The following is a 55,998-nucleotide window of genomic DNA, read 5'->3' on the forward strand; positions in this document are numbered from 1 at the left end:
GGCTATGCCGTCAGCGTCCACCGCCGGTGAGGTTCTGCGGGGCATCTTGGTGGCCTTCGCGGTGCGGGGGTTCTTCGGCAAGCTCGGCCGACACGTCCACACGGTCGTCACTGGGCTCCTGATGTTGCCGCTGTAAGTTGCCGTCCGGCAGCCGCTCCGCCATCGCCTGGATCGACTTGCGGCGCCCGTCCAGCATCAGCCCCCGCAGATAGCAGTCGCCCTTCGCCCGCTGATCCTTGCGCGGCACCGATGCGAACACGTCGGCCACGAAGAACGCCAACGCCGCCCGCATGCGGTTCACTTCATGTGCGTCCACACCCCCAACATGCTCTTGATCAGCACTTATCGGAAGACCTAACGGAGTTCTAATAAGATCCGGACCGGGACCTCCTGGCGCGACCGGCCGGAACGCTACGGGCCATGGCAGACGGTCTACATCCGCTTCCGCCGCTACGCCCTGGACGGCGTGTTCACCCGGGCCCTCCAGCAGATCAGGGGGATCCACCGGCCGGACGAACCGGACGATCACGCCCTCGGCCGATCCCGAGGCGGACTCCGTTTGAAGACGGACCCTAATGCCGCCGGTGCTGGGCAGCCAGCGCCCGAGTTGAACGGCCGCTTTCTGGATGGCGGTGTTCTGCTCAGTGCCGCCTTTGACCGTCTTGTCCAGGGCTCGCGGCGCCACGGTCAGCCCGCTGTCCTGAAGCCTCAGGACATCGCTTTGGAGGGCGAAGAGCAGGCCGGGCCGCACGACGGCAGCGAGAGCGGCAGCGTTGAGTCCCATCGCGACGCGCACGGCCTCGTTCGCGTCCAGCCACCCCATCAGCCCGGTGCGCAGGGTGGCCGGCAGCGCTGCCCGGATGGACGGCTGGAGGGCCATGCCCGCGGCGGGCACCGCTACGGGCAGCGGGCACACGGTGGCGTACTGCTGTTCGTAGCCCTGCACCGCGCGGGTACACACGGGTGCGGTGAATGCCGAGTTGAACAAGCCGCGTTCCTCCCTGCTGAGTTCACGCCCGGCCATCAGCGGCTCCCGTCGACTCCAGTAAAGCCGCCAGCCGCGCGGCGAACTCCAATGACAGCGCCTGGTTGACCAACCTCGACCAGCAGGTCACCGGCTATGAGCGGGTCTTCGGCCCGGTCCGTACGGCTGCTTCCGTGCGGACCCGTGGCGCCGTCGCCGATGCCGCGGACATGGCGGCGAGGGCGGGCTCACCGTCCGGCATCTTCAGCGGCAGCAGTTCGCGAACCGCTCGACCGCGGGCGAGCTGGCCGCGACCGACGCGGCACGGGCGTGCGCGGCACTTCCAGGAGGGGCAGCAACCGGCAGTGGAGGCACCGCAGTTGACGTGAGCCGAGCCTGCGGTGTGCTGAAGTCCTGGGACCGCACGATGAACAGCGACAGCCGGGGTGCGCTGCTCTTCGACCGGTTCTGGCACAAGCTGCGCGCCGCCGTGCCGTCCACGCAGCTCTGGAAGGTCCCGTTCTCACCGGCAGACCCGGTCGGCACCCCGAACACGCTCAACACCGACGCACCGGGCTTCACCACGGCCCTCGCCGACGCCGTGGCGGAGCTGCGCGCGGCGGGCATCCCGCTGGACGCGCGGCTCGGGGACCACCAGTACGTCGTGCGAAAGGGGCAGCGCCTGGCCGTGGGCGGTGGCACCGAGTCCCTGGGCGTGTTGAACAAGATCGAGCCCGTCTGGGACACGGCGAAGGGCGGCTACCGGGACGTCTCCTTCGGCTCCAGCCACATCCAGGCCGTGGGCTGGGACGGCAGCCGCTGTCCGGTGGCCCGCACGCTCCTGACGTACTCCCAGTCCTCGAACCCGAACTCGCCCCACTTCAGCGACCAGACCCGGTTGTTCTCGGGCGAGAAGTGGGTGACCGCGCGGTTCTGCGAGAAGGACATCCTGTCCTCGCCCGCCCTGCGGGTGATGCGGGTGACCGAACACCGGTGACGGCGATGTGGGTCCGTCCCACAGGGGACGGGCCCACAACACGTCCGCTCACACCGGCCGCGTACGTCCCTCCCAGTACGGATCCCGCAACCTCCGCTTGTACAGCTTCCCGTTGGGATCCCGCGGCATCTCCGCGACGAAGTCGACGCTCTTGGGCCGCTTGTAGCCCGCGAGGTGCTCGGCGCAGTGATCGAGGATCGCGGCGGCGAGATCGGGACCGGGTTCATGGCCGGGGGCCGGTTCGACGACGGCCTTGACCTCCTCGCCCCAGTCGTCTTGCGGGATGCCGAAGGCGGCGGCGTCGGCGACGGCGGGGTGGGCGAGCAGCGCGGACTCGATCTCGGCGGGGTAGATGTTGACCCCACCCGAGATGATCATGTCGATCTTGCGGTCGCGGAGGAAGAGATATCCGTCCTCGTCGAGGAGGCCGAGGTCGCCGACGGTGAAGAAGTCGCCGATGCGGTTCCTGCGGGTCTTGCTCTCGTCCTTGTGGTAGGCGAAGCCGCCCGTGGTCATCTTCATGTAGACGGTGCCGAGTTCGCCCGGCGGCAGCCTGGTGCCGTCGTCGTCGAAGATCGCGAGTTCGCTGATGGGCCAGGCCTTGCCGACCGTGCCGGGCTTCTTGAGCCAGTCCTCGGCCGTCGCGAAGGCGCCGCCCCCCTCGCTGGCGGCGTAGTACTCCTCGACACAGTCCCCCCACCAGTCGATCATGGCCCGTTTGACGTGGTCGGGGCAGGGGGCGGCGCCGTGGATGGCGTGCCGCATGGACGACACGTCGTACGACCGCCTTGTGTGGTCCGGCAATGCGAGCAGCCGGTGGAACTGTGTCGGGACCATATGGGTGTGTGTGCACCGGTGGGTGTCGATCAGGCGGAGCATCCCCTCGGGCGTCCACTTGTCCATCAGGACGAGACGGTGACCGATGTGCAGGGACGCGCCCGCGAATTGGAGTACGGCGGTGTGGTAGAGCGGCGAGCAGACGAGGTGCACGTTGTCGTCGAACGGCTGGATGCCGAAGATGCCGAGGAAGCCGCCGAGGTAGGACTCTTCCGGGAGCTTGCCGGGCAGGGGGCGGCGGATGCCGCGGGGGCGGCCGGTGGTGCCCGACGTGTAGTTCATGACCCAGCCGAGGGTGCGGTCAGCAGGTGCGGACTCCGGTTGTCCGTCGAGGAGTTCGGCGTACGGCCGGAAGCTCTCCACCGTCCCGACGGCGTACCGGTGGGAGGGCGGCAGGCCCGCCTCGTCGGCGGCCTGACGCGCGGGGCCGGCGAACCGTTCGTGGGCGAGGAGCACCTTGGCGCCGGAGTCGGCGACGATCCAGGCGATCTCGGGGCCGACGAAGTGGTGGTTGATGGGGACGAGGTAGAACCCGGCCTGGGTGGCGGCCAGATACGCGGTGAAGAACTCGGGACCGTTCGGCAGGACGACCGCGAAGGCGTCGCCGCGTTCCAGTCCGGCCGCGCGCAGGCCGTGCACCAGTTGGTTGGCCGCGGTGTGGAGGCGGCCCGCGGTCCAGGGGTCGCCGTCCGGCGCGATGAGCACTGTACGGCTGGGGTCTTCGGCGGCCTGGGCCCAGAATCCGGTGGTCACGACTGTCCGCTCCTTCCGGCGATGCGGTTGATGCGGTCGACGGCCCGCTCGAAGCCTCGGGTGAGGTCGTCGAAGACGGCCTGGACGCTGCGTTCGCTGGTCATCCGGCCGACGATCTGCCCGACGGGCGTGCCCAGCAGCGGTTCGACCTCGTGCTTCTGAATGCGTGAGACGGCGTCCGCGACGAGCAGCCCCTGCAACGGCATGGGCAGGGTGCCGGGCCCGTCCGGGTCGTCCCAGGCGTCGGTCCAGTCCGTGCGCAACTGGCGCGCGGGCTTCCCGGTCAGGGCACGGGAACGGACGGTGTCACCGGAACCGGCGGCGAGCAGTTTGCGGGTGAGGGCGGCCGAGTGGAGGTCGGCCTCTGTGGTGGTCAGCCATATGGAGCCCAGCCACACGCCCTGCGCCCCGAGCGCCAGAGCGGCCGCCACCTGCTGTCCGCTGCCGATGCCGCCCGCGGCCAGCACCGGCAGCGGGTCGACGGCCTCGACGACCTCGGGTGTGAGGACCATGGAGGCGATCTCGCCGGTGTGGCCGCCCGCCTCGTAGCCCTGCGCCACGACGATGTCGATGCCCCCCTCCTGGTGCTTCCTGGCATGCCGGGCGCTGCCCGCGAGCGCGGCGACGAGGACGTCCCGGTCGTGGGCGCGGGCCACCACGTCGGCGGGCGGGGAACCGAGGGCGTTGGCGAGCAGCTTGATCGGATAGTCGAAGGCGACATCGAGTTGAGCGCGGGCGACCTGCTCCATCCATCCGGTGATGCGCCAGCCGGACGCCTCGCCCTCGGCCGGCTCCGGCACCCCGTACTTGGCGAGGGTGTCCCGCACGAACTGCCGGTGCGTGTCCGGAATCATCGCCTCGACGTCGGCCTCGGTGACACCCTCGACCTTCTTGGCGGGCATGACGACGTCGAGGCCGTACGGCATACCGTCGACGTGTGCCTCGATCCAGTCGAGGTCGCGTTTGAGGTCGTCGGGGGCCGTGTAGCGGACCGCGCCGAGCACTCCGAAGCCGCCGGCCCGGCTGATGGCCGCGGCAACGGCGGGGAACGGCGTGAAGCCGAAAATGGCGTGCTCGACTCCCAGTTTCTTGCTCAGCTCCGTCTGCATGGGCGCAGGATGCCGCAGTCCTCCGGACGACGGAAGGCCTTTTCTGACGTTCCGTCAGATCTTTTCCGGCCGACGCCCGTTGACACCCGACACGCCTGACATGAAAGTTTCACTGCGCAAGGGCAATCCGGAAAGATACTTTCAGATGGCTCAGCGGGAGGTTCGTCGATGACCGAAGAGGCAGTGCCGGGCAGACGGGGCGGACTGACCCGCCGTCAACTGGCCCGACGGACACTGGCCGTGGGCGGGTCGCTGGCCATCGCCCCGTTTCCCGCCGGACCCGCCGAAGCCGCCGTACCCCATGGCCGCCACCCCACCCTGCGGCACGGCTCCCCCGAACGCGCCGGTCTGCTCCCCGCCCACCTGCGTCAACTCGTCACCGACGCGGAGACCTTCCTCGGCCCCTCCCCCAAGTACCCCTGGTACGCGGGCGCCGTGCTGCTCGCCGGGCGTGGCGGCACGGTGGCCCTGCACGAGCCGATCGGCATGGCGGTGCGCTACTCGGCGTACGACGAGAAGACGGACACCGGCGTCGAGTTCCCTGCCGGGCAGCAGCTCGCCATGGCCGAGGACACCGTCTTCGACCTGGCCTCCGTCTCCAAGCTGTTCACCTCGATCCTCGCCGTGCAGCAGATCGAACGGGGCGCCCTGGAACTGGAGGCGAAGGTCGCCTCGTACCTCCCGGAGTTCGGCGCCGCGGGCAAGCAGGACATCACGATCCGCCAACTCCTCACCCACACCTCGGGGTTCCGCTCCTGGATCCCGCTCTACAGCGCACCGACATACGAGGAGAAGCTCCAACTCATCTGGAACGAGGCGCCCCTCAACCCGCCGGGCAGCACCTACCTCTACTCGGACCTCAACCTGATCTCACTCCAGCTGGTCCTGGAGCACGTCACCGGCCGCACCCTCGACACCCTGCTCCGCGAGGAGATCACCGCCCCGCTCGGCATGCGCCGCACCCGCTACAACCCGCCCGCCTCCTGGAAGCCGAAGATCGCGGCGACGGAGGACGCGCGCAAACCCTGGTCGGGGCTGGAGCGAGGCCTGGTGTGGGGCGAGGTGCACGACGAAAACGCCTTCAGCCTCGGCGGAGTCGCGGGCCACGCCGGGGTGTTCTCGAACGCGTGGGATCTCGCGGTCCTCGGTCGGACGCTGCTGGGCGGCGGCGCCTACGGCCGGGCCCGCATCCTCGAACCGGAGTCGGTGGAGCTGATGTTCACCGACTTCAACACCGCCTTCCCCGGCGACGAGCACGGCCTCGGCTTCGAGCTCTACCAGCACTGGTACATGGGCGCGATGGCCACTCCACGCACCGCGGGCCACACCGGTTTCACCGGCACCTCGCTGGTCCTGGATCCGACGACCGACTCCTTCCTCGTCGTACTCGGCAACTCCGTGCATCCCGTGCGCAGTTGGCGATCCGGCTCCGCACCCCGGGTCGCCGCCGCGAACAACATGGCGCGCGCGGTGCCGATCCGCCCGGTGCGCGGACGTACCGCCTGGTTCTCGGGCATGGCGAACAACCCGTCCGCGACACTCGCACTCCCCGCCCTCGACACCACCACAGGCGCCGCACGACTCGGCTGCGTCCTGTGGTGGGACACCGAACCCCGTTCGGACGTCCTCGTCCTGGAATCCACGACCGACGGCGGAGCCACCTGGCAGCCCCTCCCCTTCACCACGACGCGCCACGCCGAGGAGCCGCAGGAGCACCCGGCGGGTTCCGTGACCGGCTGGTCGGGCCGCGTCTGGCACCGCCTCATGGCCGACCTCCCGCCCGCGCGGCAGCTCTCTCTCCGCTGGCGCTACACCACCGACCGGCGGTACGTCGGCCGGGGGGCGTACGTCGACGGAGTGTGCGTGCGGACAGCCCAGGACGTCCTCTTCGACGACGCCCGCCCGGCGGACTCGGCCCGCATCGAGGCGACGGGCTGGACCAGGTCCGCCGACTGACGCCGGCTCAGCCCGGCACGTCCAGGCGCTGCGTCCCCACGACCGACAGCAGCCGCAGCGCCTCCTCGGACGGCGAGCCGGGCGTGGCGGTGTAGATGACGACCCGCTGGTCCAGGTCGGTGATGTCCAGGACATCGCAGTTGACGGTGACGGGGCCGACCAGCGGGTGGTCGAAGGTCTTGACCAGGGTGGGCCGGGCGATCACACAGTGCTCGGCCCAGAGCCGGGCGAACTCCTCGCTTCCGTCGAGGAGTTCCTCGACCAGCCCGGTCACTTCGGGGTCGTCCGGGTAGCGGGCCGCGGCGGCGCGCAGATCGTTGGCCGCGGACGCGGCGAACTCGTCCGCGTCCGAAATGCCGTACAACGACCGTCCGTCATGGTTCGGGCCGAGGAAACCACGCCGGATCAGGTTCCGGTCGCGCCGGGACAGCGCGGAGAAGTCCTCCATCAGGGCGGCCGCCAGGTCGTTCCAGGCGATGACCTCGTACGTCGCCGAGATCACGAACGCCGCGGCCTGCGGTAGCCGGTGCAGCAGGTCGACGATGCTCTGCCGCACCTCCCGCGAGGGACCGGGCCGTGGCGCGGGCAGGGTTCCGGCGAGGTGGTGGAGGTGGTCGCGCTCGGGGTCCGAGAGGCGCAGGGCGCGGGCGATCTGGGCCAGCACCTCGCGGGAGGGGTGCGGGCCGCGGGCCTGCTCCAGCCGCGTGTAGTACTCGGTCGAGATGTACGCCAGCTGCGCCACCTCCTCGCGGCGCAGCCCCGGGGTCCGGCGGCGCGTTCCGGCGGGCAGGCCCACGTCGGCGGGGGTGATGCGCTCGCGCCTGCCGCGCAGGAAATCGGCCAGTTGTCGTCGGTCCACGCCTTCAGTGTGCGGGGGAACCGGGAGCCGCATCCAGGTACCGCCGGTGCCTGGATGCGCTCGGCAGCCGGACGCAGGCTCGACGGTATGACCACCACACAGACCAGCACCATCACGACATCCGGCCTGCTCACCGACAAGGTCGCCTTCATCACCGGCGCCGGTCGCGGCATCGGCGCCGCCGCGGCCCGGCTGTTCGCCCGGGAAGGCGCCCGGGTGCTCCTGGCGGCGCGCACGGAGGCGGAGCTCAAGGCGGTGACCGAGGAGATCCGGGCCGCCGGCGGCACCGCAGACCACGTCCGGTGCGACCTGGCCGACCCTGCGAGCGTCCGGGCCGCGGTCGATCGGGCCGTCGAGCTGTACGGCAGGCTCGACGTGGCCTTCAACAACGGGGCGACGATCCAGCAACCCGGCCCGTTGGACCAGCTGGCGGAGGCCGACTTCGACCACGTCTTCGCGGTCAACCTCAAGGGTCCCTGGCTGGCCATGAACGCGGAGATCGCCGCCATCCGGGCCACCGCCAAGACCGGGGCGATCGTCAACACATCCAGCGTCGGCAGCCTGCGGGCCAACCCGATACTGCCCGCGTATGGCGCGGCGAAGCGGGCCGTCAACAGCCTGACCGCGTCGGCGGCCGCCACCTATGGTCCGGAAGGCATTCGCGTCAACGCCATCGCGCCCGGCACGACGCTGACCGCGATGATCGACGCGTGGGAGACGAACACCCCTGGCGTCGTCGACCAGCTCAACGCGCAGACCCCGCTGGGCCGCTCCGCCGACCCGGACGAGATCGCGCAGGCCGCGGCGTGGCTGCTGAGCGACCGGGCCTCCTACGTCACGGGCGCGGTACTGCCGGTGGACGGCGGCATGCTGGCCTGAACCGGTCAGCCGACCGGGCTCTCCAGCACCGCCATCGCCGCGTTGTGCCCGGGCACCCCGCTCACCCCTCCCCCGCGCACCGCGCCCGCCCCGCACAGCAGCACATTGGCGTGCGGGGTCTCCACGCCCCAGCGGCCGGTGCCGTCCTGGGCGTACGGCCAGGCGAGTTCGCGGTGGAAGATGTTGCCGCCGGGCAACCGCAGGTCCCGCTCCAGGTCGAGCGGGGTCTTCGCCTCGATGCAGGGCCGCCCTTCCTCGTCCGTCGCCAGACAGTCGGCGAGCGGTTCGGCCAGGTGGGCGTCCAGCTGGGCCAGCGTCGACTTCAGCAGTTCGTCGCGTACGGCTTCGTTGTCCCCTGCGAACAGCCGGGCCGGCGTGTGCAGGCCGAACAGGGTGAGCGTCTGGTAGCCGCGGTCGACGAGTTCCGGCCCGAGGATGGTCGGGTCGGTGAGCGAGTGGCAGTAGATCTCGGAGGGCGGGGCGGCGGGCAGCTCACCGGCGGCGGCCTGGGCATGCGCGGCGGCCAGTTGCTCGTAGCCCTCGGCGATGTGGAAGGTGCCGGAGAACGCCTCCCGCGGATCGACGGAGCTGTCGCGGAGCTTCGGCAGCCTCTTGAGCAGCATGTTCACCTTGAGCTGGGCGCCCTCGGCGGGGGCGGGCGGCTGGTCGCCGGTGAGGGCGGCGAGCGCTTGAGGTGAGGCGTTCACCAGGACGTGCCGGGCGACGGCGACGCCTTCGCCGTCGGCCGTCCGGTAGGTGATCTCGGCGGTACGGCCGTCCGTGGCGATCCGTTCCACCTCGTGGCCGGTGGCGAGGACGGCGCCCGCGTGCCGTGCCGCGGCGGCCAGGGCGTCGGTGAGGGCACCCATGCCGCCGACGGGTACGTCCCAGGCGCCCGTGCCGCCGCCGATCACGTGGTAGAGGAAGCAGCGGTTCTGCCGCAGCGAGGCGTCGTGGGCGTCGGCGAAGGTCCCGATCAGGGCGTCGGTGAGGACGACGCCCCGGACCAGGTCGTCGGTGAAGCGGTCCTCGATCGCGACACCGACGGGTTCCTCGAAGAGGGTGCGCCAGGCCTCCTCGTCGTCGACGCGGCGGCGCAGTTCGTCGCGGGTGGGCAGCGGTCCGGTGAGGGTCGGGAAGACCCGCTCGGCGACGCGGCCGGTCATGCCGTAGAACCGCTGCCAGGCCTGGTACTCGGTCTCGCCGCCGGTGAGCCGGGCAAAGGCCTCCCGGGTGCGCCGCTCGCCGCCGCCGACGAGGAGTCCCGTGGGCCGGCCGTCCCGCTCCACGGGCGTGTACGACGAGATGGTGCGCCCGCGTACCCGGAAGTCCAGCCCCAGATCCCGCACGATCTTCTTCGGCAACAGGCTGACCAGGTACGAATAGCGCGACAGCCGGGCGTCGACGCCCGCGAACGGGCGGGTGGACACGGCGGCGCCCCCGGTGTGGTCCAGCCGCTCCAGCACCAGCACGGAGCGTCCGGCGCGGGCCAGGTAGGCGGCGGCGACGAGCCCGTTGTGGCCGCCGCCGACGATGACGGCGTCGTAGGTGCGGTGCGTGCCGGGTCCTTCGTGTGCGGTCATGGTTCTTGTTAACACGTGGTGATCGAGGTCAGCCAGGGGAACCTCGAGGCCCGCCGCTCACCCCCAGAACTGCTTCATGACGTCCGAGAACCGGTCCACGAGATAGGCGCGGTGCACGGGGTCGTTGGCATCGAGCCGTTTCTTCGGATACCGGTGTTCGAGGAAATATGCGATGCCCATCTTGCGCAGTTCCTCACGGGTGAACCCGGCGGTGGAGATGTGGGCGATCCGCTTGCCGCTCGCCGCCGCCTGCGCGTTGATGTGGGCGGGCACCACGAAGTGATGTGGGGCGATCAGCAGGATCGCCTCCTTGGCGTACTGGAGAGCCACCGCGAGGAGAACTTCCCACCATCGGCCCCAGTCGAGTTCGGGCCCCTGCACCCCGGGCAGCCGCAGGCTGTGCAGATCGAGGTTCAGCAGGGTCGCATGCTGCGGCATCCTGCTGGTCAGGTCGTCCCCGAGCTGGTTGCGGATCTCCTCCATGGTGAGCACCCAGCCGTTGAAGTTCGCCCGCCCGTGGATGTCCCACGCGCTCACTTTGACCGGCTCCCCGTACCGGTTCTTGTAATCCCTCTGCGGCAAGTCCAGCCTCTTGCCGCAGAACCATTCGGCCACCAGTGTCGGTTCGGGCTCGGTTCCCGCCAGTATGTATTCCATCATGTGAGAAGGATCGCTGAGGTCGCCCGACTCATAGGCGTCGGAGAGCCAGACCATGGGCTCGGCGTGGTCGGCAACGAATCTCTGAGACCGCCGCTCCTGCCGTACGTACAGCTTGGGCTGCCCTTTGTAGTGGCTGCGCAGCGTTCGCCGGAAATCCAAACCGTTGTGCAACGCACCCTGGAATTCCATGCTTTTCATCTGCCGGTCGTCCTGTGTCCTGGCCAAGTCGAAGGCCTTGCGCCGCACCTCCTCCAGGAACTCGTCCGTGGGCGGCCAGGTCGACGACTCCCAGCCCTGCGGCCATCTGTTCAGTCTGGGACTCGGCGCGGGTGGCGGGGTCGACGGGCCGAGGTCGACGGTCTCCAGGGGCAGCAGGTCCGCGGACAGCCCCGAGGCCTCCTCGTCCCACTCCGCCCGCGTGGCCCCCAGCACTTCGAAAAACTGCTCGTACTGCCCGCAGTTGCGGGCCACGAAGACCGGGCCCCGATGGTTGCGGGGTGTGGTCGTGGCGAGTTCGAACAGGGTCTCCCGGGTGCTTCTGATACGGCCGATCCGCTCCACCCGCACCTGGTCGTGATAGCCGAGCAGACTCCGGTAGACGCGTTCTTTGAACGGCTTGTTGAAACAGGCCTGGCATGCGGTGAGGATCGCTTCGAAGCTCGGCGAGATCCGCTGTTCCTCCTCCAGGAGTTTGGTCAGCACCTGGGAGAAGACCTGGTAGTGCCGTATAGAGAGTTTGAGGTCGGTCGCCTCCTCGCTCAGCTGGTGGATGAGTTCCAGCAAGGCCTCATGTTTGTCGAAAGTGTGCGCCCGGTTCTCCTTCCGGTATTCCTCGTATCGCTGGACCAAGCGGGGAATGTGGTCCAGATAGCGCAGGAGAATCGGCAGGCTCGGCTGCCGGATGTCGTACTGGGCGTCGGGAAGCGACGGGCCGCCCTCGATGGTCAGCGCCGGCTGGGTGAGCAGGCGCCGCACGGCGGCCACATGGGTCGCGTTGCAGACGAACAGGATGCGGCGGTACCGCGGATACAGCGCCTGGAGCCGTGCCGCCATGTGCAGTTCCCGCCAGGTGTCCACGGGTTCGAAGCGGGACGGCGGGCGAGCCAGTCGCTCGGCGATCAGCGCGAGGTACCACTCGGCGCCATGCTCCAGGGCGAGTCCGTCGTCGGGCCACTCCTCGTCCGCCATGCAGAAGCGGTCCAGGAGGTGTCCCGGGGCCATCTCCTGGTCGACGAGGGCCAGCGGGATGTCCCGTTCGGTCGCGATCCGTACCGCCTCGACCATGCCGTCGGCGGGGGTCACCGGGAAGACCTCGTGCTGGTCACTGTCACGCACCCGCGAGACGACCAAAGACACGCGGGGGATCGCCTTCACTGCCTGGAGCATGGGGCCCCGCACGGACTCGGGCAGCCCGACCGCGACGAGGTCCTGCCGTCCGAGCCCGAGTTCGTGCACCGCCCGCTGGACCTGAACGGCGAAGGTGAGGTGGTGGCGCACGACGGGCACGATGCAGACCTCGCCCTGTCGGATGTACGGCAGGCTCATGGGCGTGTCCCCCTCACCGGTCATCCGCGCCGGCCGAGGACCATGCCGGCGATCCGCTCGAAGAGATTCACCTGCGGCTCACCGCCGTACTGGTCGTAGTTCATGGCGTAGTTCATCAGCGCAACCGCCTGCCGGACCGAAACGTCGAGCCGCTCCTCCCGCAGGTACCAGGATTCGAAGGCGTCCAGGAAGTCGGGCGAGGGTGACAGGGCGGTCTGCACGATCCTGCGCAGTTCCTCGAAGGGCGGAGTAGTGATCTCGATGACTGGCAGGGTGCGTTGCTCGATGTACTCCGGCAGTACATGACCCGAATTGCTCAGTGAGGGGTTGAGCGCACAGCAGAACCGGAAGCGCTTCTTCGCCTCCGGGTCCTTCGGGCCGATGTTGATGCCCGCCATCGCCGAAGAAACATACTGCCGTCCGTCGAGCACCGAGGCGAGCGGGCTCAGTGTGCGCTCGGGTACGCGGTTGATCTCGTCGAAGAAGCAGAGCCCGCCCTCGTACAGGGCGGTCGCCAGAGGGCTCGCCCGCAGGGTCAGGGCCATCGACTGGCCGTAGGAGTCCTCCGGACTGGGCGTCAGGAGGAGGGCCAGGTCCTCAGGGGTGAGCTCCTCATGGCCCTGGACGATGTAGAGCGGCATCTCCAGCTGCCGGGCGATCTCGTAGACGATCTCGTTCTTGCCGAGTCCGGGGGCGCCCTCCAGCCGGAAGTGCAGCGGCGGCACACTGCTGTCGATGAGTTCCTTGCCGTCCTTCCGGATGCCCCAGGCGACCCGGCACAGCTCCAGTTCTCCGGTGCGTCCGATGAAGGTGTTCTCCGGAATCTCGACCGGATCCGCCAGCGCGAAGGCGACGTCGCCGACCTGACCGTAACCGTCCATGTTCTGCTATCCCTTCGCCCCCGTACCGCCTTGCGGAGTACGGCACGTCACCCGGAACCCGAGTTGATGGAATCGGACATGTGGATCGAACCATCCGCCGATCAAGGACCAGACGGGACTGTGTGAGGGCGGGGTCACTCCGCCCTTCACGACGATCGACACGGCGGGCCCGATCCCGGGGCCCTCGGCCAGGTCCCGCAGTTCCTGTTCGGTCGCCGACATCAGCCTCAGTGAGGTGTTGCACCACTGCCACACGCTCCCGAACAGGTCGTGCACCCCTCGTGTGTTCGGCGGGAGGAGGCCCACCGGTAACCCCGGTCCGTACTCCGGGGCGACGGCGGTCAGGTCCATCTGATCCATGTGCTCCTTGACCGCCTTGACCAGTCCCTCAACCGTCTCCGCCCGGTCCACCGGGGCGCGTGTGCCGGACTCGCCATGCCGCTCGGCTCGTGGGAAGAGGCGGAGTCTGCGGGGTCTGGCGGGCTGCTCCGCCGGGACCAGGGCGCCCAGCACCCCGTGAAAGATCCGGAGCCTGCCGTGCGCCGCGCTGTCCCATTCCGCAGCGGACGGCAGCCGGAAGAGATGGCCGCCGTTGCGCTCTGTCAGCCAGGCGCAATACGCGGTGGCCTCGAAGAAGTTGACCCCGGTCACGGGCTGGTTGGGGGCGTTGAGCCGGCTGTTGAGCCAATAGCGGGGAAAGCGGATCTTCTGCTTGCGGATCCAGGCCCAGCCGCGCTCGTCCCACCAGGCGCGCTGCTCGTACCCGCCGTCGCCCACGAACTCCGCGAACTCCATGTTCGTCACGGGGTACCGGCCGATCCGGAACGGCTCGACCGGTCCGGTGCGCGGCACGTCGACGAGGTTGCGCAGCGGCGACCTCACCGAGACACGGGGATCTAGTCGTCCCAGTGCGCGTACATCGTCGATCCGGAGCAAGTGGTCCTTCCCGAGGAAGGAGTCCTTTTCGTCCCGTGCCGTCTTTCGCAGCAGGGCCGGCACCGTGGCGCCGACGGCCCGTTGCCCTGGTGCGGCGAGTTCCAGAACGCACTCGTGCGCCAGTCGCAGGGCACCGCCCCGCACGAGGAGTTCGACCAGCCGTTCGGCGTCCTTCCCGGGCAGCAGGGCGACCAGAATGCGCAGGACGTCCTCCCATGCCTCCGGGGCGTCGACCGCGGCGGCCAAGCCCGCCTTGTGGAACCCCTGGGCCAGTTGGCGGGCGGCGAAGTAGTCCCGCAGCAGATCGAACCGGAATTCCGCGACGTCCGGGGCGCCCGTGTCTCGCAGCAGACCGAGCAGCCGCCCCGTGGCGATCGCCTCCCCGTCCTCCGGCCGAACGGTCACACGGTGCTGTCCGGCCTTCTTCAGCGCAAGCGCCACTCGGGCCAGCCAGTCTTCCACCGCCGGCGCCTGCCGGGGGTCGGCGAGCCGTTCGTGCCAGCGGCCGACATACAGTTCGAGGATGGCCCTGAGGTTGGCGTTCCGCAGCGTCCGGTCCGTTGCGCGGAGTTCGCACAGCAGGCTCAGGAGTTGCGGATTGCGCAGATGACGCGAGACCGAACCGCCCCCGGCCGCGAGCAGATCGACGAGTGTGGGATCGCCGTGCCGTTGCGCGAGCAGTTCGGTGACCTGTTGCTCGCTCAGCTCCCGGACCGTCATGTTCCTGGACCCCAGGACCAGCGCGGTGCGCTCGGTCCGGCAGGCCAGCAGCGTTCCGGTGTCCGAGGCGCCCGCGCGCAACGTGTCCAGGTCCGCGCGCAGCCGGTCCCGGGCGGGTGCGGACAGCCGGTCGACGTCGTCCAGCAGGAGGTACAGAGGTGAGCTGAACAGCCAGTGCAGATGGTCGAGCTTCCCCACGGTCCGGACCAGGTCGTGGCACGGGAGGTGGTACCGCTGGTTCCGGTACGTGAAGCTCGCGAACGCGTTGCGCGCCACATGCGCCTCGACACGTCCCGCGAGGTCGCATTCCGGATCGGTGTCCAGTGGGACGTACAGCGGTAGGTGGTGACGGACGCGTAGGCCGTGCTCCTCGAACCGGGGCAGGAACCAGGCGTGTTCGATGCCGAGCAGCGAGGTCGTCTTGCCCGCTCCGGTGCCGCCGATGAGGGTCCCGTGGCGGGTGAGGGCCGGAGCCTGCGTGACCGACTCGACGAAGGCGACGACCTGTTCGTCCGGTTCCGCGTCCGGGGCGGGCCACAGATCCGCCGCCAGCGAGATCACTCCGCGCGCCTGCGGTCGGGTCCGGCAGTGTCCCTCCAAACGGTAGGCGATCTCGTGGAAGCCGGTCTCGCGCAGTCCGCGCGCCAGCTCCAGGGCGAGTGTTGTCTTCGCCGGGTCGTCGATGGGGGACCCCGCCCAGGACCGGCCGGCCGGGAGAGCCCGCAGGAAGTTCGCAGCGACTGTGGGCAGCGTGACGCTGTTCGCGCTGAGCAGCGGATGCAGTACCTCTCGGAAGGGCAGCTTCCTGCCCAGTCGCTCCTCACAGCTTTCCGCGCGGTGCCGGTACTCCTCGGAGAACAGGTCCGCGGCGGTGAGCATCTGGACAGAGGCCTGCCTGAGCCGGTCCGTGTCCAACGCCGCCAGGGCGAACCGCGGCATGCCCAGGACGACTTGATGACCTCTCGTCCGTGCCCAGGCGAGGAAGTCGAGGATGCGGGCTGTCGGGTCCTCGGGCGAGGTTTCCGCTCGGTCGACGAGCACGTGTTCTGGAGGAGCCGCCGAGAAGTCGACCGCCAGGAGCGTCGGGGCGCGTTCCTTCCGTAGGGCAGGCTCGGCTGCCTTGTGCGGCTCGGCTCCGGTGTGGCTGCCCGAGTCGCCGCGCCGGAGGCCGTCGGGGATGAGCCATGCAGCGCCGTCGAGCCACTGACGATCGTGGCCCGCCAACTCCCGCAGGGACGGCCGTACATCGGCCGCGAAATGTGTCACCAGCAGGAGCGGGTGTTCCACGGCGAGCATCTCCCGGAAACTCTGCGCGGGCCCGGTGGGCGTGAGCATGGGCGTGGCGTGGAACAGCACGGGCGGCCCGTCGTCGGTGCCGCGAGCTGGTGGGGGCACCGTGAGCAGCCCGGCCAGCGGGTCGGACACAGGGGGGTCGTCGCCCCGGGACTCCAGCCGTCCGCACAGCGTCTCGACCCACTCCTGCTGTTCCACTCCGACAGGAATCTCTCGCAGGACCTGTTGCAGCAGGTTCAACGGCAGTTGCCCCACCAGCCGGGCGGAGAAGTCCTTCGCCGCCCCCTCGAACTGGATGGTGTTCTTCCCCTCCCAGCCGTAGATCAGGGGTATGAGGGAATCGCGGCTCTCGCGAGTCCTGAAGTGTCTGCTCAGAAAGTCGACCGCGTCACTGAAGGGGTTCGACCCCGGATTCACCATGGCTGTCACCCCAGCAGCCGCTCGGTCACCTCGGGGGAATGCACTCGTATGTCTTCCAGCACGGCGATGGCGGTGGTTCCCGCGTTTCTCAGGTACCGCTTCTCGCTGTTCGGTTCCCTCAGCATTCCCCCGCTGTGATGGATTCCGACCACCTCGAACCCATTGTTGAACACGGGCGATCCCGAAGAACCCGGTTGTGTCGACGTCGTGTACTGGATGACCTTGCGATCGGCATAGACCACGAAGTTGTTCTGCATGGAGATCTTCTTGTAGTGGCCGCCGGGATGCTGAATGATGTTCACGCGCTGATCGGCAAAGACTCTCTCGGCCACGAGTGGCACCGCACGGACTCCGTCCGGTACGTCGGGCAGCTCGATCACCGTGACGTCGAGTCGGGCACTGGTGTGGAAGAGCCCTCCGGGCTTGCACCGCCGAGTCTGCACCGGGCGTTCGAGGCCCTGTCGGTCGAGCTGGTAGTCGAAGTCGTAAGTACTGGCCTCGGCCGTCCCCATGTCGCCGATCACATGGTGGTTGGTGACGAGCAGGCCCCCGGTGGTCAGGAACCCCGTGCCGACCCACCTCGGAGTGACGACGCGGACGACCGCCCGCGCCGCCTCCAGGGCGAGTTCGAGCAGGGCGATGTCCCTGAGGGTGTTCTCGCCGATGATCTTCTCCGCGACCTGGTCGTCGTCCTCCCGGCCGCGCCAGTCGCCGGAGGGGCCGCGGTCGGCACTCGGCTTGACGGTGAACGGATAACGGGTCAGCAATTCGCGCAGATAGTCGGCGTCGTCCCCGCCGCCGAGATAGGCGATCATCTTGTTGACGAGCACTCCCAGCGTTTCCCTGCCGGGTTCGTCCTGCCCGAAGGACTGGAGCCGGTCCACGACCCGGACGGCCACCCCTCGTGGGGCTCCGTCGATGTCGAGGGACGCAATCACATCGTCCCAGCGAGGAGTTCCCGCGAACACATCTGTTACGAAGTCCACACGACTCCGTACGGTACGGAAGTCCGGCATTCCGCCGAGAATTCCCACCGTCCGTTCGAAGTCGCGCGCGTCCAGCCTCACACTCATCGGCCATCCCCCATCGACGCTGAGAGTGGCCTCATTGTGCCCGAGCCGCCGAATCGGTGGAGGGGTTTTGGTCAGCGTGACCCCGCCTGATCACACTGGTCGTATTCACGGGCCGTATGTGGCGGAATTCTTCTCTCGTGGTCACTGAGCACCGGACACGCGCTGCTGGCGCAGGGCGGCGACCCTGCGGTACAGCTCGACCGCCTCGGCGCCCCGGCCGAGCTGTTCCAGGCAGTGGGCCTCGTCGTTGCGGCTGGCGAGCGTGTCGGGGTGGTCGGCCCCGAGGACGCGCTCGCGGGCGGCTGCCACCCGCCGGTATTCGCTGAGGGCGTCGGCCCAGCGGCCCAGCCAGCCGAGTCCGACGGCGACCTCCCGGCGGCTGACGAGGGTGTCCGGGTGGTCGGGACCCAGCACCCGCTCGCGGATCGCGCACACGTCGCGGGACTCGGCGAGGGCTTCCTCCCAGCGGCCGAGGCGGCCGAGGTTGACGCCGAGGCCGTGGCGGGCGCGCAGGGTCTCGGGGTGGGCGGGGCCCTGGACGCGGGCACGGTCGTCGATCAGCTCGCGGTACAGCTTGAGGGCGTCGGCGCTGCGGCCGAGGCGGCCGAGGCTGATGCCGACCTCGTAGCGGGCGGCGAGGGTGTCGGCATGGTCGGCGCCGAGGGCCTGGGCGCGGGCTTCGGCGACCTCGGCATAGGTCTGCAGGGCTTCCGGCCAGCGGCCCAACTGACCCAGCGCGTAGGCGACTTCGTAGCGCGTGACCAGGGTGTCGGGGTGGTTCGGTCCCAGCACACGGGCGCGCGCGGCGGCCACGTCGCAGGCCATGCGGTACGAGTCCTCCAGGCGCCCGAGGCGGCTGAGGTTGAAGGCGAGGTTGTGGCGGCAGCGCAGGGTGTCGGGATGGTCGGCGCCCATGGTGCGCTCCCGGGCGGCGAGCACCGACGTATAGACCTGGTGGGCATCGAAGTGCCGCCCCAACTGGCCCAGGACGTAGGCCATTTCCTGGCGGACGGCCAGCGAGTCGGGGTGGTCGGCGCCGAGCACCCGGGTGCGGGCAGCGGCGACGTGCTTGTACTCCCGCAGGGCGTCGGCGGCGCGGCCGGTGCGGCTGAGGGTGAAGGCGACCTCGTAGCGGCTGGCGAGGGTGTCGGGGTGGTCGGGGCCGAGGAGGTGCTCGCGCTCGGCGGCGACGGCGCGGTGCACCTCGCCCGCCTCGGCCCAGCGCCCCAGCCGCCCGAGGCTCAGGCCCGCGTTGTGCCGGCCGGCCAGCGCGAGGAGGGTCTGCGCGGAAGGGGCGGGCGGCTCGTCCGGCACCGGCTCTTCGACCCGGCCGGTGACCGGGCGCGCGATCCACTCCCCGGTGAGGCCGGCTCCGGCGTCCGGGGGTGTGGTGACGATGCCTGCGCCGGTGGCCTTGTGGCCGGTGGTCATGCCGCGGGTCCAGGACGGCAGCCGGGTCTCGCGGGGCGCGGGCTCGGGCGGGCGGAGTTCCGGCTGCGGCGTCACGACCGTCGGCACATACGTCGGCGTGGTGCGGCCCGCGTCGATCCTGCGGCACAACTCGCGGGCGTCGTGCGGGCGTTGCTCGGGCCGTTTGGCCAGCAGGTCCAGGATGACCTGCTCGAAGTACTCGGGCAGCTCGGCGCGGTGGCTGCGGGGCGGCTGCGGCGGAGTGTCCCGGTGGCCGATGAGGATCGCCCAGGCGTCGTCGAGGTCGAACGGAGGTACCCCGGTGGCGATCTCGTACAGCACGCAGCCCAGCGAGTACAGGTCGCTGCGCCGGTCGACCTCCGTTCCGCTGATCTGCTCCGGCGACATGTAGTGCGGGGTGCCCATGGCGATGCCGGTGCCGGTCAGCCGTGAGGTGAAGCCGATGTCGTGGCCCAGGCGCGCTATGCCGAAGTCGCAGATCTTCACCGCGCCGTCGGTGAGCCGCACGATGTTCGCGGGTTTCAGGTCCCGGTGCACGATGCCCTGTTGATGCGTGTAGGCGAGCGCCGCGGCGACCTGGTCGGCGATCTCGACGACGTCCGGGACGGGCAACGGATGGTGCTTGTTGTCCTCCAGGAGCTGACTGAGGTTGCGGCCCTCCAGGAGCTCCATGACGAGGTAGAGGATGCCTTCGTGCTCGCCGAAGTCGTGGACGACGGTGACGCCGCGGTGCTGGAGCGCGGCGGCCACCCGGGCCTCGCGGCGGAACCGTTCGCGCAGGACGCGGGTGAAGGACTGGTCGTGGGACTGGCCCAGCGGCTTGAGGCACTTCACGGCCACCAGCCGGCCGAGCGATTCGTCGCGCGCCCGCCACACCTCGCCCATTCCCCCGCGCCCGATCAGGTCGAGCAGCCGGTACCGGCCCTGGATCAGCCTGGTCTCCGCCATCTCGTGCCGTCGCCCCCGTCGATGGTCGCCCCGCCCTCTGTCTCACGGATCCCCGCCGACGATCGGTCGGCCCCCTCCGTGACACTCCCCTCGTTGCTCGTCCAGTATGGCGACCTATCGTCCGAGTTTGTACGGTGCCGGGCGCGAGCCGGGGCCGAGGCGGGCCATCGCGCGGAGGATGTGTTTGGGTGGGAGTTGCCAGCGCACACGTGCGGGAACACAGCGCAGCAGGGTGCCCGTGGCACGCAACTGCCGGGTGACGACGGCGGGTTGCGGGGCCGGTCTGCCGTACAGCTCATGGGCGTACGGCGGCAGGGCGGCGTACGCCAGTTGTGCCACACGCCGCCACAGCACTTCCCGCGCCGGTATGAGCACGGGGTGCGTCGGCGGGCGGAGGAGGAAGTCGTCCACCGCGCGTGCTTCGGGTCCGGCGGCGAGTTCGGGGCGCACCTTCTCGAAGTAGGCGTCCATCTCCGCCCGGTTCGCGGGGAGGGCGTCCGGGGCGAGGCCCACCAGGCGGGCGCTGACCCGCTGTTCGCCGATGTAGCTGTCCGCCTGGGCGTCGGTGAGGCGGAAGCCGGAGCGGCGCGCGACGTGCAAGTAGGAGTCTATTTCGGCGCAGTGCACCCACAGCAGCAGCTCGGGTTCGTCGACGCCGTACCGCTCACCGGTGTCCGGGTCGGTCGCCCCGAGCATGCTGTGGATCTTCCGCACCCGGGCGCCCGCCCGCTCGGCGGCCTCGGTGGTGCCGTAGGTGATGGTGCCGACGAAGTTGGCGGTCCGCATCAGCCGGCCCAGGCGTCATTGCGGAAGTCGGAATTCTGCATGACGCCGCGCACCGCGCGCGGATGCAGTGCCTGGAAGTAGAGCGCGCGGACTCCGGCGACCCACATCATCGGGTCGCCGTGCATCTGCCAGGTCACGGAACCTGGGCCGAACAGACCCGGATCGCCCGTCATGCCCGAAGACTAACGCCGTACCCGCGGCATCCCCAGACCGATCCACGAGATGATCTCCCGCTGGATCTCGTTGTTGCCGCCGCCGAAGGTGAAGATCACGGCGGAGCGGTAGCCGCGTTCCAGCTCACCGTGGAGGACGGCGCCCGCGGAGCCCTCCTTCAGGGCCCCCGCGGCGGCCACGATCTCCATGAGCCAGGCGTAGGCGTCGCGGCGGGCCTCGGAGCCGTACACCTTGACCGCGGAGGCGTCCTGCGGGGTGAGGGTGCCTTCCTGGACGGCGCTCACCATCTGCCAGTTGAGGAGTTTCATCGCGTCGAGCCGAGTGTGGGCGCGGGCGAGGAGGCGGCGCACCCAGGGGAGGTCGACGACGCGGCGGCCGTCGGCGAGCTTGGTCTCCGTCGCCCAGCGCTGGACGTCGTGCAGGGCCCGGATCGCCATCGTGCCGTGCGCGGCGAGGGTGACGCGCTCGTGGTTGAGCTGGTTGGTGATCAGCCGCCAGCCCTGGTTCTCCTCTCCCACGCGACGTGAGAGGGGGACGCGGATGTTCTCGTAGTAGCTGGCCGTGGTGTCGTGCGAGGCGAGGGTGTTGATCAGGGTGCAGGAGTAGCCGGGGTCGGAGGTCGGCACCAGCAGCATGGTGATGCCCCGGTGCGGTGCCGCGTCCGGGTCGGTGCGCACCGCGAGCCACACCCAGTCCGCGGTGTTGCCGTTGGTCGTCCAGATCTTCTGGCCGTTGACGACATAGGCTCCCCCACTCTCGGCTTCGCTCGAGCGGGAGGTGCCCCCATCGTCCCGCACCGCGCGGGTCTTCAGCGCGGCCAGGTCGGTGCCCGCGTCGGGCTCGCTGTAGCCGATGGCGAAGTCGATCTCGCCGGAGAGGATCTTCGGCAGGAAGTACGCCTTCTGCTCGTCCGTGCCGTACTGCATGATCGTCGGGCCGACGGTGTTGAGCGCCATCAGAGGCAGCGGTACGCCGGCCTGGGCGGCCTCGTCGAAGAAGATGAACTGTGCCATCGCGGTCAGGCCGCGGCCCCCGTACTCCTCGGGCCAGCCGACACCGAGCCAGCCGTCGGTGCCGAGCCGCCGGATCGTGTCACGGTAGAACCGCTTCTGTGCGGCCGTGTCGGCGAACCGGGCCTGGGCGTGCTGTGGCACCAACTCCGCGAAGTAGGCGCGCAGTTCGGTGCGCAGCCGCTGCTGCTCGGGCGTGTAGTCGAGATGCACGGTGGCGCCTCCAGGCTTCCCCAGGCCGGTCCTGACGGCGCACACCGTAGAACGTGTTCCAGAAATTGGGAATGCCGAATCGGGAATGCCCGGGCTGCCGCAAGCGCGGTCAGCCGAGGCTGGCGAGGAAGTCGGTGCACGCCCGCGCGCAGTCCCGGCACGCCGTGGCGGCCGCCTCGGCGTCCGGCTGCTGGTCGTACAGGTGCGCGCACTCCAGGCACACCGCCCGGCACCACTCCAGCTGCATGCGCACGCCCGCCTCGTCCTGGTCCTGCTGTTCGGACAGCACACGGCAGGTCGCGTCGCACACTTCCGCGCACATGATGCCCTTGCGTCGTACGAGTTCCTGGTTCTGCGTCCCGTCCGGGTCCAGGAGGCTGGCGCGCAGAGCACACGCGCGTGCGCACTCAGTGCACGCCAGCGCGCATGCGAAGCGGTCCTCGAGGAACCGGACGAGTTCCTGTTGGGATGCCGTCACACCCGTCGGGTAGCCGGAGCCGGACGCGCCAAACCCCGTGCGCCGGGTTCACGGCAGGCACCTCGGGTACTCGCGCGCCATGAGCACCCCATGGATCGAGAGCGCAGGGACGGACCTAGCCGTCAGCCGCGGCGTCGTCGGCGCCGGGCTGGTCCTGGCGGGCGTCGTGGTCGTGGCGCTGCTGCTCGGCGCCGTCCGGCTGGGCGCCCGCGTACGTCGCCGCGAGCCTCCCCCGCCGCGTCCCGAGGAGCAGCCGAGGCTGCCGGACGACGGCCCGGTCCGCGAGGTCCTGGAGAACCGTGAGCCCAACGAGGTGCCCCGGAGCCGGCACCGTCTGACGCCGCACCGGCTGGACGGCCACGGCACCGCGGCGACCCGGCCGGGCCCGCCGCACCGAGGGAAGTGAGACCCATGGCCGACTCCGGCCGCAGCACCCTCCCGCTGCCCGACTACGACCATCTGCCGATCGGCGGCCTGGAGAGCCGCGTACGGTCACTGACCGCCGAGGAGGTCGAGACACTGCTGACGTACGAACGCTCGCACGCCGACCGCCTTCCGGTGACCGCCGTCCTGACGGCCCGGCTGGAGCAGCTGCGCTCAGGCGCCGAGCCGACGTCCGGCGATCCGGGCGCCCTGCGCCCCGAGCAGACCGCACGCCACACGGGCTCCCCGGTCTCGCCCGCCACCTCGCCGGAACCCTCCGGCCCGCCACCGCACGGCACACCGGACCAGCGGGGCAGGCCGAAGGCCGACCGAACCTAGGGCGTCTATCTACGTCGCGGCTCGGTCGGACTCGCTGCGAAGAACGCAGAATTCGTTGCCTTCGGGGTCGGCAAGGACTGCCCAGCCCGAGCCATCGGGATTGCGTCGATCGGTGACAAGGGTGGCACCGAGGCCCAGCAGCCGTTCCACCTCCTGCTCGCGCGAGGTCTCGGGGCGCAGGCACAGGTGGATCCGGTTCTTGACCGTCTTGGCCTCGGACACCTGGTTGAAGTACAGGACCGGGCCCTGTGCGAGCACCACCTGAGTCTCCCGGTCACCTGGCTTGTCCTCCGGATCCGGCGGACAGCCGGTCACCCTGCTCCAGAACCGGGCCAGCTCGTAGGCATTGGCACAGTCGATCGCCACGTTCTGCACTACCGAAACCATGCGAGCGAGCCTTCCTCACTTCCACTCCGGCCGCCACCGAGTTGCGCTCAGGGCTCTTCGTCAGCTGTCACTGCGCGACGATGCCCTGCCGGCGTCCAGGTGTGAGACGCGGTCCACGTTGTCCCGGTCCTCCGCGTCCTCGCTGGCCGTGCCGGCGAACCAGGCGTCGAGGATCTCCTTGAGGAGGGGTTCGGAGGTCAGGCGCAGGCTGAGGGCCAGCACGTTCGCGTCGTTCCAGCGGCGGGCGCCGTCCGCGGTGTAGGCGTCGGTGCACAGGGCCGCCCGTACCCCCGGCACCTTGTTCGCGGCGATCGACGCGCCAGTGCCGGTCCAGCAGCACACCACCGCCTGGTCCGCCGTCCCGGAGACGACGTCCCTGGCCGCCGCCTCCGAGCACACCGCCCACCGCGGGTCGTCGCCGGTGTGCAGCGCCCCGTGCGTCACCACCTCGTGGCCGCGCGTGCGCAGCTCCGCGACGAGGGCGCGGGCCACAGGTTCGTCCATGTCCGAGGAAACCGAGATCCGCATGATCCGGAGCCTACCGGTGGGCCGGTCCCTCATCGGCAGTCCAGGAGAACGTCCGATCCCTGCCATCCGCTTCCCGATGCGAGGGCGTCGAGGTGGGCCTGGATGTACGGCTTGGCGACCGTGTCGAGTTCGCCGTCGACGAAGGCGGGCTGGACGTTGACCTCGAAGACCACGCCGCCGTTCTCGACTGCCAGGTCGACGCCGGCGAAGGGCAGTCCGACCGACGCGGTGGCGGCTACGGCCAGGTCGGCGAGGCGGGTGGGGAGGTCGGGCGGGGCGATGGGGACGGGGGTGGCGCCCTGGCAGGTGTTGCAGGGCGTGTCGGGTTCGGGCTGGAGGTGCTCGCGGGCGTGGATGACCCGGCCGCCCAGGACGAAGACCCGGAACTGGTGACGCCAGCCGTCGGCGGTGATGTTCCCCGCGTCCCGGGACAGCAGCCAGGCGGTGCGGCGCTCGGCGTAGAAGGTGACGGCACGCTCCAGCTGATCGCCGGTCGTGAGGTGGAAGACGTCGTTGCCGCCGGTCCCGACCACGGGCCTGGCCCAGGCGTCCCGGCCGAGCTTGTCGAAGGCGGCGGCAGCCTCGTGCGGGTCCGGCGCGGACAGGACGACGGTCTCCATGTGGGCGACGCCCTCGCGCCGGAAGCGCTCCATGGTCAGGTCCTTCTCCGTCGCCGTCCGCCAGGCGGCCACACCGGTGCCCAGGGTCACCACGTCATGGCGGGCGAGGAGGCGCTGGAAATCGGCGAGCGCGCGGCGGCGGTGCGGCGGGATCTCGTACAGGACGACGATGTCGGGCACCAAGCGCAGGTCCTGTTCCGGGACTTCGAGGCATAAGCGGTCTCCGTCGCGTACTCCGATGCCGGTACCGCCGGCGGCGAAGTGCCGGGCGTCGACCCGGACCGGCGGGGCGCCGGTGAGCAGTTCCACGGCCCGGGCGAGTACGTCCCCGCACCCTTCGGGCGACGTCGGGTCGGTGATCAGGGCGATGCACGGTCGGGACACAGCGGCCTCCAGCGGTACTCGACGCGCACGGGTGCCGCGCACCGGCGGTGATGCGGCCCGGACGCTGTCACGGGTGTCGTTTCGCGCGGGGCGGTCATCGGCACCCGTCGCTCTTCACGCCGTACCGGTCTGCGAGCCGTGCCGGAACCGGACGGTGGCCGGGCCCGGATAGCCGGTGACCACGAGGTGGGGCTCCGCCCTGCCGGATCCGTGCCGCAGGGCCGTGGCGCCATACTGTAGGCGCGCGGCGGGAGCCCGTACCAGGGCGCACGGACAGCCGCCTCCTGCCCCTGCCTCTGCGCCGTCCGCCCCTGCCGTGCGCCCTTCCGACGACGGCAGTTGCGCCGCACCCGCGTCAGCCGACGGGCACCGCATGCTCGGGGCCGCCGAGCTTGGCCCGCTGGATCTGCTCGTAGACCCGTGCGCGCAGTTCGGCGAAGCGGGGGCTGGAGCGGGTGTGCAGTTGGTCGCGTTCGTCGGGGAGGTCGATGCGCAGGTCCTCCTGGATGACGGTCGGTGACTTGGACAGGATGATCGTGCGCTGGCCCAGGTAGACGGCCTCGTCGATGTCGTGGGTCACGAACAGGACGGTGACGCCGAGTTCGCGCCACAGCCGGCGGACCAGGTCCTCCAGGTCGGCGCGGGTCTGCGCGTCGACGGCGGCGAACGGCTCGTCCATCAGCAGCACGTGCGGCTCGTACGCGACGGCACGGGCGATGGCGACGCGCTGCTGCATGCCACCGGAGAGCTGCCAGGGGTAGGCGTGGTGGGCGTCGCCGAGGCCGACGACCTCCAGGGCCTGTCCGACCAACTCCGCCAGGCGGGCCTTGCCGAGCTTCTTGCGGCGCAGGGGCAGGGCGACGTTGTCGAACACCGTCATCCAGGCGAAGAGCGAGCGGCCGTACTCCTGGAAGACGACGGCCATGCCGGGCGGTGGTCCGGTGATCGGCCTTCCCTGGAGGCGCACTTCACCGCCGGTGAGGTCGAGCAGCCCGGACATGCACTTGAGGAGCGTGGTCTTGCCGCAGCCGGACGGGCCGACCAGGCAGACCAGTTCGCCCGCGTCGAGGGAGAAGGTGATGTCGCGCAGCGCCTCGACGGTGCGGTTGCGGCCGGAGTAGGTCTTGTTCAGGTTTCGTATCTCGAGCATGGACATGGACGCCTCCGTGGGGGCCTGTCGGTCAGGAGTCGCGCTGGGCACGGCGCAGACCGTGGTACCAGGCCAGGGCCCGGTTCTCCGCGAACCGGAAGAACAGGGAGAGCAGAAAGCCGAGCAGGCCGAGCAGCAGCACGCCGCTCCACATCTCGGGGATGGCGAACGAGCGCTGGAACTGCACGATGGTGAAGCCCAGGCCGTTGCTGGAGGCGAACATCTCGCTGATGACCATCAGGATGATCCCGATCGACAGCGCCTGGCGCATACCGGTGAGGATCTGCGGGCTCGCCGAACGCAGCACCAGGTGCCACAGCCGGGTGGGGCCGGTGATGCCGTACGACCGGCACGTGTCGCCGAGGACCTCGTCGACGGCGCGGACGCCTTCGACGGTGTTGAGCAGGATCGGCCAGACGCAGCCGCTGGCCACGACGATGATCTTCATGGTGTCGCCGATGCCCGCGAACAACATGATCACAGGGACCAGTACCGGGGGCGGGATGGCCCGGAACAGTTCCAGGACGGGTTCGAGTACGTCGCGCAGGACGCGGTGGGAGCCGACGGCCAGGCCGAGGGCGATCCCCACCGCCGTGGCGAGAAGGTACCCCGCCGCGAGCCGGAGCAGGCTGGGCACGACGTCCGACATGAGCCGGTCGGCGGTCCAGACCTCGGGGAACTTCTGCAGGATCGTGGAGAGCGGCGGCAGATAGAAGTCGGTGCTGTCGGCGCTGGCGAACCACCACACGGCGAACAGCACGGCGGGCAGGGCCACGGCGAACAGGGCGCGGCGGGCTGCGATACGGACGGTCATCGGGCCTGACTCTCTCCGCGTTGGGACTGGTGCCAGTGCAGGACGCGGTGCTCGACCGCCCGGGCGGCCAGGTTGACGGCGACGCCGATCAGGCCGGTCGTCAGGACCAGCGCGTACACCTCGGGCACGGCTCCGGAGGTCTGCGCGACGGCCAGCTGCTGGCCGAGGCCGGGCGCGCCGATGACGAGTTCGGCGGTGACCGCGAGGACGAGAGCCACGGTGGCGGCCAGGCGTACGCCGGTCATGACGTACGGCAGCGCGGTGGGCCAAAGGACGTACCGGATCCGGCCCCAGGTGCCCAGCCGGTAGCTGCGGGCGGTGTCCTGGGCGACGGGGTCCGCGTCCTGGAGGCCGGCCAGCACCTGAACGAGCACCTGCCAGAACGACGCGTACACGACGAGGAGCAGTTTCGAGCGGAGATCGGTGCCGTAGAGCAGCACCGCCACGGGGATCAGTGCCACGGAGGGAATCGGACGCAGGAACTCGATGGTCGAGGCGGTCGCCGCGCGCAGCACAGGTACGGAGCCGATGACCACACCCGCCGCGACTCCGGCCAGGACGGCGATGGCGAGGCCGGTCCCCCAGCCTGTGAGGGTGTCGCCGAGCGCGCTCCAGAAGGTGCCCTCGCCGAGCAGGTGCCAGAAGGCGCGGCCGATGGTGGAGGCCGGGGGGAGGTAGTCGGCGGAGACGAGCGGGGTGCGCGGCAGGACCTCCAGGACGGCCAGCAGCCCTGCCAGGCCGGCAAGTCCCCGCACTACCACGGGACTTGGGGCCGGGCGGCGCCGGGCGGCCGGCGACGCCGGCCGCGGGACGTACGTCGTGGTCACGAGAACAGCGCTCCGATGTCCGGCTTCTTGCCGCCGAAGATGCCGTCCTGCTCGCCGAGTCCGGCCAGCTTCTCCAGGGAGGCGGTGTCGACCTGGGCGGGCCAGTTGGGCAGCGTCAGCTTGGTGAGCACATCACCGCTGATCTTGGTGTAGGTGGTGAGGATCTGGCGTGCCTCGTCGGGGTGCTCGGAGGCGTACTTCAGCGACTCGGTCATCGCCTCGTTGAACTTCTTCACCAGGTCCGGGTTCTGCTGCGCGATCTTCGTCGAGGTGAAGTAGGTCGCGACGGTGAGGTTGGGGTCCGTCTCGGCGAACGGCGAGGCCACCGCCCGCGCGCCCTGGGCCTTGGCGATGGTCTGGGCGGGCTCGCCCATCCAGGCGGCGTCCACGCGTCCGCCGTCCAGGGCGGCCGGCATCTGGTCGAAGGGGATCTCGACGAACTTGACCTCCGCGGGGTCACCGCCGTCCTTGCGCACCGATTCGCGGACGGTCGTGTCGCCGATGTTCTGCAGGGTGTTGACGGCGACGGTGTGCCCGGCGAGGTCCTTGGCCGACTTGATCGAGCTGTCCTTCTTGACGAGGACGGCGGTGACGTCGGCGCCCACCTTGCCGTTGGAGGCGGCGCCGTTGACCACGGACTTGACGGGAACGCCCTTGGTCTGAGCGAGCATCAGTGACGTCGTGTTGCTGAAGCCGAACTGGAACTGCCCGCTCACCACTCCGGGGATGATCGCGGCGCCACCCTGGGCGGTCACCATCTTCAGTTCGATCCCCCGGCTGCCGAAGAAGCCCCGCTTCTGCCCGAGGTAGAGCGGCGCCACGTCGACGATCGGGATGACACCGACCGTGACCTGCGTGGTCTTGCCGTCACCCGCGGGCGAGGCAGCGGAACTTGCGGAGTCCGACGAGCCGCACCCGGCGACCCCGGCGACGGTCACTGCGGCGAGGGCAAGCCCGAGTATGCGCCTTTGCATGGGCTCCTCCTTGAGGAGAACGAGACGAGTGCCGCGCGGGGGAAGTGGACGGGCGAGCCGGCGAATTCCGCGCGGCGAAAACGGTGAAGGCGACAAGCGTGAAAGCGGCCGGCGCTTCTCTTGGAGCGGTGAGACCTGCGGGACCGGAGCGGCTCCGGTGGAGCCCCGGAGCTTTATGTTGTGCATATTCTTGACGCCCGCAATCTACACACCTACCTTCGCCGTGTCAGGCCCCCCGACCGAGGGAATTTGTCGATCTCCGTCCTCGCATCACCGCGTCCACGACGAGGAGTTCCGACCCGTGAACCACCGCATGCGGACCCGTACGCTCACGGCCCTCGCGGCACTGCTGCTCGCCGCCCCCTTCGCCTCGTCCGCCGCTCAGGCCGCGGAAGCCGCCCATGTCGAGGGCCATCTGCCGTCGGGCGCCGCCTACCTCATGGACATGCCCGCCACATGGAACGGCACGGTCCTGCTGTACAGCCACGGCTACACCCCGGTCGGCGCGCCGAACCCGGCGCGCAACGCCCCGGACGACGCCACGAGGAAGCTGCTGCTGGACCAGGGCTACGCACTGATCGGTTCCTCGTACGCCACGAACGGCTGGGCGGTGACCGACGCCGTCCCCGACCAGCTCGCCACCCTCGACGCGTTCACGTCCCGCTTCGGACATGCCCGGCGGACCATCGCCTGGGGCACCTCCTACGGCGGGCTGGTCACCACCACGATCGCCGAGCGGCACGCGGCACGCATCGCCGGCTCGCTCTCCATGTGCGGGCTGGTCCAAGGCGGTGTCGCCAACTGGAACAGCACCCTGGACCCGGTGTTCGCCCTCAGGACCCTGCTCGCGCCCGACTCCGGGATCCGGCTCACCGGCCTGGAGAGCCCGGCCGTCGCGGCCGAGCAGGCCGACGCCATGACCGGTGCCGTCAGCAAGGCCCAGGAGACGGCCGCCGGCCGGGCCCGTATCGCGCTGGCCGCGGCCCTGCACAACATTCCCGGCTGGAACGATCCCGCGCAGCCCCGCCCGGCTCCCACCGACTGGGACAGCCGACAGGCGGCCCAGTACCAGGCCCTCGTCGGACTCGTTCGGTTCCCCGCGTTCGCCTGGCGGCAGGAGGCGGAGACCCGCGCGGGCGGCAACATGTCGTGGAACACCGACGTCGACTACACCGCCATGCTCGGCCACTCCCCCTACCGCAAGGAGGTCACCGCGCTCTACGCCAAGGCCGGGCTGACCCTGAAAACAGACCTCGCCGCCCTCAACGAGGCGCCGAGGACCAGCGCCGATCCGAACGCCGTCGCCTGGATGAGCCGCACCAGCACCTTCACCGGCCGCCTCACCAAGCCCCAGCTCACCATCCACACCACCGGTGACGCCCTGATCCCGGTGCAGGCCGAGAGCGCCTACGCCCGCGCCGCGAGCGCCGGGGGATCGGCGTCCCTGCTGCGGCAGCGGTACGTCGACAACGCCGGCCACTGCACCTTCAGCCCCGGCGAGCAGATCGCCGCCCTGCACACCCTGGAGGCCCGCATCGGCACCGGCCACTGGTCGGGAACCACCCCCACCGACCTCAACGCGCGGGCGGCCGAGGCCGACCCGGCATCCCCGGCGCGTTACGTCTCCTACGCGCCCGCCGCCTACCCCCGCCCCTACGACCGGTCCCACCCGTGCGACAGGCCCCGCAGGTGATGCCGCACTGCCTGCTCGCCGCATGTCCGGCGACCGTACCCTTGCTCGGGTGAACGTGAACGCCGAGCCCCAACGGGACCTCCAGGACCCGCCGGACTCGCCCGACTCCCCGGCCCGACCGGGGAGTTCCACAGCGCGCCCGCAGTCACTTCTGCTCGCCTTCTTCGGCAACCACGCCCTGGACGAGCGCCCGCTCTGCGTCTACTCGGGCAGCATCATCGACGTCCTCGCCCGGGTCGGCGTCGGCGAACAGGCCGTCCGTTCCACGCTCACCCGTATGGTCAACCGCGGTCTGCTGGTGCGCCGGCGGCAGGGGCGCCGCATGTACTTCGGCCTGACCCCGCTCGCCACCCAGATCCTGCAGGACGGCGGCCGGCGGATCTGGGAGACCAGCGCGGTCAACGACGACTGGGACGGCACCTGGACACTGATCGGCTTCTCCCTCCCCGAGTCCTGGCAGCGCCGGCGCCACGATCTCCGCTCACGCCTCACCTGGGCCGGCTTCGGCCCCCTCTACAACGGTCTGTGGATCGCCCCCGGCCGCATGGACGTGTCCGACGTGATCACCGAGCTCCAACTGTCCGCGTACGTCAAGGTCTTCCGCGCCCGCGCCGACGAGGCGACCGACATCGGCCTCATGGTCCGCGACACGTGGGACCTGGACTCCCTCGCCGCCCGCTACACCGACTTCACCCGACGCTGGAGCGCCCTTCCGGATCCGGGCACCGACGACGCCATCGCGACCCGGCTGCGGCTGGTCAGCGAGTGGCTACGGATCATCCGTACCGATCCGCGGCTGCCCGGACGGCATCTTCCGCCCGACTGGCCCGCCCGGCGAGCCGAGGAGACCTTCCGCCGTGTCGCCGCCGCGACCGAGGCACCGGCCCGCGTGATGGCCTGCGCCATCCTGGACACCATTCCGCTGGACACGTCCTGATCAGGAGGAGGCCACACCCCACAGCGCCAGGCAGTCCATGAAGGCCCTCGCCGGCCGCTCCCGGAAGGGGCTCAGGATCCAGTGCCGGACCACCACTTCGACGTCGGCCGGGGTGTCGTCGATCCGCCGCCTCAACTCCTCCCGAACATCGGGAAGTTCCATTCCCCTGCGGCGCTGCACCGCCTCGTCGGCCACATGCGCGGAGACCACGCGATCGGCGCGCCTGCGGGCCCCTGCTCCGCCGCGCGTGACCTTCGCTGTCGCAAGGTCGATACTGCCGACAGCAGGGGCTGCGACCACAACGCCACGGATCACCGGCAGACAGCGCCGGAACCCGCTTCCGACGGACCCGGACCGCTAAGATCGAGAACTGACATTACCCTCTCTGACCAGCAAAAACATTGGCCAGACGCCCACCTGCCAGTCTCACCAGGAGGTTCCCATGAAGATGTTGATCAACGTCCCGGAGACCGTGGTCACGGACGCCTTGCGGGGCATGGCGGCCGCCCATCCCGAGCTGACCGTGGACGTGGAGAACCGGGTGATCGTACGGCGGGACGCGCCCGTCGCCGGGAAGGTCGCCCTGATCTCCGGCGGCGGTTCGGGGCACGAGCCGCTGCACGGCGGATTCGTGGGCCCTGGGATGCTCTCGGCGGCCTGTCCTGGTGAGGTGTTCACGTCGCCGGTGCCGGACCAGATGGTGCGCGCGGCGGCGGCCGTGGACAGCGGGGCGGGCGTGCTGTTCATCGTGAAGAACTACACGGGTGACGTGCTCAACTTCGACATGGCGGCCGAACTGGCCGAGGACGAGGGCATCCAGGTCGCGAAGGTCCTCGTCAACGACGACGTGGCGGTCACCGACAGCCTCTACACGGCCGGGCGTCGCGGCACCGGTGCCACGTTGTTCGTGGAGAAGATCGCGGGGGCGGCGGCCGAGGCGGGGATGCCGCTGGAGCGCGTAGAGGCACTCGCCCGGCAGGTCAATGAGAACTCCCGCAGCTTCGGTGTCGCGCTGAGCGCCTGCACCACCCCGGCCAAGGGCAGCCCCACCTTCGATCTGCCGCCCGGCGAGCTGGAGTTGGGCATCGGCATCCACGGCGAGCCCGGCCGGGAGCGGCGGGCGATGATGACGTCCGGCGAGATCGCGGACTTCGCCGTGAACGCGATCCTGGAGGACCTCAACCCCCGTGACCCCGTCCTGGTCCTGGTCAACGGCATGGGCGCGACGCCACTGCTCGAGCTGTACGGCTTCAACGCGGAGGTGCAGCGGGTGCTCGCCGCGCGGGGTGTGGCTGTCGCCCGCACGCTCGTCGGCAACTACGTCACCTCGCTCGACATGGCCGGCGCCTCGGTCACCCTGTGCCAGATCGACGAGGAAACGCTCGGGCTGTGGGACGCGCCGGTGAAGACGCCGGGTCTGCGCTGGGGCATGTGAGCCCGGCGCGGGACGCAGCCAACGCACCTACCACGCAAGGAGATCCAGTGCTCGACGCCGATTTCTTCCGCCACTGGATGACGGCGACGGCCGCGTCCGTCGACCGCGAGGCGGAACGGCTCACCGCTCTCGACTCGCCCATCGGGGACGCCGACCACGGCAGCAATCTGCAGCGCGGGTTCACCGCGGTGACCGCCACGCTGGAGAAGGAGGCCCCGGACACGCCCGGCGGCGTCCTCACCCTGGCCGGACGGCAGTTGATCTCGACGGTGGGCGGCGCTTCGGGGCCGCTGTACGGGACGCTGCTGCGCCGCACCGGCAAGGCGCTCGGGGACGCGGCCGAGGTGAGCGAGGAGGAGTTCGCGGCTGCGCTGCGCACCGGCGTGGACGCGGTGATGACGCTGGGCGGGGCCGCGCCCGGTGACAAGACCATGATCGACGCGCTGGTGCCGGCCGTGGACGCCCTCGGCGACTCCTTCGCCGCGGCACGCGCCGCCGCCGAGCAAGGGGCGCTCGCGACCACGCCGTTGCAGGCCCGCAAGGGCAGGGCGAGCTATCTCGGTGAGCGCAGCATCGGGCACCAGGATCCCGGCGCCACCTCGTCGGCGCTATTGATCGCGGCTCTCGCGGAGGCCAATGGTGAGTGACAGCAAGCTCGTCGGGATCGTGCTGGTGTCGCACAGCGCGCAGGTCGCCGCGTCGGTGGCCGAGCTGGCGCAGGCGCTCGCGGGCGGCGGCACGGCTGTGCCCGTCGCTCCCGCGGGCGGCACCGAGAGTGGTGAACTCGGCACCAGCGCCGAACTGATCGCCACTGCGGCCGCGTCCGTGGACCGGGGCGCCGGGGTCGCCGTCCTCACCGACCTCGGCAGTGCGGTGCTGACGGTCAAGGCCCTGCTCGCGGAGGGCGACGAACTCCCCGACGGCACACGGCTCGTGGACGCTCCCTTCGTCGAGGGCGCGGTCGCCGCGGTCGTGACGGCGGCGACGGGGGCCGGCCTCGCGGCGGTGGAGGCGGCGGCCGGGGAGGCGTACACGTATCGGAAGGTGTGAGCAACCCTGGGGCTCTGACTGGGCCTACGTGATCCTCTCTTCGACGACGGCGAGCGCCGAGCGCACGGTCGCCAGCAGCTCGGCCTCCGCCGTCTCCGGGGCGATCCGCACTTCGGCGCTGCGCCAGGCGTAGCGCTCGACGGCCACGCGCAGGGCCGCGTTGAACATCGCCGCCTGGATCGTCGGCCGCAGATGGTCGACGGCCGGCCCGGCCCGCTCGGCGAGGGCACGGGCGAACACCGGCTCGGCCTCGTCGTAGGTCTGGAGCCAGACCGCGCGCAGTCCCGGTTCGGTGCGGGTCAGCCGGACGAGCGCGCCGAGGGCGGCCCGGTCCGGCCCGGCGACGAGGCGGTGGCCGGTCGCCGGTTCCGGTGAGAAGACCTGGTCGAGAGAGTGCCCGGGCCGCCACTCCCGCAGCGGACCTCAACGCCGGGGGCGCTCAGGCCGTCGTCGACCGAGTGGCCGAGACCGCCGTGGAGCGTTTCGGCGAGGTGGACGTCGTGGTGAACAACGCCGGGACCGCACATGCTGAAGGCAGGCAGGGGCGCCGTCGAGAACACGGCTTCCGGGGCCGGACTGCGGGGCAGCGCGGCGGGCGTCGCGTATACGGCGTCGAAGCGCGGCATCGTGGGGCTGACGAAATCCCTCGCCGTGATGCACCGCGAGCAGGGCATCCGCGCGAACGCCATCGCCCCGGGCGGCACGCAGACCGCCATCGTGGTGGACGCCGATCAGAACGCCCACGGCCCGGCCGCGCTCGGCCCGCACTTCGTCAATGTCGGCAAGCCGGCCCAGCCGGAGGAGCAGGCCGCCGCCATCGTCTTCCTCGCCTCGGACGCGGCCGGCAACATCAATGGCGTGACCTCCCGGTCGACGACGGATGGGCGGCGGTCTGACCTTCGCTCGGCGTCCGGACACGAGCCGCCGCTTCCGGCTCACCGCTCCGCATGAACCGGACCTTGCACCTCACCGCCCCCGCACGAACTGCCGTGCCAGCCGCTCCCCGATGAGCACGGCTCCGGCGTTGTCCTCGATGGGCTTCACCCGGCTGTCCTTGAAGACGATGTAGGTGACCTCGGAGTCCGTGCCGCCGCCGTGCGGGTCGGGGTGGATGCCCAGGGCCCGGGCGGCGGCGTAGGACGCCTCGCCGATGAGGTCGTGCGGGCCGGTGTCGCCGACGACGGCGTACTGGACCCTGTCTCCGTGGATCACGGCGGCCACCGCGCCGCCGTCGACGCCATGGGCACGGTGGTCCCAGAGGGAACTGGGCACGGGCACGACGATGTACGGGAGGCTCTCGGCGTCCAATGGGCTGCCGTCGGACTGCGGGTAGGCGGTGGCGTCGGAGAAGTGCGGGTCGGTCCGGGCGTTGCAGTGCAGACCGGGCCGGCCGTCGCAGTCGATGTCGAGGTCGGCCTTCCAGAAGACGGCTTCTTCAGTGCCGCACACCGGAATGGTCGCGGGTGCGCCGGCATCGCTGCGATAGCGGCCCTTGGACACGGGGGCGCAGTCCCGCACCCTGGCCAGCAGCTCGGCGGCGCCGACGTCACCCTCGCGCCAGACCTCCGACAGCCCTTCCCGGACGGCGGGTTCGGCACGGGGCGCGGAGTACGCCGTCGGAGCGAGCACGGCGCAACTGGCCGCGACCAGGGCTAGGAACGAGACACGCACGGTGAGAGGGCCTCTCCTCGGGGACACTGAGAGTCGCCCGGCCCAATCTGGCGCCATTTCGATCTTGGGTCCAGCATTGGAGGGCCGGACGGCGCATGTCTGTCAACTACTCGGCCGAGGACGACCGAGCTTGTTCACTCAGCCGAGACGGCTCCGTTCATGCTCCCGACTGGCGAGGACTTCGCGATGCCCTCGCCGGAGAGGTACCGCTCGACCGCCGCGGTGTACGACGACGGAGCGGCGGACAGGGGTACGACCCGGGTTCGATCGTCACGCCTCGCCCACCCTTCCGCCACTGCCGCAGTAAATCCGGTATTTACTGCGTCAGTTGCGTTGTCCGCTCCCCTCCCCGGCCGGGTCTCAACGAATCCTCTTCCCGCCCTGACTCCCTGTGAGAAAAGGGGCCTGGTGCCAGGACCCGAGAGACGAACGCGGAACTGGGGGACTATCGCTCACCAGGTCAGAACAGTCCAAAGAAGCAATTCCTCCCGATGCCTGAAGGTACCGGGCGCCTTGCCAGAGCACGCTGAAGATCCGACCGGGGCCGGGCGGCCGGGCCCGTATCGGCTCCGGCCACCCGGCCGCCCGCGCCGGCGCGGGATCAGCGACGACAGCGTTCCGCGCCACCGGCATGAACTCCCGAGTCCGCAAGGGGAGTTCAGCCGTGAGGAGCTTCAGCATACGTAACCCCGCCGGGCGGCCACCAACGACCGACCCCTTGATGTGATCGCGCCACTAGCATCATATTGGTCCGGACCATTGCGTCATGCCGCCCCTTGGAGGCAGAGCCGTGCGACACGTTCCCGCTCCCCTTCCCCGGCTCCCGATCCTGGCGCTCTGTGCGCTGCCCCTGGTCACGTCCTGCGGATGGGGCGGGACGGGTGACGGTGAGGGTGAGGGTGAGCGGCTGCCGGGGGCTCCGGTGAGCGTCACCGCCGAGGCGGGGAGCGCCACCAGTGTGCACGTCATGTGGAACGCGGTGTCGTCGGACCAGGGCATCAGCCGGTACGAGGTATATCGCGGCACCACGAAGGTCAAGGAAGTGCCTGGTTCGGCGCACATGGTGGATGTCACCAGGCTCCGGCCGTCCACCATGTATGTCTTCACCGTGCGGGCCCGGGACACCGAGGGGCGTCTCGGGCCGCAGAGCCGTGCGGTCCGGGCCACGACACCGCGGGCGGTGGCGGCGGACCGGGTGACCCCGACCGGCCCCGGGAGTCCGAGCGGCCGGGTGGTCGGCAGCCGGGCCGTCCAGTTGTCCTGGTCCGCGTCGACGGACGATCGGGACGTGGTGTCGTACGACATCTACCAGGGCACCACGAAGATCCACAGTGTGGGCGGGAACCAGACGGCGACCGTGGTGACGGGGCTGCGGCCGGGCACGCCCTATGTGTTCACGGTCCGCGCCCGCGACGCGGCCGACAACCTCTCACCGGCCGCCGGCACCGTCCACCTCACGACGACGCCGGGCACCGACGACGGGCGCGGCACGGCCCCGACCGGCTTCCGCGCGGCGGCGCACCGCGCCGACGGGGCGTACTACATCGACCTCTCCTGGGTCCCGCCCCTCACGGACGGCGTGGTCACGGAGTATCAGATCCGGCTCGACGGGCAACCGGTCACCTCGCTCGTGTGGGGCGGGACCCCACCGCGGGAGAAGGCGACGTACAGCTTCTATGCGGGCCGCGACGCCGGAGTCACCCACCGCGTACGAATCCGCGCGAAGCTGCCGGACGGCACCTGGGGCGGCTTCTCGGCCGAGCGCACAGTGACAACCGGCGGCTAGGCAGCTCCCCCAAAGGGGCGCGGGGCTGTACCAATATGCGGCTCCGCCGCGTGGGCGCGACCAGCCACAACGGACCCGCAGACGACCGACGGCCAATCGCGGCACTTCCCGCGGAGCGCAGGCGTCCGTCACCTGACCGGGGGCGGTCCGGATGCGGGACGGACCGGGGGCACGTTGGCTGTCCCTGTGGCAGCACGGGCGTTTCCCCGACCTCGGCGGCGCAAGGGATGTACCGCCAACCGTGCCGCCGGAGGGCAGTCCACATGCGCAACAGATCGCTACTCCTCCGCTCCGGCCTGACCGTGGCAGCCGCCGCCGCGCTTCCGCTTCCGCTGGCCGCGGGTTCGGCCGCCGTCTCTGGGATCTCCGTGAGCACCAGCGGGTCCACGGTCTCCGTCACGACCAGCGCGTGCACCCAGATCAACGGCAGCTGGGGCACCGCATCGCTCCTCAACAGCAGCCAGGCGAACTTCGCCCAGGGACGGCAGGCGGCGCTGTCCGGGACGAACACTCAGCAGAGCGCCGCCTGGTCCAGCGTGAGTCCCGGCACCTACACCGTCATCGTCATGTGCTCGAACAACAACACCGCGGGCACCCAGTCCGTCATCGTCTCGGCGGCCTCGACACCCACGGTCTCCGCCACGGCCTCGCCGTCCCGCGGAGTCATGGGCGGCATGGGCGGCGGGACCACGGACTACGGCACCCTCACGCTGGTAGCGGGCGGTGCACTGGTGGGCACCGGAATCGCCACCACCGTCTGGTACCTGCGCCGCCGCTCGCGTCCCTCCCGGCTCTGACGGCGGACGCCGCGGGCCGCCTCACCGGCCGGTGCCGGGGAGACGGCCCGTCGGCATGCGGACGTACGACCGTCCTGAGCCGGGTCCGGTTAGCGGTTCTCCAGCCGCAGATGAAGCTCCCTCTCCTGGTCGCCGGACGCACCGGCGGCCTCGTGCACGGAGAACAGGGAGTCCAGGGTGACGCGGAACCGGTCGACCGCCCAGTAGCCGCCCTGCACATCGGCCTCGACGGACGACTGCAGCCGGGCAGGGCGGGCGCCCTCGTGGGCGTCGGCGACGTCGAAGGTGCCGAGCCATACGGTCGGGCGGGTGTCCGAGGCCTCCTCCGGTATGTCATCGGCGCACCGGTCGGACGCGAAGCACGCGCACAGTGTGTCGAACACGACGCGGGCGTCGTCCTTGGAGCATCCGCTGATCTCCACCGAGACGTGTTCCGGGTGCGATCGCTCGCCGATCATCATGACCGCTCCTCTCGTGGCCGCGCTGCGGTGGCGCGGGCCCCGAGTGTCCGCGCCCACCTTCAGCAAACCACCATCTCGCCGCAGCGCACCACGGGCGGGCCGTCAGCTCCGCGTGAACCGGTACGTCTTGCTGTCTGTCAGCACGCAGAAGCCCGGGGAGAGGACGATCACGCGCAGGGTGCCCGTACGGCGGTCGTAGTCGATGCCCTCCGTCTCGAACGTGCCCGAGCAGGAGCTGCGCAGCGGCAGCCGGCGCAGTGCCGTGACATGACCGGAGACGTCCGCCGACCCGCCCGGTGCGGCGGAGAGGTCGATCTGGAGCAGCGGCTTGGTGATGCCGAAGAGCGTGCCCGCGGGGTCGTCGGAGGAGCACAGCAGGGTTGTCGGGCCGGAGAAGTCGCAGCCCTGCACGTCGCGTACCGCGTGGTCGAGGTTGACGGTGGAGGCCTGCGGGAGGTTCGCCGACGGCGTGGTACTGGAGTTGACGCCCGGGGTCGGGAAGACCAGCAGCCGGGTCATCGTGCCCCACTCGCCCGCCAGCATCCACTGGCCGTCGGGGGAGATCGCGACCCAGGAGTTGTTGAGCGCCTCTCCGGGGCTGAGGGCGTGGACGTACTCCGCCCGGCTCCCGTCCGGCTTCTGCACCCGGAACATCTTCGAACTGCCCGAGTCCCGCTGGTACGGCTCGATGTAGTGCCCGTCGTACGAGGCGTCCGGGTCGCCGACGTGGTTCCAGCCACGGCTGGACACATCGGCGGGGATGGTGCCGATGCCGGTGTAGCGGTTGGGGCTGTTCGCCGGCACCTCGACCGAGGTCAGGCCCTGGCTCTCGGTCAGCGGATCGGCGCGGTCGGACCCCACCTCGGTCCAGGTGTCCGCGGCGGAGGCGGGCGGGGCGGCGGACAGGACGACGGCTGCGGCGAGGGCGACGACACCGGTCAGGGCGGCGTGACAACGTTGCCAAGCAGGCAGGCGCATGGGAACGGCTCCTCGGTGGGGGGTCGGGGCGGCGCTCGGCGGACAGTGTGGCGTGCGCCCGGTCGTCATGTACAGACCAATGAAGGGAACAGGAGTTGTCCGTTCGACGACGAATCGCCCAGTGCGGGCGGATCACTTCCTGACGACTCCGATCACTTCCTGTCGACTTCACCGGACGGCCACCGCCGTGTTGAGGGATGGTGGAGGAGGGCGACCGTGGCATCACAGAAGCGGTTGAACGCGGTAGAACAAGGGGAGTCGGCACGGGGGGACGACGTGCCGTGACACAGAACGAAGGCGGTGCGTGCGATGGGTGCAGCCGGGCCTGCAGTGGCCGAGGGCGGCGGGCCGGTGCGGCCGAGCGGGCTGCTCGACGTGCTGGGCGTGGCCTCCGTGCTGCTCGATGCCCAGGGGCGCATCGTGCTGTGGAGCCCGCAGGCCGAGGAGTTGTTCGGGTACTCCGCCCAGGAGGCCCTCGGGGAGTACGCGTCCCGCCTGATGGTGCACGAGCAGCACGCCGAGCTGGCCATCAAGCTGTTCGCCGACGTCATGGAGACCGGTGAGGGCTGGGCGGGAGCCTTTCCGGTACGGCACAAGGACGGCGGCACCCGGCTCGTGGAGTTCCGCAATCAGCGGCTCCTCGACGACCGGGGCGACTTCTTCGCGCTCGGGCTCGCCGCCGACCAGAAGACCGTGCGCGGGCTGGAGCGGGATGTGGCGCTGTCGACGCGGATCGTCGCGCAGTCACCCATCGGACTGGCCGTCCTGGACACGGACTTGAAGTACGTCTCGGTCAACCCGGCGCTGGAGCGGATCAACGGCATGCGGGCCGAGGAGCACCTCGGCCGTACGGTCCAGGAGATGCTGCCGCGGGTGGACGCCGCGGCGGTGGAGCAAGCCGCCCGCCAGGTCCTGGAGACCGGGATGCCGATCGTCGACCAGCCCACCTTCGGCCGGACCCCGGCGGACCTCGAGGAGGACCACGCCTGGTCGGTCTCGATGTACCGGCTGGAGGACGCCCTGGGGAACGTGCTGGGGGTGGCCGTGTCGGTCGTGGACATCACCGAGCAGTACCGGGCGGGCGTCGAGGCCGAGGCCGCGCGCCGAAGGCTGGCGCTCATCGCCGACGCCTCCGCGCGGATCGGGACCACGCTGGACCTGGACCGCACCGCCCGCGAGCTGGCCGACGTCGCCGTGCCGGAACTCGCCGACGTCGCCGCCGTGGACCTGCTCGAAGCCGTGATGGAAGGCAGACGCAGCAGCCTGGGCCCCAGCGAGGCGGCGGTGATCCGCGCCCTGGCCGTCCGGGCGGAGCACGACACCGAGGCGCTCGGCGCGGCCGACCCGCCCGGGCAGGTCGCGCGGTACGGTCCGGACCGCCTGGTCACCGAGTGCGTACGCACCGGCCGGCCGGTCATGGTGGCGCAGGTCAAGGACGAGGACCTGTCGCGCATCGCCCGCTCACCCGACGCCGCGGAACTGCTGGCCAGGGCAGGCGTGCACTCCTATCTGGCCGTTCCGCTGATCGCACGCGGCGAGGTGCTCGGCGCCCTCGACCTCACACGCACCCGTAATCCGCAGCCGTTCAGCGAGGACGACCTGCTGCTCGCCCGCGAACTGGCGGCCCGCGCGGCCGTGCAGATCGACAACGCGCGCTGGTACCAGAGTGCCCGGGACACCGCCCTGACCCTGCAGCGCAGCCTGCTGCCCAGTCATCCGCGGGTGACGGGCGGACTCGAGGTCGCCTCCCGCTATCAGCCCGCGGGTGCCACCAGCGAGGTCGGCGGCGACTGGTTCGACGTCATCCCGCTGGACGGCGGCAAGACGGCGCTGGTCGTCGGTGATGTGATGGGCAGCGGCATCACGGCCGCCGCGACGATGGGCCGGCTGCGCACCGCGACGAACACGCTGGCCTCCCTCGACCTCGACCCGTCGGTGCTGCTGGAGCATCTCGACCGGATCACCCAGGGCCTGGACCACTCCATCGCGACCTGCCAGTACGCCATCCACGACCCGCATCTGCGGCAGTGCCGGATCGCCAACGCCGGCCATCTGCCGCCGGTCCGCCTCTGCGCGGGCCGCGCACCGGAGCTGCTCGAACTCCCCACCGGGGCACCGCTCGGCGTGGGCGGTGTCGCCTTCTCCACGACGACCGTCGACCTCGAACCCGGCGACCGTCTGGTGTTCTACACCGACGGTCTGGTCGAGACCCGCCAACACCCGCTCGACGAACGGCTGGACGCGCTGCTGGATCTGCTCGACGGCCCCGACCGCCCGCTGGAGGAGCTGTGCGACCTCCTCCTGCGCACACTGCACCAGCCGGACAACTCCGACGACGTGGCCCTCCTCATCGCTCGTGCGCAGAAGCCGGCGTAGCCGCACGGGACGGCCGGGACAGATGGTCCGTATTCACAGGAACTGATTACCTGCGTCTTACCGGCCGCATTCCACAATCACAGCAAGGCATGGCAGACGGATATGGCATACGGATGCCGGGTGCCCTCTGTGAGGGGAGCGAGCCGTGACGCAGAATCCGGACCAGGAACCCACCGCCGGCGGCGGCGAGCCGCCCGAGCGGCCCACCGAGCCGCCGACGGTTCCCGAGCAGCGCGGACCGGACCGGGAAGTGCTCATGGGGCCGGGCGGCCCCGAGCCGGAGCGGACACCGCCGGGAGCGGCCCTGCGTGCGCGGTGGCAGCGCCGGTCCGCGCGAGCCCGCGCCGTGACCGCCGCGGCGACGGTCGTCGTCCTGGCCCTCGGCGGCACGGTCGCCTACGCCGCCACCTCCTCGGGTTCCAGCGAAGGCGCCACGCCCGCCGCCACCGGAACCGCCTCGGAGTCCTCCTCCCCCGACGACCGCCGCCCATGGCGCGGACCCGGCATGTGGTTCGGCCTCGGCGGCGAGGCCGCGCACGGCGAGGCGACCGTCAAGGAGCGCGACACCGGCGACTGGGTCGTCCGCATCTGGCAGTGGGGCACCATCGAGAACGTGGACGGCGACCAGGTCACGGTCAAGAGCGAGGACGGGGCCGAGTGGACCTGGACGGTCGACGAGGACACCACTGTCTGGCACGACGGCTCGTCCGACTCGGGGGCCGGTGAGCTGAAGGAAGGCGAGTCGGCGTACCTGGCCGGTACCCGTTCCGGCGACGACACCCGCACCGCCGCCCGTGTCATCTCCGGCAGTTGGGATGACAAGGACGACGAGGAGGGTTGGGGGCCGGGCAACTGGCACTTCAAGTTCCCCGGCCACCCTGACGGGAAGGACCCCGAGCCCTCGAAGAGCGGCGCCACGACCTGACCCCGCGTCAGAGCGTGCCGATCACGACATTCGCGTACAACTCCTCCGACACGGCCAGACGGGCCGTCAGACCGCCGTCGGCGAAGGCGGCGACGGCTGCCGGTGCCTGGGCCTGGCTCGTCTCGACCAGCAGACAGCCGCCCGGCGCGAGCCATCGGGGCGCATCGGCGGCGACGCGGCGCAGGACGTCCAGTCCGTCCGCGCCGCCGTCCAGCGCGACCAGCGGCTCGTGGTCGCGGGCCTCCGCGGGCAGCAGGCCGACCTCGCCGGTGGGGACGTACGGCACATTGGCCGCGAGGATGTCGACGCGGCCCCGCAGCTCACCTGGCAGCGCCTCGAACAGGTCGCCCGCGTGCACGAGTCCGCCGAGGGGGGCGATGTTGCGGCGGGCGCAGCGCACGGCCGCCGGGTCGATGTCGGCGGCGTACAGGTCGACTTGCCCGAGCGCGGCGGCGAGGGCAGCGCCGACCGCGCCGGAACCGCAGCACAGGTCGACGACGACGGAGGCGGCCGGCGCCTGGGCCAGGGCCTGTTCGACGAGGAATTCGGTACGGCGGCGAGGCACGAAGACGCCGGGTTCGACCGTGATCCGCAGTCCGCGGAACTCCGCCCAGCCTAGGACGAGTTCAAGAGGCAGGCCGTCCGCGCGACGGCGCACCATGGCGGCCAGTTCGTCGGTGTCGTGGGCCGCGCCCAGGATCAACTGGGCCTCGTCCTCGGCGAAGACACAGCCCGCGGCGCGCAGGGCGGCGACGACGGCGTCGTACGAGGACAGGGAGGAAAGAGGTGGCATGAAAGCCGAGAGCCTTTCGGGAGCCGAAGGGCGCTCTCGCGGTCACCTAGCGTCGGCGATCCGCGCCGGTTCGAGGGGCGAGCACCCGAGCTGACACAGCGGTAATGGGTCTCACCTCCTCGGGCTGTCACGGCCGGGACACTCCGCGGCCGGACGGCAACATTACCCGGATCCGGCGAGCAGTTGTCACCCTGCTGCTGAAATGCCGCTAAGTTGTACTATGCAACCAGCACGGCGAGGGAGGTTCCGTGAACGCAGCCGACGCGACCGATGAGCCGGTTGGCCGCGCCGGCGGGCCCGGTGCGGACACGGCCGTGGAGACCATCCAGCGCGAGATGACCGCCTTCGCCCGCCGCGCACGGGCCTCGGCGGGCCGTATGCACCCCGAGTTGTCGCTGGTGTCGTACACGCTGCTGCGGCACCTGGAGGAGAGCGGCGGCTGCCGCGCCACCGACCTGGCCGCGCACTACGCCCTCGACAAGTCCACCGTCAGCCGCCAGGTCGCCGCGCTCGAGCGGACCGAGCTCATCGAGCGGCGCCTCGCCCCGGAGGACCACCGCGTGCAGGTACTGCACCTGACGGCCGCCGGCCGGAACATCCTCTCCCAGGTCACCGAGAGTCGGCGGGCAGCGTTCCGGGAACGGCTCGCGCACTGGCCGGCGGACGATCTGGAGCGGTTCGCTGCGTATCTCGTGCGGTACAACGGGTGGTCCGGGGCGAGTACCGAGGACCGCTGAGGCCAAGTCGGCGAAGACGGGGCCCGCCCCCGGGAGAGGCCAGGTCCGCAGGCCACGTACGGTTGACCGCGTAAGCACCCATCACGTCCGATCCACGGGCCGTCACGCGCGGCGGCCTGGAGGCAGCACCCGCATGAATGTCACCCGAGGCTTCACCGGACGCCCGCGCGTCGACGACCCGGGACTCCCGCCCGGCCAGTACGACGCGGGCGACGACTGGCCCGTCCTGTCCGCGGAGGTCACTCCCGAACTGGCGCCCGCCGACTGGACCTTCCGTGTCGACGGCCTGGTCGAGGAGCCCCGCACCTGGAACTGGGCGCAGGCTCACGAACTGCCGTCCTCGGCGTACGAGGGTGACATCCACTGCGTGACGAGCTGGTCGAAGTTCGGCGTGCGCTTCGGCGGCGTCTCGCTGGACGCCTTCCTCAATACGGTGCGCCCACATGTGGCCGCCACACATGCCGTCGCCTACTCGCACACCGGATACACCACGAACCTGCCGCTCGCGGACCTGACCGGCGGGCGGGCCTGGATCGCCTGGGAGTACGACGGTCGGCCCCTCGCGCCCGAGCACGGTGGTCCGGCGCGCCTGCTGGTGCCGCATCTGTACTTCTGGAAGAGCGCCAAGTGGATCGCGGGCATCCGGCTCTTCGACCACGACGAGCCGGGCTTCTGGGAGCAGAACGGCTACCACGCCCGCGGCAACCCCTGGGAGGAGCAGCGGTACTCCGGTGACTGAGACCTTCACTCCCCCGACGCGCTTCGCCGTGCCCGGGCGGATCGCCGTGAGCAACCAGGCCGCCGCCGTGTGGCAGACCGCCACGATCACCGAGATCCACCGCGAGACCCCGCACGCCGCCACCTTCCGGCTCGCCGTGCCCGACTGGCAGGGGCATCTCCCCGGCCAGCACCTGATGCTGCGGCTGACCGCCGGGGACGGCTATGCGGCCCAGCGCCACTACTCCCTCGCGTCCGCGCCCGACGACTCCGGGCACATCGAGCTGACCCTCGATCACGTCGAGGGCGGCGAGGTCTCGGGCTGGTTCCATACCGTGGCCCGGCCGGGTGACCGGCTCGAGGTGCGCGGGCCGCTCAGTGGCTTCTTCGCCTGGCCCGGCGACCGGCCCGCACTGCTGATCGGCGCGGGGTCCGGCGTCGTACCGCTGATGTCGATGGTGCGGCACCACCGGGCGCGGGGCCTGTCCGTGCCGCTGCGGCTGCTGGTGTCCGCGCGCAGTCCCGAGGAGCTGATCTACGGGCGGGAGTACGGCGCCGAGACGACGCCCGTGTTCACGCGGAGTGCGCCACCTGGCGAACCTGTGGGTCGTATGGCGGCCGCACATGTGGCCCCGCTCCTGGCCGACCGGCCTCCCGGTGGGTGGGAGGCCTATGTGTGCGGCTCCAACGGGTTCGCCGAGCACGCCTCACGGCTGCTCGTCGCGGCAGGGCAGCCGGTCGACCGCATCCGTATCGAGCGCTTCGGCTGACCGGCTTCGGTCTCCACAGCCGGCGGCCGGGTCGGCCCGCTTAGGTCACTCGATGTGGGCACTCGTACGCGTGACGGCGAGGAGGTCGACATGCGAACGCGGGTACGCGGCTGGCGCTGGCGGCCCAGCCCGCTGCGGCGCCGGTCGGACATCGTGGAGGCGTGGACGGTGCTGGTGGTCGCCGTCCTGCTGTTCGTGGGCGCGCCGCTGGCCGGGGCGGCTGCGGCATGGTGGGCTCATGGCGAGGCAGGGGACGCGGCGGCGGCCCAGCGCGCCGACCACCGCCAGGTGCGGGCCGAGGTGGTCGGCGCCGCCTCCGGCTCCTTGCCGACGGCACAGGACGGCCGGGCGTACTCCCGCCAGGTGACCGTGCGCTGGACGGAGCCGGGTCAGGGCGAGCGTACGGCCAGGGCGTTCGTGCCGCCGGGCAGCCGTCCCGGTCAGACGGTCCACGTGTGGTTCGACTCCCGGGGCCGCAGCGTCGCCCCGCCACCGGACAGCTTCGCGGTGTGGCAGCACACACTCGCCATGGGCCTGTGCGCCACAGGCGGCGCGGTCGGCGTGGTGCTCCTCGGACATGTGGTCGTACGCCATGTGGCCATGCACCACCGCCTGGCCGAGTGGGAACGGGAGTGGGCCCGTACGGAACCGGAGTGGACGCGTCGCTGGGCCTGACCGCTACGCCCGTCGCTCCTGCATGCGGCGCGCGATGCGCCCGTGGTCGCGCAGCGCGTCCGTCAGCCCCGGCAGGACCGGCTCGCCCCGGTCGACGAGGATCCGGCCGCCGACGACCGTGGTCCAGGCCCGCGCGGGTCCGCAGCGCAGCCATGCCTCCACGGGGTCACTGAGCGCTCCGGCCAGTGCCACCTCGTGCAGGTCCCAGACGACCAGGTCGGCGCAGGCCCCTGGCCGCAGCTGCCCCAGCTCGTCGGCGCGCCCCAGACAGCGTGCCGAGCCGCGGGTGGCGATGTCGAGGGCGTCCCGCGCAGTCATCGCCCCGGGCCCGCCCCGGTAGCGGCCCAGCAGCAGCGCCGCCCTGGTCTCCATCCACAGGGAGGCATGATCGGTGGAGGCGGAGCCGTCGCAGCCGATGCCGACGGGCAGGCCGAGCTCGCGCATCTCGCGCACTCGCGCGGTGCCGCCGCCGATGAGCATGTTGGAGCTGGGACAGTGCGCCACGCCGACGCCCGCGGCGGCGAGGCGGCGCAGTTCGTCGCCGTTCGGGTAGATGCAGTGCGCGACCCAGGTGCGGTCGCTCATCCAGCCGGTGTCCTCGAAGTACTCCACGGGCCGGCAGCCGTAGGTCTCCAGGCAGTAGATGTCCTCGTCGTGGTCCTCGGCGAGATGGGTGTGCAGCCGTACGTCGTGCCGCTCGGCCAGTTCGGCGGTGGCCGTCATCAGCTCCTTGGTCACCGAGAACGGCGAGCAGGGCGCGAGCGCGACCCGCACCAGCGCGCCCGGCGCCGGATCGTGGTGCGCCCTGATCAGCCGCTCGCTGTCGGCGAGCACCTCGTCGGTGGTCTGCGTGACGCTCCTCGGCGGCAGTCCCCCGTCCTCCACGGAGCGTGTCATCGAGCCGCGTGTCGCATGGAAGCGGAAGCCGATGTCCCGGGCGGCGCGGATCTCGGCGTCGACGAGACGCGGGCGCGGATGGACGTAGAGGTGGTCGGAGGAGGTGGTGCAGCCGCCCATGAGCAGTTCGGCCATCCCGACGTACGCCGACACATACGCGGCTTCCTCGTCGAGGCCGGACCAGAGGGGATAGAGCGTGGTCAGCCAGTCGAACAGGGAGCCGTTCACGGCGGGCGCGTAGGAGCGGGTGAGGTTCTGGTAGATGTGGTGGTGCGTGTTGATCAGACCCGGGGTGACGAGCCGTCCGGCCGCGGAGACGGTCGTACGGGTCTCGGGTTCCGTTCCCGGGGCACCCACCCCGGTGACCCGACCACCCTTGACGGCCACCCAGCCGCCCGGGATCTCCAGGTCCCCGTCCACGACGAGCAGTTCGGCGTCCCTGACCAGCAGTTCGGCGTCCTGGACCGGCGGATCATCGGCGAGCGACATGGCCTCATGGTAGGCGCCGGCCGGACAGAGATCTGGTCAGTCGTCCGACCACCCACGTACGGTGTGATCACTCGCACGCCCCTCTTCGCAAAGGTGGTTGTCCATGGCCCTGTTCGACCTCTCCCTGGAGGAGCTTCGCGTCTACCGCAGCGCCTCCGTGGAACCCGAGGACTTCGACGCGTTCTGGTCGAAGACCCTGCAGGAGACGCGCGAGCACGATCTGGACGCCCGCTTCGAGCCGGTCGACACGGGGCTGACGACGGTGCAGGTGTACGACGTGACGTTCGCCGGGTTCGGCGGTCACCCGGTGAAGGGCTGGCTGACGCTGCCCGCGGGGACCGACGCGCCGGTGCCGGTGGTCGTGGAGTTCGTGGGCTACGGCGGCGGACGCGGTCTGCCGCACGAGCATCTGCTGTGGGCGTCCACGGGCCGGGCGCACTTCGTGATGGACACCCGCGGGCAGGGCAGCGCGTGGGGCGGCGGCGGGGGCACCGCGGACCCGGTGGCGGGCGCGCCCGCCTACCCGGGGTTCATGACGCGCGGTATCGACGCGCCCGAGAACTACTACTACCGCCGGGTGTTCACGGACGGTGTGCGTGCCGTGGAGGCGGCCCGTGCCCACCCGCTGACCGACCCGGCTCGCACCGTCGCGCTGGGCGGCAGTCAGGGTGGCGGCATCACCCTCGCCGTCGGCGGGCTGATCCCGGACCTCGCCGCGGTGGCGCCGGACGTGCCGTTCCTGTGCGACTTCCCGCGCGCGACGACCATGACGGACCGCAACCCGTACCGCGAGATCGGCAACTACCTCAAGACACACCGCGGCCGCGGCGCCGACGTCCTGCGCACGCTCTCCTACTTCGACGCCGTGCACTTCGCGCCCCGCGGCAGCGCGCCCGCCCTCTTCTCGGCGGCCCTCGAGGATCAGACGTGCCCGCCGTCCACCGTCTTCGCGGCCTTCAACGCCTGGGCGCACGAGGACAAGGCGATCGAGGTGTACGACTTCAACGACCACGAGGGCGGCGGGCCCTACCAGCAGGCGGCGCAGCTGAGCTGGCTGCGGTCCTACGCCTGACCTCTTCTCTCCGGTCCGACCAGTCGGTACGTTCATCGGGCCCGGGTCGCAGCGTCGCGGCCCGGGCTCGGCGGACCAAGGAGGAGCCATGCCCGAGCACGAGCCACAGGTTCACGGTCACTGCGACGCCCGCTTCACGGCGGTGCGTACCGCATTCGAGGAGAACTTCCGGCACCGGGGCGAGCTGGGTGCCGCGGTCGCCGTCACGGCGCACGGCCGGGCCGTGGTGGACCTGTGGGGCGGCTGGGCCGACGCGGCCCGCACGCGCGCGTGGGAGCGCGACACGCTGGTCAACGTGTGGTCGACGACGAAGGGCCCGGTGGCGTTGTGCGCGCACATACTCGCCGACCGGGGGCTGCTCGACCTGGACGCACCGGTGGCCGCGTACTGGCCCGAGTTCGCGGCGGCCGGCAAGGACAAGGTCCTCGTACGGCATCTGTTGTCGCACCGCGCCGGTCTGTCCGGTCTGCGTGAGCCGCACTCGCTGGAGCAGTTGTACGACTGGGAGTTCACCGTCGGGCGGCTGGCGGCGACGGAGCCCTGGTGGGAGCCGGGGACCCGGTCCGGGTATCACGCGATGACGTACGGCTTCCTGGTCGGCGAGGTGGTGCGACGTGTCTCGGGGCTGCTGCCCGGCGCGTTCCTGGAGCGGGAGGTGACCGGGCCGCTCGGCATCGACTTCACCGTCGGGCTGCCGGAGAAGGAGGCGGGTCGGGCGGCCGAGCTGGTGCATCCGCCGACCGCGTCGAGCAGTGAACAGGCCGCGATCTTCAGCCAGTTGGCGCCGGAGGCGCTCGCCTCGCTGGCCAACCCCCTGGTCGGCGCGACCGAGGCCAACACGCCCGCGTGGCGGGCCGCGGAACTCCCCGCCGTGAACGGCCACGGCACCGCACGCGCGGTCGCCGCGCTGTACGGGATCTTCGTGGGCCCGGGCGCCCACGACGGCCACCGCGTCCTGTCCCCCGAGGCGGCCGAGCGCGTGCGCGAGGGGCAGGGCAGGTGCCGGGATCTGGTGCTCGGCGCCGGGTTCGAGCAGGAGACCGAGATCGGGCTCGGCCTCTGGCTCAGTGGGCCGAACGGCTCGTACGGGCCGAATCCGCGGGCTTTCGGACATGACGGCTTCGGCGGCTCCTGCGGTCTCGCCGACCCGGAGGCGGGGGTGTCGCTGGGCTATGTGATGAACCGGATGGGGCCCCATATAGCCGACGACCCACGGAAGATGGCCCTGATCGACGCCCTGTACAGCGCGTTGTGAGACGGCGTCGGAGCGAGCGGATTTCGGCCGAACCGGCGGGCGCCCCTTCCCTGCTGGTTTAGACCAATGCTGGATGTGGTGGCGCAACGAGCCCGCACGGCTACGGTACGTCACCACACAGGAGGCGCGGCATGGCCCGCACCACCCACCATGACCATCCGCTCGCCGAAGGACAGCCCCTCTACTGGCGCATCGCGACGGAGTTGCTCGGCGAGCTGCGCGACGGCACCGTCCCGCCCGGCGAACGGCTGCCCGGGGAGCGGCAGTTGGCCGGGCACTTCGGCGTCAGCAGGGAGACCGTACGGCAGGCGCTGGAGGTGCTCCGCCGGAGCGGCCTGGTCGCCACCGACCGCCGGGGCAGCCACGCGGCGCTGCCCGGCCCGCCGGTCGGGAGCCCGCCCTCGCTCGCCTTCCCGGTCGGCGCCCGGACCACCGATCCGGCCGCCGTCGGCCGGGCCACCGTCACCTGGGAGGCTCCCCCGCCGGAACACGCCACGGCCCTGGGGCTCGCCCCGCACCGGCCGACGCTCGTCCACCGCTACGAGTCCACCACCGCCGACGGCCACGGACGACGTACGGCCGTGACGTCGTTCTCCGCCGTGGCCCTCACCGAAGTGGAGGAACTGGGGCTCCCCCACTGCCTTAAGGGCGTGGGAGGTACCCCCACCGCGACCGGGCCGACGGCGCCGCCGCGGCACAGCTGAGGCGGGTCTACGACTGGATGCGCCAGGCGGGACTGACCCTGCACCACCGGGACTCCATCACCCGCCTCCCGGACACGCCCTCGGTCCGGGTCACGCGGCAGGTGCGCGACCAGTACGCCCGGCCGCTGGAGATCACCGGCCTCGTCGTGGACGCCCACCAGGACGCCCTCGTCTACGAGTTCACGCTGCCTGCGGCGGGCTGACCGCACCGGAGCGCCGGAAGTCGAAGTCGGTGCGGCCTGCGCGCGGCCCTCGGCGACGCCCGCTTCACCGACGCGGTGCGCGCGGGTCAGGAACTGGGGCGGGGCGCGGCGCTGAGGCTGGCGCCGGGGGGCGTGAGCGAGGGGCCGGAGCAGTGACGCGCGGCGGGGGCGGGAGGTCGTGGGCGGCGAGGCGATGGCACGGGACTGCGATGTGACATACCACAGAGCAGCGACACAGCTGGGCGCGGCGCGGCCCGGCACCTGTGCTCCGCAGGATCAGCAACCAAGGCGATCAGCGCCGCTCCTCGCGGCCCCCCTTGGAGCCGGTGGCCCCTCGGACCACGCGCGACTGTCGGCCCAGCGCCAGCAGCCGGCCGTCCGCCGACCAGACCGCGCCGTCGCCGACCGCCCAGCCGGCGCCCGCGTGGTCGGTGCGGATGCGGACCAGGGCCCAGCCCTCCGTGGCGCCCTGGTCGAGGGCGTCGGTGAAGTGGACGGTCAGTTCGGCCGTCGGCACGGGCCGGGGCGTGCGCCAGCGCGCGTAGAGCGCGGGCGGCAGCACGTCGGTGAGGGTGAGGACAGCCGCCGCGTCCAGTGGCCGGTGGTCGGAGAAGCGCACCCAGGCGACGAGTTCGGCCCTGTCGCCTCCGGCGAGGGGGAGGTCAGCGGTGGCGGGGCGGATCTCCAGTTGCTGGGCGAACGGGGCGAGATGGCCGGGGAGTTCGACCTGAGGGCAGTCGTCCGGACCCGGCACGTCAGGGGCGGGCTGTCCCTCGCACGACGGCCCCTCGCGCCCCGGGCCGAACAGCGCCGAGCCGAGGAGGACCGGCTGCCCGCCCTGGTGGCCGGTGAAGACGCAGGTGGCGGTCCGCCGCCCGGCCGCGGGCGCGGTGCCGGAGAAGTGCAGCGGGCTGGTGTCGACGGGGGCCAGGAAGTGCGTGGTCAGGGTGCGGACCGGCTGAGCTCCGCCGGTGAATCTGTCGAGTACGGCGGCGAGGGCGACGGCCGCGACGTGGCCGCCGTGCGCTCCCTCCCAGGACCACCACAGGGGGTCGATGCGGACGTCGTCGTCGGTCGTCGTAGTCACGCCCTCACCCTAACCAGGTGAGTTTGAAAAACAAACCCTTAGATTGGAAAATCCAACCCACTAGGCCGCCCGGCGGTGCGCCACGACCATCCGCACACGCGGGCTGCCGTCCGGCAGCTGCCCGAACTCCGGCAGCGCGTGCAGATCGACGTCGAATCCCGCATCCCCCAGCTCCCTCCGTACGTCCCCGAGCCGGAAGGCGCGGTAGTACATGACGAACGGCGGGCGCCACACAGCGTTGCGCACCCGCATCACCACGTCGAAACCCAGCAGCATCCAGTAGACGGGGGAAGTGGGCCGCGGCGGCGCGACCACCGGGAACACGAAACAGCCGCCCGGCCGCAGCACGGAGTGGACCTGAGCGAACAGTCCGGGCAGCTCACGGGGGAGGAAATGCCCGAACGCCCCGAAGCTCACGACAAGATCGAAGGCCGGGGCGAAGGGCAGGGCACGAGCGTCCGCGCGGACCCAGTCGACCCGCGGCCCCTCCGTCCGCGTCCGCTCCCGCGCCACGGCGAGCATCCCGGCGCTGAAGTCGACCCCGGTGACGCTCTTCCGGCACACCCGCGTCAGTACGCCGACGCCCGCTCCGGTGCCGCAGCACAGGTCGAGCCCGGCATCGAAGGGACCGATCCGGTCCAGCGCCCGCGCGACCGCGTCGAGCACCGAATCCGGGGTCCGGAAAGGGGTGTGGTCGAATTTCGGGGCGAGCAGGTCGTAGCCGCGCTCGACGGACGACAGCGCCTGGACGGCGAGTTCGCGGAGACTGGGGCCTTCGGGGCTGAACATTCGCGTCAGCTTAGGGGAACGGGACGGCGGGGCCACGGGTGCAGGGTTGCTCGACGCCCCCGACCGCACGGTCCTGCCCGGCGGACCCGCCTCACCCCGTCCTGCCGCCCCACCGGGTGTCGACGCGCTCCCACTCGGCATCCCACTGCGCCATCCTCCGCCGGTCCAGCACCGCCCGAACCCCATAGGAACCGCCGATCACGACCGCGCCCGCGACCGCCCCGGCCAGGACGCCCGCCAGGACCGACTGGAGCCTGGCCTCACCGGGCGACACGGGCTCGGCCGCCAGGGCTCCGGCCTGGTCGGTCCAGACGGTGACCCGAGACCCCGCGGGGGTGTCGGGCCGTACCTTGGTCAGGCCCGTACGGGTCTGACCGTCCGGCGTGGTCCAGCGGGCGTCGGCCCACACCAGATCACCGTCGGTCTCGCTCACGGTCGGCCTGTCCCCCGCGTCCGCGACGAGGACGGCCGTGACCTGCTGCCGCTCCACCCGCTGCCGGTCCAGGTCGTGCCGCACGGCGGCCTGGGTCGCCAGCCCCGCCGGCAGCGCGCAGACAACGGCCAGGATCCACGCGCCGAGCACGAGCCAGGCCTCGACCACATCGATACGCCGCCGGAGCGGATTGCGCCGCCACCGCCACATCCGCACGGTCGAACGCCGTGTCCTCAGCATCGGTCGACACCCCCTTGCCAGCGCCGACATCACACTCACAGTGTCCTCCTGGACGGCGCTTCCGGCGCTGCGAGGGTTCAGAGACGCTGAGCGTGATGTTTCTCGGCCGACAGGGGCTCCACGGGCCGCCGGGGCCGACGCAGCAGGACCAGCGCACACGCCAGCCCGGCCGCCGCGAGGACGACACACGCCGTGAACGCGGCCCGATACCCGGCCACAGGACCCGTGTACGACACGGCGACCGACGTCACCACGGCCACCCCGAAAGCCCCGCCGATCTGGAAGGCCGCGGTGTTGATGCCGGAGGCCACCCCGGACTCCCGCTCCCGTACTCCGGTGAGGGCGGCGATGGAGCCCGCGACCGCGCAGGCGCCGAGGCCCGGCCCGAAGAGAAGCAGCCCGGGAAGCAGATCGCGGACGAAACCGCCGTCCACCGGCACCCCGGCCAGCAGCAGGCTGCCCGCACCGACCAGCGCGAGCCCACCGACCGCGACCGGACGCGCCCCGACGCGGGTGACGAGGGCCTGCCCGGCGTACGAGCCGACCACCGCGCCGACCGGCATCACGACGTTGTAGAGGCCGAAGCGCAGCGGAGACAGACCGAGGACGCCCTGGCCGTACTGCGACAGCGTGTACGACATGCCGAAGGCCGAGGAACCGAGCAGGAACACCACCAGGTTGCCGCCGCTCACCGACGGTGAGCGCAGCAGCCGCAGCGGTACGAGCGGTGCCGTGGCGCGGGTCTCGACGCGGAGGAAGAGCAGGGCCAGCGCGACGGCAAGGGCCAGGAGACCGAGGGTCTGTGCCGAGAGCCATCCGGCGCGCGGTGCCTCCACCAGCGCGTACACGCAGGCGACGAGCGCGGCCGTGACGGTCAGCGCACCGACCGGGTCGTACGAGCGGGCCCCCGCCTCGGCGCGGCTCTCACGCAGCAGGACCGGGCTCAGGAGCAGCAGGAGCAGGGCGACGGGCGTGTTCAGGAAGAAGATCCATTCCCAGCCGAGCGCGTCGGTGAGAGGGCCGCCGACGAGCAGGGCCGCGGTCGCGCCGAAGCCGCCGCTGCCGGACCAGACGGCGAGGGCCTTGTTGCGTTCATGGCCCTCCTCGAAGGTGTTGAGGAGGAGGGAGAGCGCGGTCGGCGCCATGACGGCGGCCGAGACGCCCTGCACCGCCCGCGCGACTACCAGCACACCCGCCGTCCAGGCGAATCCGCACAGCAGCGAGGACAGCCCGAACAGCAGCGTGCCGGTCATGAAGACGCGCCGGCGGCCCAGCAGGTCGGCGGTCCGGCCGCCGAGGAGGAGCAGCCCTCCGAAGGTCAGCAGATAGGCGCTCATGACCCACTGCGCGCCGCTCGCGGAGAAGCCGAGGCCCTCCGCGATGGACGGCAGCGCGAGAAGGACGATCTGCGCGTCGAGGATCACCATGAACCCGGCGACGCAGAGCAGGGCGAGGGCTTGCCAACGGCGCGGGTCGGGGGTGGTGGCGGTCATGGTCAGCCTCCCAGGCGCAGTCCGGCGAGCCAGACGTCCGGGGTTCCCGGAGACACTTCGTCGCGTGGGGTGACCGGCTGCCGCAGTTGTGTCAGGAGCTTGCGTACGAGGGCTTTCATCGGAACCTCCGGTGTCGTCGAGGTGTGGTCACCCCACCGACGAACCGCCCCTACGCCGATCGACACTCCGCGAGCCGCTTTTCGAGGAACCGCCGCTCGGCGTCGTTCACGACCAGTTCCAGCGCCTGTTCGTAGGCCGCTGCCGCCTCGGCCGTACGACCGCTGCGGCGCAGCAGATCCGCACGCGTGGCGGGCAGCAGGTGATACCCGGACAGCTCCCCCTCGGTCTCCAGCTCCGCCACCAGGGCCAGGCCCGCATCCGGGCCCTGCGCCATGCCGACGGCGACCGCACGGTTGAGCCGGACGACGGCGGAGGGCACGAACCGGGTCAGCTCCCCGTACAGCGCGGCGATGTCGGCCCAGTCGGTCTCCTCGGCCGTGGCCGCGGTGGTGTGGCAGGCGGCGATGGCGGCCTGGATCTGGTAAGGCCCGGGTTTGCCCCGGCGCAGGGCGGTCTCCAGCAGG

50 protein-coding genes and 7 pseudogenes (2 of these 57 running past the window's edge) are annotated in these 55,998 nt (G+C 71.1%); 24 read left to right on the forward strand and 33 right to left on the reverse strand.

The features are described 5' to 3' along the window. Positions 1-30: the 3' portion of a bifunctional 2-polyprenyl-6-hydroxyphenol methylase/3-demethylubiquinol 3-O-methyltransferase UbiG gene (locus tag QQY66_RS03540; protein ID WP_062711941.1), read on the forward strand. Its footprint begins 576 nt before the window's first position; 30 of the gene's 606 nt are visible here — the last part of the coding sequence; its start codon lies off the left edge, out of view; the stop codon is at positions 28-30. On the opposite strand, the gene QQY66_RS50215 is transcribed toward QQY66_RS03540, so the two are convergent. Further along, on the reverse strand, positions 11-316 hold the full coding sequence (locus QQY66_RS50215; RefSeq protein WP_367667073.1) for a transposase: 306 nt from the start codon (positions 314-316) through the stop codon (positions 11-13). The two genes, QQY66_RS03540 and QQY66_RS50215, sit on opposite strands and share 20 nt — an antisense overlap. A gap of 48 nt (positions 317-364) precedes the next feature. On the opposite strand from QQY66_RS50215, the pseudogene QQY66_RS03550 reads away from it, so the two are divergent. Next, positions 365-556, forward strand: a pseudogene (locus tag QQY66_RS03550) (transposase); the annotation flags it as partial. An 84-nt stretch (positions 557-640) separates the two neighbouring features. On the opposite strand, the pseudogene QQY66_RS03555 reads toward QQY66_RS03550, so the two are convergent. Next, a pseudogene (locus tag QQY66_RS03555) lies at positions 641-1,024 on the reverse strand (three component ABC system middle component); the annotation flags it as partial. A 38-nt stretch (positions 1,025-1,062) separates the two neighbouring features. Here QQY66_RS03555 and QQY66_RS03560 point away from each other — a divergent pair. Further along, positions 1,063-1,961, forward strand: a pseudogene (locus tag QQY66_RS03560) (penicillin acylase family protein); the annotation flags it as partial. A gap of 48 nt (positions 1,962-2,009) precedes the next feature. Here the strand turns inward: QQY66_RS03560 and QQY66_RS03565 are convergent. Both QQY66_RS03565 and QQY66_RS03570 read right to left on the reverse strand, forming a co-directional pair. Further along, complete coding sequence (locus tag QQY66_RS03565; RefSeq protein ID WP_301977544.1) at positions 2,010-3,551, reverse strand: acyl-CoA synthetase; 1,542 nt, start codon at positions 3,549-3,551, stop codon at positions 2,010-2,012. Beyond that, the gene (locus QQY66_RS03570; protein WP_301977545.1) at positions 3,548-4,660 is read right to left on the reverse strand and encodes a nitronate monooxygenase family protein; all 1,113 of its coding nucleotides are present in this window, start codon (positions 4,658-4,660) and stop codon (positions 3,548-3,550) included. The genes QQY66_RS03565 and QQY66_RS03570 overlap by 4 nt, the downstream gene beginning before the upstream one ends. Before the next feature lie 168 nt (positions 4,661-4,828). On the opposite strand from QQY66_RS03570, the gene QQY66_RS03575 reads away from it, so the two are divergent. Further along, positions 4,829-6,616 (forward strand): serine hydrolase, encoded by a 1,788-nt coding sequence (locus tag QQY66_RS03575; protein WP_301977546.1) that lies wholly within the window; start codon positions 4,829-4,831, stop codon positions 6,614-6,616. A gap of 7 nt (positions 6,617-6,623) precedes the next feature. Here QQY66_RS03575 and QQY66_RS03580 read toward each other — a convergent pair whose 3' ends face one another. Then, complete coding sequence (locus QQY66_RS03580; protein ID WP_301977547.1) at positions 6,624-7,475, reverse strand: helix-turn-helix transcriptional regulator; 852 nt, start codon at positions 7,473-7,475, stop codon at positions 6,624-6,626. Between the two features lie 87 nt (positions 7,476-7,562). On the opposite strand from QQY66_RS03580, the gene QQY66_RS03585 reads away from it, so the two are divergent. Further along, positions 7,563-8,354, forward strand: a complete 792-nt coding sequence (locus QQY66_RS03585; protein ID WP_301977548.1) for an SDR family NAD(P)-dependent oxidoreductase — start codon at positions 7,563-7,565, stop codon at positions 8,352-8,354. A gap of 5 nt (positions 8,355-8,359) precedes the next feature. On the opposite strand, the gene QQY66_RS03590 is transcribed toward QQY66_RS03585, so the two are convergent. The 9 genes and pseudogenes from QQY66_RS03590 to QQY66_RS03630 all read right to left on the reverse strand — a co-directional run bounded on the left by QQY66_RS03590 (position 8,360) and on the right by QQY66_RS03630 (position 22,505). Beyond that, positions 8,360-9,937, reverse strand: coding sequence for an NAD(P)/FAD-dependent oxidoreductase (locus QQY66_RS03590; RefSeq protein ID WP_301977549.1), 1,578 nt, complete (start codon positions 9,935-9,937; stop codon positions 8,360-8,362). Between the two features lie 57 nt (positions 9,938-9,994). After that, on the reverse strand, positions 9,995-12,142 hold the full coding sequence (locus tag QQY66_RS03595) for a hypothetical protein (protein WP_301977550.1): 2,148 nt from the start codon (positions 12,140-12,142) through the stop codon (positions 9,995-9,997). Between the two features lie 20 nt (positions 12,143-12,162). After that, positions 12,163-13,023, reverse strand: a complete 861-nt coding sequence (locus QQY66_RS03600) for an AAA family ATPase (protein ID WP_301977552.1) — start codon at positions 13,021-13,023, stop codon at positions 12,163-12,165. Between the two features lie 6 nt (positions 13,024-13,029). Beyond that, positions 13,030-16,392, reverse strand: a complete 3,363-nt coding sequence (locus QQY66_RS03605; protein WP_301977554.1) for an SUMF1/EgtB/PvdO family nonheme iron enzyme — start codon at positions 16,390-16,392, stop codon at positions 13,030-13,032. A gap of 5 nt (positions 16,393-16,397) precedes the next feature. Then, complete coding sequence (locus QQY66_RS03610; protein ID WP_301977555.1) at positions 16,398-17,465, reverse strand: trypsin-like peptidase domain-containing protein; 1,068 nt, start codon at positions 17,463-17,465, stop codon at positions 16,398-16,400. A 141-nt stretch (positions 17,466-17,606) separates the two neighbouring features. Beyond that, positions 17,607-19,844: a tetratricopeptide repeat protein gene (locus QQY66_RS03615; RefSeq protein ID WP_301977556.1), complete on the reverse strand. Its 2,238-nt coding sequence runs from the start codon at positions 19,842-19,844 to the stop codon at positions 17,607-17,609. Positions 19,845-19,958: 114 nt separating this feature from the next. After that, positions 19,959-20,803, reverse strand: a pseudogene (locus QQY66_RS03620) (oxygenase MpaB family protein). A gap of 9 nt (positions 20,804-20,812) precedes the next feature. After that, the gene (locus tag QQY66_RS03625; RefSeq protein WP_301977557.1) at positions 20,813-22,027 is read right to left on the reverse strand and encodes an acyl-CoA dehydrogenase family protein; all 1,215 of its coding nucleotides are present in this window, start codon (positions 22,025-22,027) and stop codon (positions 20,813-20,815) included. Positions 22,028-22,136: 109 nt separating this feature from the next. Then, positions 22,137-22,505, reverse strand: coding sequence for a ferredoxin (locus tag QQY66_RS03630; RefSeq protein WP_301977558.1), 369 nt, complete (start codon positions 22,503-22,505; stop codon positions 22,137-22,139). 79 nt (positions 22,506-22,584) lie between these two features. On the opposite strand from QQY66_RS03630, the gene QQY66_RS03635 reads away from it, so the two are divergent. Then, positions 22,585-22,911, forward strand: a complete 327-nt coding sequence (locus QQY66_RS03635; protein WP_301977559.1) for a DUF6479 family protein — start codon at positions 22,585-22,587, stop codon at positions 22,909-22,911. A 5-nt stretch (positions 22,912-22,916) separates the two neighbouring features. Beyond that, positions 22,917-23,267 (forward strand): hypothetical protein, encoded by a 351-nt coding sequence (locus QQY66_RS03640; protein ID WP_301977560.1) that lies wholly within the window; start codon positions 22,917-22,919, stop codon positions 23,265-23,267. A 9-nt stretch (positions 23,268-23,276) separates the two neighbouring features. Here the strand turns inward: QQY66_RS03640 and QQY66_RS03645 are convergent, their stop codons facing one another. The 7 genes from QQY66_RS03645 to QQY66_RS03675 all read right to left on the reverse strand — a co-directional run bounded on the left by QQY66_RS03645 (position 23,277) and on the right by QQY66_RS03675 (position 28,951). Beyond that, complete coding sequence (locus QQY66_RS03645; RefSeq protein ID WP_301977561.1) at positions 23,277-23,654, reverse strand: VOC family protein; 378 nt, start codon at positions 23,652-23,654, stop codon at positions 23,277-23,279. Between the two features lie 60 nt (positions 23,655-23,714). Further along, entirely contained in the window at positions 23,715-24,182 is a 468-nt protein-coding gene (locus QQY66_RS03650) for an RpiB/LacA/LacB family sugar-phosphate isomerase (protein ID WP_301977562.1), read from the reverse strand. A gap of 29 nt (positions 24,183-24,211) precedes the next feature. Beyond that, complete coding sequence (locus QQY66_RS03655; protein WP_301977563.1) at positions 24,212-25,186, reverse strand: RimK family alpha-L-glutamate ligase; 975 nt, start codon at positions 25,184-25,186, stop codon at positions 24,212-24,214. 355 nt (positions 25,187-25,541) lie between these two features. Then, complete coding sequence (locus QQY66_RS03660) at positions 25,542-26,336, reverse strand: ABC transporter ATP-binding protein (protein WP_301987143.1); 795 nt, start codon at positions 26,334-26,336, stop codon at positions 25,542-25,544. 31 nt (positions 26,337-26,367) lie between these two features. Further along, a complete protein-coding gene (locus QQY66_RS03665) occupies positions 26,368-27,150 on the reverse strand; it encodes an ABC transporter permease (protein ID WP_301977564.1) in 783 nt (260 codons plus the stop codon). After that, positions 27,147-27,911 (reverse strand): ABC transporter permease, encoded by a 765-nt coding sequence (locus QQY66_RS03670; RefSeq protein WP_367667074.1) that lies wholly within the window; start codon positions 27,909-27,911, stop codon positions 27,147-27,149. Before QQY66_RS03670 ends, QQY66_RS03665 begins: the two co-directional genes overlap by 4 nt. A gap of 62 nt (positions 27,912-27,973) precedes the next feature. Next, positions 27,974-28,951, reverse strand: coding sequence for an ABC transporter substrate-binding protein (locus QQY66_RS03675; RefSeq protein ID WP_301977565.1), 978 nt, complete (start codon positions 28,949-28,951; stop codon positions 27,974-27,976). Positions 28,952-29,264: 313 nt separating this feature from the next. On the opposite strand from QQY66_RS03675, the gene QQY66_RS03680 reads away from it, so the two are divergent. Together QQY66_RS03680 and QQY66_RS03685 are read left to right on the forward strand one after the other, a co-directional pair. Next, positions 29,265-30,644: a S9 family peptidase gene (locus QQY66_RS03680; RefSeq protein WP_301987147.1), complete on the forward strand. Its 1,380-nt coding sequence runs from the start codon at positions 29,265-29,267 to the stop codon at positions 30,642-30,644. Positions 30,645-30,693: 49 nt separating this feature from the next. Next, positions 30,694-31,581, forward strand: coding sequence for a PaaX family transcriptional regulator C-terminal domain-containing protein (locus tag QQY66_RS03685; RefSeq protein WP_301977566.1), 888 nt, complete (start codon positions 30,694-30,696; stop codon positions 31,579-31,581). Here QQY66_RS03685 and QQY66_RS03690 read toward each other — a convergent pair whose 3' ends face one another. Beyond that, a complete protein-coding gene (locus QQY66_RS03690) occupies positions 31,582-31,791 on the reverse strand; it encodes a hypothetical protein (RefSeq protein WP_301977567.1) in 210 nt (69 codons plus the stop codon). It lies immediately after the preceding gene. Positions 31,792-32,023: 232 nt separating this feature from the next. On the opposite strand from QQY66_RS03690, the gene dhaK reads away from it, so the two are divergent. Genes dhaK through QQY66_RS03705 form a run of 3 tightly spaced genes read left to right on the forward strand, consistent with a single transcriptional unit; the run spans position 32,024 to position 34,066 of the window. Continuing rightward, a complete protein-coding gene (gene dhaK, locus QQY66_RS03695; RefSeq protein WP_301977568.1) occupies positions 32,024-33,016 on the forward strand; it encodes a dihydroxyacetone kinase subunit DhaK in 993 nt (330 codons plus the stop codon). Between the two features lie 47 nt (positions 33,017-33,063). Continuing rightward, a complete protein-coding gene (dhaL, locus tag QQY66_RS03700; RefSeq protein WP_301977569.1) occupies positions 33,064-33,663 on the forward strand; it encodes a dihydroxyacetone kinase subunit DhaL in 600 nt (199 codons plus the stop codon). After that, complete coding sequence (locus tag QQY66_RS03705) at positions 33,656-34,066, forward strand: PTS-dependent dihydroxyacetone kinase phosphotransferase subunit DhaM (RefSeq protein ID WP_301987149.1); 411 nt, start codon at positions 33,656-33,658, stop codon at positions 34,064-34,066. Before dhaL ends, QQY66_RS03705 begins: the two co-directional genes overlap by 8 nt. Before the next feature lie 24 nt (positions 34,067-34,090). Here the strand turns inward: QQY66_RS03705 and QQY66_RS03710 are convergent. Beyond that, positions 34,091-34,390 (reverse strand): annotated as a pseudogene (locus QQY66_RS03710) (TetR family transcriptional regulator); the annotation flags it as partial. Between the two features lie 116 nt (positions 34,391-34,506). Between QQY66_RS03710 and QQY66_RS03715 the strand changes: the two are divergent. Further along, a pseudogene (locus QQY66_RS03715) lies at positions 34,507-34,962 on the forward strand (SDR family NAD(P)-dependent oxidoreductase); the annotation flags it as partial. Between the two features lie 70 nt (positions 34,963-35,032). Here QQY66_RS03715 and QQY66_RS03720 read toward each other — a convergent pair. After that, positions 35,033-35,737: a glycoside hydrolase family 75 protein gene (locus QQY66_RS03720; protein ID WP_301977570.1), complete on the reverse strand. Its 705-nt coding sequence runs from the start codon at positions 35,735-35,737 to the stop codon at positions 35,033-35,035. A gap of 790 nt (positions 35,738-36,527) precedes the next feature. On the opposite strand from QQY66_RS03720, the gene QQY66_RS03725 reads away from it, so the two are divergent. Both QQY66_RS03725 and QQY66_RS03730 read left to right on the forward strand, forming a co-directional pair. After that, positions 36,528-37,523 carry a fibronectin type III domain-containing protein gene (locus QQY66_RS03725; protein ID WP_301977571.1) on the forward strand — a complete coding sequence of 332 codons (996 nt, stop codon included), beginning with the start codon at positions 36,528-36,530 and terminating at the stop codon, positions 37,521-37,523. A gap of 263 nt (positions 37,524-37,786) precedes the next feature. After that, positions 37,787-38,320, forward strand: coding sequence for a hypothetical protein (locus QQY66_RS03730; protein WP_301977572.1), 534 nt, complete (start codon positions 37,787-37,789; stop codon positions 38,318-38,320). Positions 38,321-38,409: 89 nt separating this feature from the next. On the opposite strand, the gene QQY66_RS03735 is transcribed toward QQY66_RS03730, so the two are convergent. Continuing rightward, a complete protein-coding gene (locus QQY66_RS03735; protein ID WP_301987150.1) occupies positions 38,410-38,778 on the reverse strand; it encodes a hypothetical protein in 369 nt (122 codons plus the stop codon). 105 nt (positions 38,779-38,883) lie between these two features. Next, on the reverse strand, positions 38,884-39,759 hold the full coding sequence (locus QQY66_RS03740; protein ID WP_301977573.1) for a hypothetical protein: 876 nt from the start codon (positions 39,757-39,759) through the stop codon (positions 38,884-38,886). A 309-nt stretch (positions 39,760-40,068) separates the two neighbouring features. Between QQY66_RS03740 and QQY66_RS03745 the strand changes: the two genes are divergently transcribed. Then, positions 40,069-42,135, forward strand: a complete 2,067-nt coding sequence (locus tag QQY66_RS03745; RefSeq protein ID WP_301977574.1) for a SpoIIE family protein phosphatase — start codon at positions 40,069-40,071, stop codon at positions 42,133-42,135. 145 nt (positions 42,136-42,280) lie between these two features. Next, positions 42,281-43,060 carry a hypothetical protein gene (locus QQY66_RS03750; RefSeq protein ID WP_301977575.1) on the forward strand — a complete coding sequence of 260 codons (780 nt, stop codon included), beginning with the start codon at positions 42,281-42,283 and terminating at the stop codon, positions 43,058-43,060. 7 nt (positions 43,061-43,067) lie between these two features. Here the strand turns inward: QQY66_RS03750 and QQY66_RS03755 are convergent, their stop codons facing one another. Continuing rightward, positions 43,068-43,853 carry a putative protein N(5)-glutamine methyltransferase gene (locus QQY66_RS03755; RefSeq protein ID WP_301977576.1) on the reverse strand — a complete coding sequence of 262 codons (786 nt, stop codon included), beginning with the start codon at positions 43,851-43,853 and terminating at the stop codon, positions 43,068-43,070. Positions 43,854-44,188: 335 nt separating this feature from the next. On the opposite strand from QQY66_RS03755, the gene QQY66_RS03760 reads away from it, so the two are divergent. The 4 genes from QQY66_RS03760 (at position 44,189) to QQY66_RS03775 (ending at position 46,752) form a co-directional block, all read left to right on the forward strand. After that, entirely contained in the window at positions 44,189-44,590 is a 402-nt protein-coding gene (locus QQY66_RS03760; protein WP_301987152.1) for a MarR family winged helix-turn-helix transcriptional regulator, read from the forward strand. A gap of 133 nt (positions 44,591-44,723) precedes the next feature. Further along, on the forward strand, positions 44,724-45,329 hold the full coding sequence (locus tag QQY66_RS03765) for a sulfite oxidase-like oxidoreductase (RefSeq protein ID WP_301977578.1): 606 nt from the start codon (positions 44,724-44,726) through the stop codon (positions 45,327-45,329). Then, the gene (locus tag QQY66_RS03770) at positions 45,322-46,077 is read left to right on the forward strand and encodes a ferredoxin reductase (RefSeq protein WP_301977579.1); all 756 of its coding nucleotides are present in this window, start codon (positions 45,322-45,324) and stop codon (positions 46,075-46,077) included. Before QQY66_RS03765 ends, QQY66_RS03770 begins: the two co-directional genes overlap by 8 nt. 90 nt (positions 46,078-46,167) lie before the next feature. Continuing rightward, positions 46,168-46,752, forward strand: a complete 585-nt coding sequence (locus QQY66_RS03775) for a hypothetical protein (RefSeq protein WP_301977580.1) — start codon at positions 46,168-46,170, stop codon at positions 46,750-46,752. 3 nt (positions 46,753-46,755) lie between these two features. Here the strand turns inward: QQY66_RS03775 and QQY66_RS03780 are convergent, their stop codons facing one another. Beyond that, entirely contained in the window at positions 46,756-48,138 is a 1,383-nt protein-coding gene (locus QQY66_RS03780; protein WP_301977581.1) for an 8-oxoguanine deaminase, read from the reverse strand. Between the two features lie 103 nt (positions 48,139-48,241). Here QQY66_RS03780 and QQY66_RS03785 point away from each other — a divergent pair, with 103 nt between their 5' ends. The 3 genes and pseudogenes from QQY66_RS03785 (at position 48,242) to QQY66_RS03795 (ending at position 51,372) form a co-directional block, all read left to right on the forward strand. After that, entirely contained in the window at positions 48,242-49,210 is a 969-nt protein-coding gene (locus tag QQY66_RS03785; protein ID WP_301977582.1) for an acetylxylan esterase, read from the forward strand. A gap of 88 nt (positions 49,211-49,298) precedes the next feature. After that, positions 49,299-50,465 (forward strand): serine hydrolase, encoded by a 1,167-nt coding sequence (locus QQY66_RS03790; protein WP_301977583.1) that lies wholly within the window; start codon positions 49,299-49,301, stop codon positions 50,463-50,465. A 131-nt stretch (positions 50,466-50,596) separates the two neighbouring features. Beyond that, positions 50,597-51,372 (forward strand): annotated as a pseudogene (locus QQY66_RS03795) (GntR family transcriptional regulator). A 292-nt stretch (positions 51,373-51,664) separates the two neighbouring features. Here QQY66_RS03795 and QQY66_RS03800 read toward each other — a convergent pair. The 5 genes from QQY66_RS03800 to QQY66_RS03820 form a co-directional block, all read right to left on the reverse strand. Beyond that, on the reverse strand, positions 51,665-52,459 hold the full coding sequence (locus QQY66_RS03800; protein ID WP_301977584.1) for an acyl-CoA thioesterase II: 795 nt from the start codon (positions 52,457-52,459) through the stop codon (positions 51,665-51,667). A 60-nt stretch (positions 52,460-52,519) separates the two neighbouring features. Beyond that, complete coding sequence (locus QQY66_RS03805; protein WP_301977585.1) at positions 52,520-53,248, reverse strand: class I SAM-dependent methyltransferase; 729 nt, start codon at positions 53,246-53,248, stop codon at positions 52,520-52,522. A 91-nt stretch (positions 53,249-53,339) separates the two neighbouring features. Next, a complete protein-coding gene (locus tag QQY66_RS03810; RefSeq protein ID WP_301977586.1) occupies positions 53,340-53,921 on the reverse strand; it encodes a hypothetical protein in 582 nt (193 codons plus the stop codon). Between the two features lie 77 nt (positions 53,922-53,998). Continuing rightward, the gene (locus QQY66_RS03815) at positions 53,999-55,414 is read right to left on the reverse strand and encodes an MFS transporter (protein WP_301977587.1); all 1,416 of its coding nucleotides are present in this window, start codon (positions 55,412-55,414) and stop codon (positions 53,999-54,001) included. Positions 55,415-55,583: 169 nt separating this feature from the next. Then, positions 55,584-55,998, reverse strand: partial view of an RNA polymerase sigma factor gene (locus QQY66_RS03820; RefSeq protein WP_301977588.1) — the 3' portion only. The gene runs 830 nt beyond the window's last position; only the last 415 of its 1,245 coding nucleotides appear in the window; its start codon lies off the right edge, out of view — the gene reads right to left on this strand; it ends in the stop codon at positions 55,584-55,586.

Origin of the sequence: Streptomyces sp. DG2A-72, from assembly GCF_030499575.1 — a bacterium.
Lineage (GTDB): Bacteria > Actinomycetota > Actinomycetes > Streptomycetales > Streptomycetaceae > Streptomyces.

What these genes read in the sequence shown, in the direction of transcription:
- QQY66_RS03790 (WP_301977583.1), top strand. Translation starts at nt 49,299, where the DNA reads ATGCCCGAGCACGAGCCACAGGTTCACGGTCACTGCGACGCCCGCTTC.
- QQY66_RS03775 (WP_301977580.1), top strand. Translation starts at nt 46,168, where the DNA reads ATGCGAACGCGGGTACGCGGCTGGCGCTGGCGGCCCAGCCCGCTGCGG.
- QQY66_RS03765 (WP_301977578.1), top strand. Translation starts at nt 44,724, where the DNA reads ATGAATGTCACCCGAGGCTTCACCGGACGCCCGCGCGTCGACGACCCG.
- QQY66_RS03675 (WP_301977565.1), bottom strand. Translation starts at nt 28,951, where the DNA reads ATGCAAAGGCGCATACTCGGGCTTGCCCTCGCCGCAGTGACCGTCGCC.
- QQY66_RS03640 (WP_301977560.1), top strand. Translation starts at nt 22,917, where the DNA reads ATGGCCGACTCCGGCCGCAGCACCCTCCCGCTGCCCGACTACGACCAT.
- QQY66_RS03785 (WP_301977582.1), top strand. Translation starts at nt 48,242, where the DNA reads ATGGCCCTGTTCGACCTCTCCCTGGAGGAGCTTCGCGTCTACCGCAGC.
- QQY66_RS03610 (WP_301977555.1), bottom strand. Translation starts at nt 17,465, where the DNA reads ATGAGTGTGAGGCTGGACGCGCGCGACTTCGAACGGACGGTGGGAATT.
- QQY66_RS03780 (WP_301977581.1), bottom strand. Translation starts at nt 48,138, where the DNA reads ATGTCGCTCGCCGATGATCCGCCGGTCCAGGACGCCGAACTGCTGGTC.
- QQY66_RS03615 (WP_301977556.1), bottom strand. Translation starts at nt 19,844, where the DNA reads ATGGCGGAGACCAGGCTGATCCAGGGCCGGTACCGGCTGCTCGACCTG.
- QQY66_RS03805 (WP_301977585.1), bottom strand. Translation starts at nt 53,248, where the DNA reads ATGTTCAGCCCCGAAGGCCCCAGTCTCCGCGAACTCGCCGTCCAGGCG.
- QQY66_RS03735 (WP_301987150.1), bottom strand. Translation starts at nt 38,778, where the DNA reads ATGATCGGCGAGCGATCGCACCCGGAACACGTCTCGGTGGAGATCAGC.
- QQY66_RS03760 (WP_301987152.1), top strand. Translation starts at nt 44,189, where the DNA reads ATGACCGCCTTCGCCCGCCGCGCACGGGCCTCGGCGGGCCGTATGCAC.
- QQY66_RS03650 (WP_301977562.1), bottom strand. Translation starts at nt 24,182, where the DNA reads ATGCGGATCTCGGTTTCCTCGGACATGGACGAACCTGTGGCCCGCGCC.
- QQY66_RS03660 (WP_301987143.1), bottom strand. Translation starts at nt 26,336, where the DNA reads ATGCTCGAGATACGAAACCTGAACAAGACCTACTCCGGCCGCAACCGC.
- QQY66_RS03595 (WP_301977550.1), bottom strand. Translation starts at nt 12,142, where the DNA reads ATGAGCCTGCCGTACATCCGACAGGGCGAGGTCTGCATCGTGCCCGTC.
- QQY66_RS03740 (WP_301977573.1), bottom strand. Translation starts at nt 39,759, where the DNA reads ATGCGCCTGCCTGCTTGGCAACGTTGTCACGCCGCCCTGACCGGTGTC.
- QQY66_RS03590 (WP_301977549.1), bottom strand. Translation starts at nt 9,937, where the DNA reads ATGACCGCACACGAAGGACCCGGCACGCACCGCACCTACGACGCCGTC.
- QQY66_RS03575 (WP_301977546.1), top strand. Translation starts at nt 4,829, where the DNA reads ATGACCGAAGAGGCAGTGCCGGGCAGACGGGGCGGACTGACCCGCCGT.
- QQY66_RS03585 (WP_301977548.1), top strand. Translation starts at nt 7,563, where the DNA reads ATGACCACCACACAGACCAGCACCATCACGACATCCGGCCTGCTCACC.
- QQY66_RS03635 (WP_301977559.1), top strand. Translation starts at nt 22,585, where the DNA reads ATGAGCACCCCATGGATCGAGAGCGCAGGGACGGACCTAGCCGTCAGC.
- QQY66_RS03680 (WP_301987147.1), top strand. Translation starts at nt 29,265, where the DNA reads ATGCGGACCCGTACGCTCACGGCCCTCGCGGCACTGCTGCTCGCCGCC.
- dhaK (WP_301977568.1), top strand. Translation starts at nt 32,024, where the DNA reads ATGAAGATGTTGATCAACGTCCCGGAGACCGTGGTCACGGACGCCTTG.
- QQY66_RS03600 (WP_301977552.1), bottom strand. Translation starts at nt 13,023, where the DNA reads ATGGACGGTTACGGTCAGGTCGGCGACGTCGCCTTCGCGCTGGCGGAT.
- QQY66_RS03665 (WP_301977564.1), bottom strand. Translation starts at nt 27,150, where the DNA reads ATGACCGTCCGTATCGCAGCCCGCCGCGCCCTGTTCGCCGTGGCCCTG.
- QQY66_RS03570 (WP_301977545.1), bottom strand. Translation starts at nt 4,660, where the DNA reads ATGCAGACGGAGCTGAGCAAGAAACTGGGAGTCGAGCACGCCATTTTC.
- QQY66_RS03755 (WP_301977576.1), bottom strand. Translation starts at nt 43,853, where the DNA reads ATGCCACCTCTTTCCTCCCTGTCCTCGTACGACGCCGTCGTCGCCGCC.
- QQY66_RS03605 (WP_301977554.1), bottom strand. Translation starts at nt 16,392, where the DNA reads ATGGTGAATCCGGGGTCGAACCCCTTCAGTGACGCGGTCGACTTTCTG.
- QQY66_RS03810 (WP_301977586.1), bottom strand. Translation starts at nt 53,921, where the DNA reads ATGCTGAGGACACGGCGTTCGACCGTGCGGATGTGGCGGTGGCGGCGC.
- QQY66_RS03815 (WP_301977587.1), bottom strand. Translation starts at nt 55,414, where the DNA reads ATGACCGCCACCACCCCCGACCCGCGCCGTTGGCAAGCCCTCGCCCTG.
- QQY66_RS03645 (WP_301977561.1), bottom strand. Translation starts at nt 23,654, where the DNA reads ATGGTTTCGGTAGTGCAGAACGTGGCGATCGACTGTGCCAATGCCTAC.
- QQY66_RS03730 (WP_301977572.1), top strand. Translation starts at nt 37,787, where the DNA reads ATGCGCAACAGATCGCTACTCCTCCGCTCCGGCCTGACCGTGGCAGCC.
- QQY66_RS03745 (WP_301977574.1), top strand. Translation starts at nt 40,069, where the DNA reads ATGGGTGCAGCCGGGCCTGCAGTGGCCGAGGGCGGCGGGCCGGTGCGG.